Origin of the sequence: Klebsiella sp. K5-306, assembly GCF_051835185.1 — a bacterium.
Taxonomy (GTDB): Bacteria; Pseudomonadota; Gammaproteobacteria; order Enterobacterales; family Enterobacteriaceae; genus Klebsiella; species Klebsiella oxytoca.
Genome location: NZ_JAIFJY010000005.1, coordinates 172,016 through 228,667, shown reverse-complemented (window position 1 = coordinate 228,667; position 56,652 = coordinate 172,016). Strand labels below are relative to the sequence as shown.

Below are 56,652 nucleotides of genomic sequence, written 5' to 3'. Positions count from 1 at the left end.
CTGCTCGCCGCGAAACTCCTGAATATTGAGATTCAACGGCAGATGGACATCGGTCATTTCCGGCAGCACCGGCTTCGAGAACAGGTCTTTCATCGTCTCGCCGAGCGGCTTTTCTTCCGGCTGCGGATTGTCAATTTTCGGCTCAACGACCTGCTCCTGGGCCACTTTCGCCACCTTCGGCAGCGCGATAAGCAGCCCCTGCAGCGAGGTCGGCGTCAGGGTCAGGTTTTTCTCTTGCCAGTTAAGCCCCGTGGAAAAATCGCGCAGCGAAACGGCCGTATCGTCAATTTTCACGTTGACGTTATGCAGCGCCACCCGGCTCAGGGTGATGGGGTAAGGCGTGGAGAGATTCAGCGGTCCGCTATCTTCTTCTTCAACCGGCGCCGCTGGCGGCATTTTGCTGGTATCGATCGCCACATAGATATCGCGCAGAGAAATATCGTTGACGCACAGGCTACTGTCCCACAGGCAGCGTAGCTTAACGCCAAGGTGGAACTGCCCGGCGGTGACCGCCACGCCCGGCTGCTCAAAGCGCACGTTCTCCAGCGTCAGATCGCGCCAGCCGCCGGTGGCTTTGCCAATTTCCAGCCCAGGGACCCAGCGATCGGCGGCTTTGATAACCAGATGCAGGCCAGTCGTCGTCCCCACCAGGAATCCTACCGTCCCCAGCAGCAGCACCAGAAAAATCAGTACGCCGAGGCTTATCTTCTTCCATAAACTCATAATTCAGGCCCCAGGCCGATATAAAACTGTAAACCGTGTTCTTCGTTGTCACCGATCGGTCTGGCGATATCCAGCTTGATTGGACCGACCGGGGACTGCCAGCGTACGCCGAGGCCAGCGCCGGTTTTAAAGTTGCTTTCGCGGATATCGCTCACCGCTTCGCCGCTATCGACGAACACCGCGCCCCACCATTTGCCGCTCACGTTGTACTGATACTCCAGCGAGCCGGTGGCCAGCTTCGAAGCCCCCATCAGCTTGCCGTCATCATCTTTTGGCGAGATAGATTTGTATTTATAACCGCGAATGCTGCGGTCGCCACCGGCGAAGAAACGCAGATCCGGCGGGACTTTGCTGAAGTTATCGGCCTCAATCCAGCCAAGGTTGCCGCGTACCACGAAGCGGTGGCGGTCATAAAGGGTGCGGATCCAGACGTCCTGCGCCTGCATCACGATAAAGTTTATATCCGAGCCCCACATGGTGTTGGAGTAGTCCACCGAATAGCGCTGTGAATCGCCCCAGGTCGGCATCAGGCCGCCGCGAGAACGGGTCCGGTTCACCGACACGCCGGGATAGATCAGCATCGTGGTATTGGTGACGTTGGCCTGGGTAAAGTGGTCGAGACTCCAGCGCAGGTTCAGCGCGCGCTGCCAGCCGCTCGACATCTCCCAATAGCGCGACACGGCCAGGGTGGTAGAATCCGCCTGGGTATCATTGAGATCGGTACGCTTAAAGCCGCCCTGCATCAGGTAGTACTGTTCAAGCGGGCTTTTTAGCAGCGGTACCTTGTAGCTTAAATCAAGCTGCTGTACAGGAGCGGACAGGCTGAGGCTGGAGGTCAGGCTGTGGCCGTAGGAGTTCATCCACGGCTTTCTCCAGGTCCCTTTGACGCGCGGCCCGACGTCGGTTGAGTAGCCGACCCCGGTCTCAACAGTATTCTCTTTGCGCGGAGAAACCACGCCCTGCAAAGGCAACACTTTCGTCTGGCGGGACTTCTCAAACTGCGGCGCCACGACGACGGAACTGAACCAGCCGGTCGCCGCCAGGCGGCGGTTGAGTTCGGCGAGATCCTGCGAGGTGTAATAGTCGCCCTGCTTAAACGGCACCAGATTTTGCAGATATTCGTCGCGAATTTGCGAGCCCTCAAAGGTCACCGGGCCAAAGCGGTAGCGCTCGCCGCTGTTGTAGTCGATATCCCAGAAGGCCTGATGACGGTCAAGAGAAACCCCAAGCTGGCTTTTATTAAACTCGCTATCGAAGTAGCCCTTACGCAGCGCGACCCGGGTCAGAGAGCTTTTAAAGCTATCATAATCACCGTGATTGAGGATGGTACCGATGGCCGGTCGCGTGTTTAACAAATCCAGATAGTCGCGATCGGTTCGGGCTCCGCCGCGTAAAATGACTTCAGTGCCGCCAATGCGCACCGGTTCGCCGGGCGTGACTTTGGCGATCAGTACCTGGCGCCCCTTCGCCGGCGGCGGACGTAAATCAAAATCGATGGTGGGCTCATAGTAGCCGAGCGCTTTCAGACCTTCGCGGATAGCATCATCCACGCGCGCGCGAAAGCGCCGGTCCGGCGTAACTTCATCGCTCTGGATCGTAGAGAGTTGGGCGCGGACGTTTTTTTCCAGTTCCCCGGATAACCCCTCAACCTGCAAACGCACGTTCGCTGCGCTGGCGACCCCGCTGACCAGCAAAAGGCTGGTGATACATAACTGGCGGATTTGTAGCACGTTTTCTCCTGAATATCCTTGTTTCCCCCCGAAGGAAACGAAAGTGCCGCTCCACGGCTTAACAAAACCCTAACAACTAAGGGTTGAAAAATAGACGTTAACCCAAATAATTCTTATGTTTAAATCTAGACGTATTAAGCGTGGTTATTGTGTTAAAAGTCACGCTTGGTTACAACCTTAACCACATTTTCAGTTAGAGAGGCCCACCGTGAGTCTATTTGATAAAACGCATCTTGTCGCCCAAGCGGACGCGCTGCCGGGACGCAATACGCCGATGCCGGTGGCTACGCTCCACGCCGTCAATGGCCATTCGATGACCAACGTCCCCGCCGGAATGGAAGTCGCTCTGTTCGCCATGGGCTGTTTCTGGGGCGTCGAACGCCTGTTCTGGCAACTGCCCGGCGTTTATAGCACCGCCGCAGGTTACACCGGCGGCTACACGCCAAACCCCACCTATCGTGAAGTTTGCAGCGGCGAGACGGGCCATGCTGAAGCCGTGCGCGTGGTCTACGATCCGCAGGTTATCAGCTATGAGCAGCTGCTTCAGGTCTTCTGGGAAAATCACGACCCGGCGCAGGGCATGCAGCAGGGTAACGACCGCGGCACGCAGTATCGTTCCGCTATTTATCCGCTGACGCCGGAACAGAGCGAAGCCGCGAAAGCCAGCCTCGCGCGTTTCCAGGCGGCAATGAAGGAAGCCAACGACCCGCGAGCTATCACCACCGAGATCGCCACGGCAAAGCCGTTCTATTATGCGGAAGACGATCATCAGCAGTATCTGCATAAAAACCCCTACGGATACTGCGGTATCGGCGGGATTGGGGTTTGTTTACCGCCGCAGCCCTGATGCCGTTGACCCGTAATAGCAGGCTGCCGGATTGAATAATTTACGCTCTGGCGGCTTTACAGTACCTTACGCTATACTACGCCGTGTTATCGCCGGTCCAGAGCCTTCGGACCGGCTTTTTGTGAATTCCACTTAGCGTTATCCACTTCCCTTCCGAGGATCTGATCTCAACGGTCAGATAAGATATGTTAAACAGTATTTTAGTAATACTTTGTCTGATAGCCGTCAGTGCGTTCTTTTCGATATCGGAAATCTCGCTGGCCGCATCACGTAAAATCAAACTCAAGCTGCTGGCCGATGACGGCAACGTCAACGCTCAACGCGTGCTGAAGATGCAGGAAAACCCCGGTATGTTCTTTACCGTGGTGCAAATCGGCCTCAACGCGGTAGCGATTCTCGGCGGTATCGTCGGCGATGCTGCATTTTCGCCGGCGTTTCACGGCCTCTTTAGTCGCTATATGTCCCCCGAGCTCTCCGAGCAGCTGAGCTTTATTATCTCCTTTACCCTGGTCACCAGCCTGTTCATTCTGTTTGCTGACCTGACCCCGAAACGCATCGGTATGATTGCGCCTGAAGCCGTCGCTTTACGCATCATCAACCCGATGCGCTTCTGCCTGTTTCTCTTCCGCCCGCTGGTGTGGTTGTTCAACGGCATGGCCAACAACATCTTCCGCCTGTTCAAAATTCCGATGGTGCGTAAAGACGACATTACCTCCGATGATATTTACGCCGTAGTGGAAGCCGGCGCGCTGGCCGGGGTGCTGCGTAAGCAGGAGCATGAGCTGATTGAGAACGTGTTTGAGCTGGAGTCGCGCACCGTGCCTTCGTCCATGACTTCGCGTGAAAACGTCATCTGGTTCGATCTCCATGAAGATGAACAGAGCCTGAAGAATAAGGTTGCAGAGCATCCGCACTCTAAGTTCCTGGTGTGTAACGAAGATATCGACCACATCATCGGCTACGTTGACTCCAAAGACCTGCTGAACCGCGTGCTGGCGAACCAAAGCCTGGTGCTGACCGGCGGCGTGCAGATTCGCAATACGCTGATTGTCCCGGATACCCTGACGCTGTCTGAAGCGCTGGAAAGCTTTAAAACCGCCGGTGAAGACTTCGCCGTGATCATGAACGAGTATGCGCTGGTCGTCGGGATTATCACCCTTAACGACGTGATGACCACCCTGATGGGCGATCTGGTCGGCCAGGGGCTGGAAGAGCAGATCGTCGCACGCGATGAGAACTCCTGGCTGATTGACGGCGGCACGCCGATCGACGACGTGATGCGGGTGCTGGATATCGATGATTTCCCACAGTCCGGAAATTACGAGACCATTGGCGGCTTTATGATGTTTATGCTGCGTAAAATTCCCAAGCGGACCGACGCGGTGAAGTTCTCCGGCTATAAATTCGAGGTGGTGGATATCGACAACTACCGCATCGATCAGCTGCTGGTGACCCGCATCGACAATAAGCCGACGGTGCTGGTGCCCAAGCTGCCGGACGCGGCGAACAGTGATAAAGAGTCAGCGTAACGCTTTCTCGCGAACGCTGTTCCTCCCCCCTGTTGCCGGGCGGCGGCTAACGCCTTGCCCGGCCAATAAAGATCGCAATCTCGTCAGATTACGCATTGCCCATCGATATACACTTAAGTCTGCGTATGCCGACCAATCTGGGGCTGATGCCGGGTCCAGAAACATCAACGGCTCCCTGGGGGAGCCGCCTTTTTACCGTGTAGTCATACCACTTTTCAGGTTATGCCATCTCTGTTTGTAGACGGCTGACCTGGCGGTTGACTTCGGACATCACTGACAAATGCAGCTTGTCCTTAACCTTCGGGATAAGGATTTTGCCCTTATCAAACTCAAAAGCGCCAACGTCCTTGATATACAAACGTCCACGGAACAGGATCTTCACGTACTTCGCTACTTGTAGCGGGTTGTAGCGTTGGAAAATTTTCATTGTTGTCTCCTGCCAGGGTTACGCTCCTGTGGTGCCACAGTTAGCCCACGTACCGGAATCGCAAATTTTAATGCCCTGAAACTATAGTCCAGAATCTGAGTGATACCCAGTTTGTATAAGTTTATTTACCTTATGATGACAATAATTCAGAGTTTTCGTTTCAGGCATCCGATGAAGGTAGTATAAGTCGCCGATTTTAGACGGAATTGTGCGTCAACACGCAAACTGGCACCATCATTGCGGGTAATGCCGATAAATCGCACTTATGATTAAAGCAGACCAAGTGGTCGGATCACCTGCAAAGATAATAAAAGGAAACACCATGACCCTACGTAGATTACTGGCCGTTTCATGTCTCCTGTTCCCACTGTTGGCCTCGGCGCATAACTTTGTCGACGGTCAGCGCGTTGCGCCGGTCGGCGTAGCGGATCGGGGAGAACTGGTGCTGGATAACGATAAATTTAGCTATAAAAGCTGGAATAGCGCGCAGCTGGCGGGAAAAGTGCGCGTTGTGATGCACATTGCCGGTCGCTCGTCGGCAAAAGAAAAAAACGCGACCTTAATTGAAGCCATTAAAAGCGCGAAGCTGCCGCACAATCGCTACCAAACGACGACTATCGTCAATACCGATGACGCTATCCCAGGCTCGGGAATGTTTGTCCGCAGCAGTATCGAGAACAATAAGCAGCTCTACCCCTGGTCACAGTTCATCGTCGACAGCAACGGCGCGGTGCGCAAAGCGTGGCAGCTCGAAGAAGAGAGTTCAGCCATCGTGGTGCTGGACAAAGAGGGTCGCGTGCAGTGGGCTAAAGACGGCGCGCTCAGCCAGCAGGAGGTGCAGCAGGTAGTGGGCCTGCTGCACAAGTTGCTTAATAAATAGAGACCCGGAAGCCGGGGTTGAGGAACGATTCACGCGGCGTGTAATCAAGAGTACGCCCCTGCCAGTCGTGAACGTGCGCCCCGGCGGCGCTGGCGACCGCATGACCGGCCGCGGTGTCCCAGGTACTTGTCGGCCCGAAGCGTGGGTAAAGCTGGGCCTGCCCTTCAGCGACCAGGCAGAACTTCAGCGACGAACCAATTGAGGTGGTCTGGTGTTCACCAAGCTGCTCAAGATACTCCTGCAGCTCCGGGTCATTGCCGTGTGAACGGCTAATCACCACCAGCGGCGGGCGCGCATCGCGGACCTGAATCTGCTTGCGAACGCCGCACTCCTCTTTCCATGCTTTGCCCTTTTCCGCGCTGTACATCACCTTCATCACCGGCGCGTAGACCACGCCCAGGGTCGGTTTACCGTTTTCAATCAAGGCGATATTGACGGTAAACTCGCCGTTGCGCTTGATAAACTCTTTGGTGCCGTCCAGCGGGTCCACCAGCCAGTAGCGCTGCCAGTGCTGGCGCACCTCCCAGGCCGGCGGATCCTCTTCCGACAGAACCGGAATATCGGGCGTCAGGGCCAGCAGGCCGCTGATAATCACCTTGTGCGCCGCAATATCCGCGGCCGTGACCGGAGAATCGTCCTTCTTGCTGGTAACGTCCATCGGCTGTTTTCCATCGTAAACTTCCATGATGGCATCGCCCGCATTCCGTGCAAGCTGACATACTTGTTCTAACATTCTCCACCTCGTCTGGTTACAGTGGCGTTAACTCGTTGTTTTATTTATATCGCATCATTGTGAGTTCCGCTATCTGTGATAACGATGGCGGTTTCCTTCACCGCTTTTCTGGCATGATTCACATTTCTGTAAGCAACAGAATGTAAATACATTTTCTTCTGTGCCACTGCTCATATAAAAAGGACGCCACTGATGATTAAGTTTAGCGCAACGCTGCTGGCCACGCTGATCGCCGCCAGCGTAAATGCGGCAACGGTCGATTTGCGGATCATGGAAACCACCGATCTGCACAGTAATATGATGGACTTTGACTATTACAAAGATGCCGCCACGGAAAAATTTGGCCTGGTGCGTACCGCAACCTTGATTGAGAAAGCGCGTCAGGAAGTCAGCAATAGCGTACTGGTCGATAACGGCGATGTTATTCAGGGCAGCCCGCTGGGTGACTATATGGCCGCAAAGGGTCTGAAAGAGGGCGATGTTCACCCGGTCTACAAGGCGATGAATACCCTGGATTATGTCGTGGGCAACCTCGGCAACCACGAGTTTAACTACGGGCTCGACTTCCTGCATAAAGCGCTGGCAGGGGCGAAGTTCCCCTACGTGAACGCCAATATTATCGACGTCAAAACCGGCAAACCGATGTTTACGCCTTATCTGATTCAGGATACCCAGGTGAAGGATAGCGACGGCAAAACGCAGACGCTGCGCATTGGCTATATCGGCTTCGTACCACCGCAGATAATGACCTGGGATAAAGCCAATCTTAGCGGTAAGGTGACCGTTAACGACATTACCGCAACCGCACGCAAGTTTGTCCCGGAAATGCGCGAAAAAGGCGCGGACGTGGTGGTGGTCATTGCCCACTCCGGCCTCTCCGCCGACCCGTATCAGGCCATGGCGGAGAACTCCGTTTACTATTTAAGCCAGGTGCCTGGGGTCGATGCCATTATGTTCGGCCACGCTCACGCCATCTTCCCGAGCAAAGATTTTGCCGGTATCAAAGGCGCGGATATCGCGAAAGGTACGCTAAACGGAGTACCGGCAGTGATGCCGGGCATGTGGGGCGATCACCTTGGGGTGGTCGATCTGGTCCTGAACAACGACAGCGGCAAATGGCAGGTCAGCGCAGCGAAAGCCGAAGCGCGGCCGATCTACGACTCGGTGGCGAAGAAATCGCTGGCGGCAGAAGACAGCAACATGGTGGCGGTATTAAAAGCCGACCATGACGCCACCCGCGAGTTTGTCGGCAAACCGATTGGTAAATCCTCGGATAATATGTACAGCTACCTGGCGCTGGTGCAGGACGACCCAACCGTACAGGTGGTCAATATGGCCCAGAAGGCCTACGTTGAGCACTACATTCAGGGCGACCCGGATCTGGCGAAGCTGCCGGTACTCTCCGCCGCCGCGCCGTTTAAAGTCGGCGGACGTAAAAATGACCCGGCCAGCTTTGTTGAAGTGGAAAAAGGGCAGCTCACCTTCCGCAACGCCGCCGATCTCTACCTGTATCCCAACACCCTGGTGGTGATGAAAGTCAGCGGTAAAGAGGTTAAAGAGTGGCTGGAGTGCTCCGCCGGACAGTTCAATCAAATTGATCCCGCCAGCAGCAAGCCGCAGTCGCTGATTAACTGGGACGGCTTCCGCACCTACAACTTCGACGTGATTGACGGCGTGAACTACCAGATCGATATCACCCAGCCGGCGCGCTACGACGGCGAATGCAACAGCGTGAATCCGCAGGCCGAGCGAATTAAGCATCTGACCTTTAACGGCAAGCCAATCGATCCGAACGCCACTTTCCTCGTCGCAACCAATAACTACCGCGCCTACGGCGGTAAATTCCAGGGCACCGGCGAGGATCATATCGCGTTCGCCTCGCCGGATGAAAACCGCTCGGTGCTGGCGGCCTGGATTGGCGCGGAGTCGAAGAAAAACGGCGAGATCCATCCGGCGGCGGATAACAACTGGCGCCTGGCGCCGATCCACAGCACAGTACCGCTGGATATTCGCTTTGAAACCTCACCGGGCGACAAGGCCGCGGCATTTATCAAAGAGAAAGCGCAATACCCGATGCGCCAGGTGGCTACCGACGATATCGGCTTTGCTATTTATCAGCTGGATTTGAGTAAATAATTGCCGGTTCCCCGGTTGTGCTGCGCTTACCGGGGCTACATTGACATCAACCTCAGGCTACCTGTTCGTGGTTCGCCAGAACCGCGGGCAGGTTCAGCTCAATCCAGTCCGCCAGCGCCGCCACCTTCTCGCTCACCTGCTCACCGAGCGGAGTCAGACTATATTCAACGTGCGGCGGCACCACCGGATACGACACGCGGTTAAGAAAGCCGTCCTGTTCCAGCGCCTGGAGCGACTGGGCCAGCATCTTTTCGCTGACGCCGCCGATCTTACGCCGCAGATCGCTAAACCGATGGGTGCCATCGCGCAGGGACACCAAAATCAGTACGCCCCAGCGGCTGGTCACGTGTTTGAGCACTTCCCGCGAGGGGCACTGTTCGGCAAACAGGTTGCCGTTACGTAGCTGCTCGCTCAGCGTCAGATTCGCCATATTCATACTTACCTTTTTGTGCGTACTTACTAAAAGTTAGTTAAGGTGTTAGCTTACCATAACTGCCAATGAACACGAAGGAGAAGACCCATGATCGCAATTACCGGCGCAACCGGCCAGCTTGGCCAACACGTCCTGGAAAACCTGTTAAAAACCGTCCCCGCGGGCCAGGTTGTGGCTATCGTGCGCAACCCGGCAAAAGCCGAATCGCTGAGCCAAAGGGGCATAGGGGTTCGTCAGGCCGACTACAGCGATGAAGCGGCCCTGACCGCCGCCCTCCAGGGCGTGGACAAACTGTTGCTGATCTCTTCCAGCGAGGTCGGCCAGCGCGCCGTCCAGCACCGCAACGTGATTAATGCAGCGAAAGCTGCCGGCGTGAAATTTATCGCCTATACCAGCCTGCTGCACGCCGATACCTCCCCGTTGGGGCTGGCGGATGAACATATCGCCACCGAGCAGATGCTCGCCGACTCCGGCATTGCATATGCCCTGCTGCGCAACGGCTGGTACACCGAAAACTATCTCGCCAGCGCGCCGCCGGCGATTGAGCACGGCGTGTTTATCGGCGCTGCCGGTAACGGCAAAATCGCCTCTGCTACCCGCGCGGATTACGCCGCCGCTGCCGCTCGCGTTATCGCCGAAGAGGGCCACGCCGGAAAAGTGTATGAACTGGCGGGCGATGAGGCGTGGACTTTGAGCGAACTCGCCGCTGAGCTGAGCAAACAAAGCGGTAAAAACGTGGTGTATCAAAACCTCAGCGAAGCCGACTTCGCCGCCGCGCTGAAGGGCGTCGGCCTGCCCGCAGGCCTGGCTGATATGCTGGCGAATTCTGATACCGGCGCCTCCAAAGGCGGGCTGTTCGACGATAGCCGCACCCTGAGTAAGCTCATCGGTCGCCCAACCACGACGCTGGCAGAGAGCGTCAAAGGCATTCTGTAACTGTTACATAGTGGTTAATTTTTGTAGCATCCCGGCGGGCCATCCTCAATAATGTACGGATGTCCGTCGGGAGTTATCGCATGCAAGGCGTACCGGAACAGTTTAATGATGAAAGAGACAGCGCGCGCTTTCGCCATCTGGCGCAGCTGCCCGGCGTTGAGCTGTATCATGCCCACATCTCCCGCTACGCCTTTGAACCGCACACCCATGAAGCCTTTGGTATCGGCGCGATAGAGCTCGGCGCCGAGCGTTTTCGCTATCGCGGCAGCCAGCATGTAGCTTCGGTTAACTCTATCGTCACCATGAATCCCGATGAACTGCATACCGGCGAGGCGGAGACTGCCGACGGCTGGCGCTATCGGATGATTTATCTCGACCCGGATACGCTGGAAAAGGTGACCGGCGTGCGCCACTGGTGGTTCAGCGAAGTGGTGCGTCAGGACCCGCTTCGCTCCCGGCAAATCGGCAATCTCATCTACGGCCTGTGGCATACTGACGATCCGCTCGCGCAGCAGGGTCTGCTGCTGGATTTAATCGATACCTTCCGGCCATTCGCTCACCACGCCGCTGCGCTGCCCGAAGCTCGCCACCGCTTCGAGCGGGTACGAGACTATCTGCATGATAACTATATGCGTACGGTGACCCTCGATGAGCTGGCGCAGGTGGCGGCGCTGAGCCCGTACCATTTCCAGCGCCAGTTCAAAGCGCACTTCCACGTTACGCCGCACCAGATGTTAATGGCCATTCGCCTGTGGCGCGCCAAAGCGTTTCTCACCCACGGTATGCCCGCTGCCGACGTCGCTCTCGCCGCCGGACTGACCGACCAGTCGCACCTGACCCGCGCGTTTACCCGCCGTTACGGCATTACCCCGGTACGTTATCAAAAGCAGGTTCTCCCGCGCTAATGCGCAACCTCATACAATATTCCCGCTAAAGCCTCTCCTACACTGTCGCCAACAAAAAGAGTAATGGAAAGCATGATGATTAGTGGTGTGCTGTACGCCCTGCTGGCAGGGCTGATGTGGGGATTGATATTCGTGGGCCCTTTACTGGTGCCGGAATACCCGGCTGTTTTACAGTCGATGGGGCGCTATCTGGCGCTGGGGCTGATCGCCCTGCCGCTGGCCTGGCTGGGCCGCGCACGGCTGCGCCAGCTCGCCAGGAAAGACTGGTGGACGGCGCTGGGACTGACCCTGATGGGCAACTTAATCTATTACGTCTGCCTGGCCAGCGCGATTCAGCGTACCGGCGCGCCGGTGTCGACCATGATTATCGGCACTCTGCCGGTCGTGCTGCCGGTTTTCGCCAACCTGCTCTATAGCCAGCGCGATGGAAAGCTGCCGTGGCGGCGACTGTTCCCGGCGCTGGTCTGTATTGCCTTCGGCCTGGCATGCGTCAATATCGCTGAACTGCATCAGGGCTTACCCGATTTCAGCCCGTGGCGCTACGGCTCCGGTATCTTGCTGGCGTTGATCTCGGTGGTGTGCTGGGCCTGGTACGCGCTGCGCAACGCCCGTTGGCTGCGGGAAAACCCGGATAAACCGCCGATGATGTGGGCTACCGCGCAGGCGCTGGTGACCCTGCCGGTATCGCTGGTCGGATACCTTATCGCCTGCGGGTGGCTGCATGGACAGCACCCGGACTTCCCGCTCCCCTTCGGCCCGCGCCCGACGGTGTTCGTCACCCTGATGCTGGCGATCGCTATCTTCTGTTCATGGGTTGGGGCGTGGTGCTGGAACGTTGCCAGCCAGCGTCTGCCAACGGTGATCCTCGGGCCGCTGATCGTCTTCGAAACCCTTGCCGGACTGCTGTATACCTTTATTCTGCGCCAGAGTCTGCCCCCGCTTCTGACCCTAAGCGGTATTCTGCTGCTGGTGCTCGGCGTGGTGTCTGCCGTGCGTGCTCGTCCGGAAAAACCCGTGCTGCAGAAACTGGTCAGCGAGAAAAAATAGCCTGGTACCCTAAAGGGGTATTCCCTGGAACATAAGATGCATTTAAAATACAACTTATATTCTTGATGACGAGGTAACTGCTATGGCTTTCCGTGGCCAACCTTTAGGCGAGCTGGCGCTGACGATTCCGCGCGCCTCCGCGCTGTTCCGTAAGTACGATATGGACTACTGCTGCGGCGGCAAACAGACGCTGGAACGCGCGGCATCTCGCAAAGAGCTGGACGTCGCGGTGATTGAAGCCGAGCTGGCAAAACTGGCGGAAGAGCCGGTAGAGCGCGACTGGCGGGTTGCGCCCTATGCGGAAATTATCGATCACATTATCGTTCGCTATCACGACAGGCATCGCGAGCAGCTGCCGGAGCTGATTTTACAGGCCACTAAAGTCGAGCGCGTTCACGCCGACAAGCCCAACGTTCCGAAAGGCTTAACCAAGTATCTGACCATGCTGCACCAGGAGCTTTCCAGCCATATGATGAAAGAGGAGCAGATTCTGTTCCCGATGATCAAACAGGGCATGGGAACGCAGGCCGGCGGTCCTATCAGCGTGATGGAAAGCGAGCATGATGAAGCGGGCGAGCTGCTGGAGGTGATTAAGCACATCACGCAGAACGTGACGCCGCCGGCGGAAGCCTGCACCACCTGGAAAGCGATGTACAACGGCATCAACGAACTGATTGATGACCTGATGGAGCACATCAGTCTCGAAAATAACGTGCTGTTCCCGCGTGCCCTCGCCGGAAAGTAAATAAAAAAGGCGCCCGCAGGCGCCCTCGACATTGTCAGTCTTATTGGCCACCCCGGCTGGCCTTTTTTATGACGGGCGTCCTGCTCCCCTTCGGGCCGTTGCAAGCAACGTTAAACATCTCTCCCGAGGATTTTTTATTTCGCCAGACGCTTTTTGCCGGCAAACAGCCAGCCCGCGCCGAGCAGTACAAACCACAGCGGGGTCACCATCAGCGCTTCGCGGGTATCGGCTTCCAGCGTCAGCAGCACCAGCACAAAGACGAAGAATGCCATGCACACCCAGCACATCAGTTTGCCCAGCGGCATCTTATATTTGGACTGCTCATGCAGCTGCGGACGTTTCCTGCGATAGGCCAGATACGAGCACAGGATAATTGTCCAGACGAACATAAACAGGATCGCCGACACCGTGGTAATCATGGTAAACGCCGCAATGACGCTTGGATTGACCATCAGCATGACCACGCCGCCCAGCAGACACATACAGGAGAAGGTCAGGCCTTTCGCCGGTACCGCGCGTTTCGACAGCTTGGCGAACATTTTCGGCGCCTGCCCGTCCTGCGCCAGACCAAACAGCATACGGCTGGTAGAGAATACGCCGCTGTTAGCGGAAGAAGCCGCCGAGGTCAGCACCACGAAGTTGATCAGGCTCGCCGCCGCCGGCAGCCCGACCAGCACAAACAGCTCAACGAACGGGCTCTTTGACGGCACGACTGAGCTCCACGGAGTCACCGACATAATGACGATCAGCGCAAAGACGTAGAACATAATGATACGAATGGGAATCGAGTTAATCGCCCGCGGCAGGGATTTCTCAGGATCTTTCGTTTCCGCCGCCGTGGTTCCCACCAGTTCGATGCCCACGAAGGCGAAGACGGCGATCTGGAAGCCGGCAAAGAATCCGCTGATGCCTTTCGGGAACCAGCCGCCGTCATTCCACAGATGGGCGAAAGAGGCTTCCACGCCGGTCGGTGACTGGAAGTGCATCAGCACCATCACCAGGCCGACCACGATCAGCGCCACGATAGCGACGATTTTGATCATCGCAAACCAGAACTCCATCTCGCCGAACATCTTCACGGTGGCGAGGTTAAGACCCAGCAGCAGCAGGATGACCGCCAGCGAGGCGACCCAGTCGGAGAGTCCCGGGAACCAGAACTGCGCGTACGCGGTGATCGCCACCACGTCCGCCATCCCGGTCACCACCCAGCAGAACCAGTAGGTCCAGCCGGTGAAATAACCTGCCCAGGGGCCCAGCAGGTCGGCGGCAAAATCGCTGAATGACTTGTATTCGAGATTCGACAGCAGTAATTCACCCATGGCGCGCATGACGAAAAACAGCATGAAACCGATGATCATATAAACAAAAATAATTGACGGCCCGGCAAGGCTGATGGTTTTGCCTGACCCCATAAACAGCCCGGTGCCTATCGCACCACCGATAGCGATAAGCTGAATATGCCGGTTAGTGAGATTTCGCCGCAGCGATTGTTCAGTCGGCGCCTGTTCGTCGGCAACGACTTTTACCTGATCTACCATGTGATTTTTCCTGTTGTACCTGTCTGTGTTGTTCGGGCTCTATTGGCCCTTCATTCGTATTAACCCCGGAACGAGGGTTTATCGATATTAGGTAAGAATCGGAGGGATGAATACTATGATTTAGAGATAATGTTAATTTTATGTTTAAAGTGAGTGTTATATCACTCCGGTTACGCGAAACAGCTCACAAAAATACACCCATTCAGCAGATATGCAATATAAAGCTCCAGCAAATGCTCAACTTAAGGGTTTTACACTATTTAAAGCGGCTTCCTCCCCCATACGGAAGAGGAAGCACCTGCTGTTTAAATAATGTCCAGCAGTTCAACTTCAAAAATCAGGGTACTGAACGGAGGAATGGATGCGCCCGCGCCGCGCTCACCGTAGGCCAGGTTGTGCGGAATCGTCAGTTCCCATTTAGAGCCTACCGGCATCAGGGTCAGCGCTTCAATCCAGCCGCCGATCACGCCGGTCACCGGGAACTCAGCCGGTTCGCCGCGCGCAACGGAGCTATCGAAGACGGTGCCATCGATCAGTTTGCCGGTGTAGTGAACGCGAACGCGGTCAGTACGCGCCGGGATCGGGCCTTCACCCTGAGTCAGTACGCGGAACTGCAGGCCAGATTCGGTGCTGTTCACGCCTTCGCGCTCGCGGTTTTCTTCCAGGTATTTCTCGCCATCCGCGGCCATTTCCTGGAAACGTTCGCGACGCACGGCGTCAGCGCGTTCGTGAATTTCACGCAGCGCGCGGTGAACGGCTTCCACCGGCACCTGCGGCTGTTTACCTTCCAGCGCGTCAGCAATACCCGCGACCAGCGCTTCCGGCAGCAGCCCCTGCAGGCCAGATTCGCTCAGCTGTTGTCCAACCTGCAAGCCGATACCGTAACTTGCCTGTGCTTCAATCGTGTCAAAAGTAGGGGTTGCCATCTTTGTTCCTTTTTTGGGTGAGAATTTCATATTCCACGGCTTCACGCAGCATAAGCAGAAAAGCCGGAACATATACCCTAAATAATTCGAGCTGCAGCCAACGCATCTGCAACCTGAAGTATGACGGGTATAAAGAGGTGGGCAGCATATCAGCCACAGCACGACGGGTAAAACTTTGTCGGCAGGATGATGACAAATCTGACGGAAACAGAAACAATAGAGAGATAAGGTTAACCTCACGAAACATATCTTTGTCTCGTCCTTCAGAAAGTTAGCCATCTATACTCTAGAGACAGCAGGATAAAAATATGCGGAGCAGGAGGAAAGCCATGCCCGGGCGCTTTGAACTGAAATCTACCCTGGAGAAGATCTGGCATGCCCCGGATCATTTTCGCCTCATGGATCCGCTACCGCCGATGCACCGCCGCGGTATTATTGCCGGAGCGCTGCTGGTGGTTATCGGCGTTCTGCTCCCTTCAGAGGATAACGGCAGTTCAGTTCAGGCCAGCCGCGAGGCGAATCTCGACCTGCAATCTCAGTCGCAGCCGCAGTCTTCAGGTAATCAGGCCGTCCCACTGCCGCCCATCACCAACACGCCGCCGGTCAACGATGCCGATCAGGTGGCGCCGGTCGCGCCGGAGCCCATTCAGGATGAGCAGCTGGATCAGCCGCAGCAGCAGACCGCTTCCCAGCCTTATCAGGAGCCGCAGTCGACTCCCGGCATTGAGCAGCAGTGGCGGACCTACCGCATTGAATCCGGCAAAACCCTCGCGCAGCTGTTCCGCGACCACAACCTGCCGCCGACCGACGTTTACGCCATGGCCCAGGTTGAAGGTGCCGGTAAGCCGCTAAGCTCGCTGCAAACCGGGCAGACGGTACAGATCCGCCAGAATGCCAGCGGCGTGGTCACCGGGCTGACTATCGATACCGGCGGCGGGCAGCAGGTGCTGTTTACCCGCCAGTCGAACGGTAGCTTTATTCGCGTCCGTTAAGAGAGTCAGGCGTCACAAGAAGCCAGCTTAGAATCGTTTCTTTTATGACCCGACGCCTGACTTCCAGAGCCTGCGGCGAAACCATGCTGATGTGATAAACCAACCCTAACGTATGCTGGTTAATTAAGTAATACCCACCGAGGGCGGCAATACTAATATTGACCTGGAGAGGATCGATATCAGCTTTAAAGATATTTTGTCGCTTCCCTTCCTCAAGCAGCGAAGCCATCAGTTGCAGATGCGAGTGGTTAATTTCCGGGAGGCGCGTTGATTTTGCATAATGAACGCCTTTGCTTTGATTTTCATTATGAACAATTTTGAGAAACCACGGGTTTTCAATATAGTAGTCCCAAGTAAAATCAATGATTTTTTCAATTGCTTTGTCAGGGGAAAGTCCTGATACATCGAGGTTTTTCTCTTTCTGACGAATATCGTTCCAGATATATTCCAGAACTTCGATAAACAAATTTTCTTTATTGCCGAAGTGGTGATACACGGTCTGTTTACTGCAATCTGCCGCTTTGACGATATTATCGACTCTGGCACCTTCGTAGCCATATTCGGCAAATTCATTGACAGCGCTTAAAAGAAGCTTTTCTTTCAAGCTTTGCGCATTGCTGGTATCAAGATACATTCCGCTTCCCCATTCACCCTTCGCGATGCCTATCATAGCGATAATTTTAACCCTATTCAGTAAAAAAGAATTAAAACAATATAATTCAATAATTTATTAACAATCCGGTGATCGCCCTCACAAACCAACCAACTAGATGGTTGATCTTTTAGTGTTCCCGATGCATTTTGATGCCACCAGGATCACCCCTATTCACTGTGAGGTTACAAATGAGATCAAATAAATCCGTTGCCGTTATTACCGGAGCCGCTCGCGGCATTGGCAAAGGCTGTGCGCTTGAACTGGCCCGTGCGGGGTTCAATCTTTTAATTAACGATCGCCCGGATGCTGAAAGCGTTGAAAAGCTGGAAACCACCCGGCAGGAGTGCATTGCTGAAGGCGCAGAAGTTATCTGTTTCCCGGCGGATATTGCCGACCTGTCGCTGCACGAAGAGATGCTCGACGCCGCGCAAAATCAATGGGGCCGCCTCGATTGCCTGCTGAACAATGCCGGGATTTCTGTCAAAAAACGGGGCGATATCCTCGACATGCAGCCGGACAGCTTTGACGAAAACATTGCCGTCAACACCCGTGCCCCCTTCTTTCTCGCCCAGTCGTTCAGCAAGCGCCTGCTGGCGCAGCCGAAACCGGAAAATGAACTCCCGCACCGCTCGATTATTTTCGTCAGTTCAATTAACGCCATCATGCTGGCGATGAATCGCGGCGAGTACACAATGGCCAAAACTGCCGTGTCAGCCGCTGCTCGCCTGTTTGCCGCCCGCCTGTGCGCAGAGCAAATCGGCGTCTATGAAGTCCGCCCAGGCTTGATTAAAACCGAAATGACGGTGCCCGCTACCGCCTACTATGACGAACTGATTGCCAAAGGGCTGGTACCTTGGGGCCGCTGGGGTTTCCCGGCAGATATCGCTTCAACCGTACGCGCCATGGCGGAAGGTAAGCTGATCTATACCTGTGGGCAGGCCGTGGCCATTGACGGCGGCCTGAGCATGCCGCGTTTCTGAGGTTGAATAATGAGAGATCTGTTGCAATGTCCCGATCTGTTCAGCATCAACACCGCGACGCTCGGCTATAAAACGCCCTTACCCGCCATTATTGATGCCTGCGCGGAACGTGGTATCGGCGCTATAGCGCCGTGGAGAAGAGAGCTTGCCGGTGAAAATTTAGCGGACATCGCCCGTCAGTTGACGGCAAATAACATGGCGGTGTCCGGATTCTGCCGCAGTACTTATTACACCGCCCCAACCCTGTCGGAACGTAAACTCGCCATCGACGATAACCGTCGGGCGCTTGACGATGCCGCCACCCTGAGCGCCGCCTGCTATATGCAGGTGGTCGGCGGGCTTGCACGGGGAAGTAAAGATTTATACGAAGCGCGGGAGCAGGTGAAATACGGTATCCGTCAGCTGCTACCTCACTCCAGAGACGTGGGCGTGCCCATCGCACTGGAGCCGCTGCACCCGATGACCGCTGCCGATCGTTCCTGCCTGTGCACATTACGTCAGGCGCTGGACTGGTGCGACGAACTCGATCCCGATGGCGAATACGGCCTGGGCGTAGCGGTGGACGTTTACCATGTCTGGTGGGACCCGGACCTCGCGAATCAGATCCTGCGGGCGGGAAAGCGCATTCTGGCCTTTCACGTCTCAGACTGGCTGGTGCCGACCACCGACCTGGTCAACGACCGGGGTATGCCGGGAGACGGCGTCATTAATATTCCCTCGATTCGTCGGCTAGTGGAAAACGCCGGTTTTAACGGCGCGGTGGAATTAGAAATTTTCTCGCCGCACAACTGGTGGCAAAAGGACATCAACAGCACCCTGGATATTAGCGTCGATCGTATCGCGCATTATTGCTAAGGATGAAACATGAATGAACAACCCGTTCTGTTCAGCAGAGCGGCGGCCTCCTGTCGCCTGACGCTGAATCGCGAAGATAAATGCCACGCGATTAACGAAGAAATGATCGAATTACTCGATCGCTATTTAAACGAAATTGAAAATGACGCCACGCTGCGCCTGGTGGAATTAACCGCCACGGGAGATAAGTTTTTCTGCGCGGGTGGCGATATTAAATCCTGGTCTGCTTATTCACCGCTGGATATGGGGCGGAAATGGATTAAGCGCGGCAATGAGGTCTTCTCACGCCTGCGCAATTTACCCCAGCTTACCGTGGCGAATATTAACGGTCATACCATCGGCGGCGGCATTGAACTGGCGCTGAGCTGCGATATCCGCATCGCCCGTCCGACGGCAAAATTCTCCACCCCGGAAGTGATGCTCGGCATGGTTCCCGGCTGGCTGGGCATCGAGCGGGTTCTCAATCAGGTTGGCCCGGTTGTTGGCCGCCAGATGCTGATGCTGGGCCAGCGCCTGAGCGCCCAGGAGGCGCAGTCCGCTGGACTGATTAACGAGGTCGTGGAAAAAGATGACGCGGATGGCTGGCTGATGAATCAGCTTTGCGCTCTGCAAAAGTGCGGCCCGGTCGCCCTGGCGCATATTAAACAGCTCATTCTGGCGCTGGAAAATAAGCATGCCGACTACTCGCATCAGCTGCTGGCCGGCTTGATGTCAGCCACCCAGGACTGCCAGCAGGCGACGCAGGCTTTTGCTAACAAAAGCCCGGTAAGTTTCCAGAATAAGTAAGGAAAAGAGAATGAATAAAGTGACCTCAGCCGACGCCGTCGCCGCGCTCATTGAAGATGGCGCCACGATTGCTATCAGCGGCAACGGCGGCGGTATGGTTGAAGCTGATTATTTACTGGCGGCCATTGAAAAACGCTTTCTGGAGACCGGACATCCACGCGACCTGACGCTTATCCACTCGCTGGGAATTGGCGATCGCGATAGCAAAGGCAGCAACCGTTTCGCCCATGCAGGAATGCTCAAGCGAATTATCGCGGGGCATTTTACCTGGTCGCCAAAAATGCAGTCTCTGGTAAAAAACGAAGAGATCGAAGCTTACTGCTTTCCCGGCGGCGTGATTCAGGCGCTGCTGCGTGAAATTGGCTCCGGCCGGCCGGGGCTTATCACCCACGTCGGGCTGGGTTCGTTTGTCGATCCGCGCCACGGCGGCGGTAAATCGAATGCCCGAACCACCGAAGATATGGTGGAACTAATTGAGATCGATGGTGAAACCAAACTACGTTACCGGCCATTCAGGGTGAATTACGCCATTGTGCGCGGCACCTACGCCGATCCGCGCGGCAACGTCAGCCTCGAAGAGGAAGCGATCAATATGGACAGCTACTCAATGGCGCTGGCGGCACACAATAGCGGCGGCAAGGTCTTCGTTCAGGTGCGCGATGTACTGGAAGCAGGGGCAATCGCGCCACGCAACGTCACCCTCCCCGGAATTCTGGTCGATGGCATCGTGGAGCATCGCGAGCAGCCGCAGACCTACCTCGGCGGCTACGATCTAACGATCAGTGGCCAACACCGACGCCTCTGTTCCAGCGATGCAATAGAGCTGGTCAGCCACCCGGTGCGCCGCCTGATTGCCCGTCGCGCGGCGCGTGAACTGGTCGCAGGCGCATCGACTAACTTCGGATTTGGTATCCCTGGCGGCATTCCCGGTATCGCCCTGCGTGAAGGCGTACCCTATCAAAGTTTATGGCTCAGCGTGGAGCAAGGCGTGCATAACGGCATGATGCTGGACGATGCGCTGTTTGGCTGCGCGCGCAACGCTGATGCAATTATTCCTTCGTTGGATCAATTCGAATTCTATAGCGGCGGCGGTATCGACATCACCTTCCTCGGCATGGGGGAGATGGACCGGCACGGTAACGTTAACGTGTCGCATCTTAACGGCAACCTGATCGGTCCTGGCGGTTTTCTGGAAATCGCGCAGAATGCTCGCAAAGTGGTGTTCTGCGGCACTTTCGACGCCAAAGGCAGCAAGATCAACGTAACACCGGATGGCCTGCAAATAGAGCAATCTGGCCAGATTCCGAAACTAGTGACGGAAGTGGAAAAAATTACCTTTAGCGCCAGCTACGCCCGGCAGAGCGGACAAGAAGTGCTTTATGTCACTGAACGCGCGGTATTTCAGCTCACGGAAGCGGGCGTTGAGTTAATCGAGATAGCACCAGGCGTTAATGTTGAGCGCGATATTCTGCCTTATATGGCCTTCCGCCCGATAATTAACCAGCCGCGCCTGATGGACAGCGCGCTGTTTAGCGCGATGGAGGACGCATGAGCCAGATCGATGACGCCATTCTTGATGCCCTGACTCACGTCTCCTTTCCTAAAGGGTTCGCTAAAGGGGAACCGGCTTCCATTCTGACGATCGATAACGTCAACTATCCGCTTTGGAAAGCCGATGCGCTAGTCGTCGGCAGCGGGGCCGCGGGGTTACGCGCCGCCGTTGAACTCAAGCGCCGTCAGCAAAACGTATTATTAGCGACCGCCGGATTATATATGGGGACCTCCGCCTGCTCCGGCTCGGATAAACAGACGCTGTTTACTGCCGCCACAGCAGGCAATGGCGATAGCTTTCTTAAACTGGCTGACGCGCTGGCCAGCGGCGGTGCCATGGACTACGACACCGCCTATGTCGAAGCAGTAGGTTCGCTGCATACTTTGGGTGGGTTGCAATTTCTTGGGCTTGAACTGCCGGAGGACCGCTATGGGGCGATCCTCCGCTATCAAACCGACCATGATGAAGCCGGACGCGCGACCTCCTGCGGCCCGCGCACCTCGCGTCTGATGGTAAAGGTTTTGCTGGAAGAGGTTCAGCGGCTCAATATCCCACTGTTGAGCGGTGCGACAGTTATCAAACTATTACGCCAGCGCGATGAATCAGGAACGGAACATGTGGCGGGGGCAATTCTGGCGACGGGGTCTCGCGCCCATAACCCGTGGGGACTGGCGCTGGTAGTCGCTCCCAATGTCGTCCTGGCGACCGGCGGCCCCGGAGAGCTCTACCGCGACAGCGTCTACCCTAATAAATGCTTTGGCTCACTCGGGCTGGCGCTGGAAGAGGGAATCACGCTCACCAATCTGACCGAAAGCCAGTTCGGTATCGGCACGCCGCGCAGCGCCTTTCCGTGGAATTTATCCGGCACCTACGTGCAGGTGATTCCCTATATCTATTCCGTCGATAGCGATGGCGGCGAGCACAATTTTCTCGCCGACTACTACCGCACCACGCAGGAGCTGGCGTCCAACATCTTCCGCAAGGGGTATCAGTGGCCGTTCCATGCGACCAGAGTGATGGATTTCGGCTCCAGCCTGCTGGATATGGCGGTAGCGCATGAGCAGCAGCTGGGGCGCAAAGTCTATATGGACTTTCAACGCAACCCTGAAGCGGTACCGGGCGATCTTCCCTTTTCGCTGGAACGGCTCGACGACGACGTGCGGGCTTATCTGGAAAACAACGATGCGCTGGCAGCGCTACCCATTGAACGCCTGCAGCGAATGAATCCGCTATCGATCGCCCTGTATAAAATGCACGGCCACGATTTGACGCAAACACCGCTGCAGTTCGCCATGAACAATCAGCATATGAATGGTGGTATTGAGGTCGATATCTGGGGTCAAACCTCTCTGCCCGGCTGTTTTGCGGTAGGTGAAATCGCCGGAACCCACGGAGTTACCCGCCCAGGCGGCGCGGCGCTGAATGCCGGACAGGTCTTTGCCATGCGTCTGGCGCGCTATATCGCACATGCAGGCAGGCGCAACGCGGTCGATGACGTGCCTGAACTGGCTGCTCAGCCGCTGGCGGAGGTAAACGACGTCATTCTGCGAGCGCAGCGCAATGAGTCAGGCCGCTCCCTGCAAAGCGTCAAGGAAGAGATCCAGGCACGCATGTCTGACCACGGCGGCTTTATCTGCCATGTCGATGCCGTCAGGCAAGCCGCACAGGAGGCCCGCCTGTTGGCTACCGCGGTGGCGAAAAATGCCCTATCGATCCGCCATCTGGCAGAAATCCCCGAACTGTTTATGTGGCGTCAAATGGCACTGATATCAGCGGCGGTGCTGACAATGCTGGACGACTATATCTCCGCAGGCGGCGGCAGCCGGGGTGCCAGGATCATCCTTGACCCCGAAGGCGATTGTCTGCCGTTAACCCGTAACGGGCCCGCGCAGCTATGGCGTTTTCGACCGGAGCAGGCGTCAGACAAAGAGAAAAAGCTGACGATTCATTATCAGCAGGCCAAATTTATTGTTCGGCAAAAAGCCCTGAGAAGCTTAGCCGATAGTAAAGATCATTATTTTGAAAAGAACTGGCCTGATTTTCTCAACGGCAATATTTATCGCTAGCGGTGTAACTCATTAAACCTTTCCTTTGTACCCTATAAACCCGTTAAGGTGATCACAATGAAAATTAAAGGACTACGATGGTGGATTATCGGCCTGGTGGCGCTGGGCACAGCCATTAACTATCTGGCGCGCAGCTCATTAAGTGTTGCCGCCTCAACCTTATTTACTGAACTGCATATTACTGAACAGCAATATTCGTGGGTCATTATGTCCTTTCAAATGGCTTATACCGTTGCCCAGTCTTTCTGCGGCTATATTCTGGATTCCATCGGTTTACGGATTGGCTTTTTTATCTTCGCACTGGCATGGTCCTTCGCCAATATGGCCCATGCTCTGGCGTTTAACTGGCAGTCGCTGGCCTGCTTCCGCGGCCTGCTTGGCCTGAGCGAAGCCGCCGCGATCCCTGCAGGCATTAAAACCGCATCGGAATGGTTCCCGTCAAAAGAGCGGGGCGTGGCAGGTGGTCTGTTTAATATCGGAACGTCCGTCGGTGCCATGCTGGCACCGCCGATCGTCGTCTGGGCGATTATTTCCTGGCACTGGCAGTTCGCTTTTATTATTAGCGGGGGGCTGGGGATTATATTTGCTTTTATGTGGTTATTTTTATATCGCTCGCCGGAAAAACATCAATGGGTCTCAGATGAAGAAAAAGAGTATATTTTCTCAGGACAGGAGAAAGCTCTGCAGTCTGACGGCGATAAGCGCCCTTCATTACTCTCCCTGCTGAAGCAGCGTAATTTCTGGGGCATCGCGATGACGCGTTTTTTGTCCGATCCGGTCTGGGGAACGTTAAGCTTCTGGCTGCCATTGTATTTAATTCAGGTTCGCGATCTGCCGCTAAAAGAGATTGCTATGTTTGCCTGGCTCCCCTTTCTCGCGGCGGATATTGGCTGCGTGGCGGGTGGCGTGCTCTCGAATGTGTTGATCACCAAGTTCCACATTACCACTGTCAACTCCAGGCGCATTGGGTTCACTATCGGCGCGCTGCTTATGACCTCGTTGTCAGCCGTGGGATTTGTCGAAAACGTCTACTTCGCGATTGCACTGATCAGCCTTGGCGGCTTTGCGCACCAGATGCTGTCAACCATGGCAATGACGTTAGCCTCGGATCTGTTCAAAAAGAACCAAGTCGCCACCGTGAGCGGCATGGCGGGTTCTGCAGCATGGATGGGCCAGTTGCTGTTCACCCTGGTAATGGGGCTGCTGGTGCATCAGATTGGCTATACGCCATTCTTTATTGCGCTGAGCATTCTTGATCTTATCGCAGCAGCGATTATTTGGCTGACCATTGTTGATCCGCAGCGCGTCGTCGCGAAACAGATACAGCCGGCATAACCATTCTTAATCATAGGCCTGCAAACCCATGCAGGCCTGAGCAGCGTAGCGTCATCAGGCAGTTAACGATGTTGACCCACTTTATTTACCCACCAGATCCCGGCGCACACCAGCACCAGCGCAACCGCATATTTCGGTTCAAAAATATTCTCGCCAAGGAAGATGGCCGACAGCACGGTTCCGGCTACCGGGATGACAAAGTTGAACGGCGCAATCATGCTCACGCGGTTATGCTTCAGCAGCACGCTCCACAAAGCAAAAGCGATGGAAGAGAGCAGCGTCAAATAAGCCAGAACCAGCACCGCTGCGGAGCTGTGAACCTCGAGGGTTCCGCCGGTCAGGTAACCGCCGCCAACCAGCACCAGACCGCCAAACGCCAGCTGCCAGCCGGTCATCACCGTTGGGTCAACCGTTTGTGAAATGCGTTTACCATATAGCGTCGCCGCCGACAGAATAAAAGCCGCCAGCACCACAAAACCATCACCTTGCCAGACAAAGCTAAAATCGCTCAATGAATGATTAAAGTTCACCAACATGACGCCGGCAAAACCGAGAATGCAGCCGATGGCCTTGTTATAGCTCAGCTTGTCATTCTGATAGATGAAGTGCGCCAACAGGACGCTGAAGAAGGTTCCGGTAGCGTTCATAATCGAGCCCTTCACGCCGGTGGTAAACGCCAGGCCCACGTAGAAGAAAACGTACTGGATAGACGTTTGCGTAACGCCCAGTATCGCCAGCTGCCCGCACTGACGCGGATTTAAGCGGGCAATCGGCTTACGTTGCACCAGCGCGAAGAGCAGCAGCAGGGTTCCGGCAAACAGGAAGCGATAGCCAGCAAAAACGATTTTTGACGGCACATCATCAGTGGCAATCTGAAACAGTTCATAGCCGCTTTTAATCGCCGGATAGGAGCTTCCCCACAGCAGGCAGCAGAGGGTTGCGCAGGCATAAGCCACATTCTTGCGGGAAAATATTGAGGGTGCGTCCATTCACTTCACCAGAAATAAAATAGTGTTTTATTTTATTATCCAGAAAGTTGCTAAGAATAGCCACCATACCAGGAAAAGATTAGGCAAATACAGAAAAGCAAAACGCCGGCACAGGGCCGGCGTCTCGACGTGAGTTGAGTAATAAATTACTCAGCTACAACGTTAACAACCAGTTTAGCGAAGACTTCGCTGTGAACCTGGAAGTCCACTTCGTGCTCACCGGTGGTGCGCAGAACGCCGTTCGGCAGACGAACTTCGCTCTTAGCAACGGCAACGCCAGCTGCAGTTACAGCGTCAGCGATGTCGCGAGTACCGATGGAACCGAACAGTTTACCTTCGTCGCCAGATTTAGACGCGATGGTAACGGTGCCCAGTGCGTTGATTGCTTCAGCACGTGCGTTAGCAGCGCTCAGAACTTCTGCCAGTTTGGCTTCCAGTTCAGCACGGCGTGCTTCGAAGAATTCAACGTTTTTCTTGGTAGCAGGAACAGCTTTACCCTGTGGTACCAGGAAGTTACGAGCATAGCCCGCTTTAACGTTAACCTGATCACCCAGGCTACCCAGGTTTGCTACTTTATCAAGCAGAATAACTTGCATTACCTTATCCTCTCAAAGTCGTATTAATGGACCGTGACCGATTACTGATGACGATCAGTGTACGGCAGCAGGGACAGGTAGCGAGCGCGTTTGATAGCGCGTGCCAGCTGACGCTGATATTTTGCACGGGTACCGGTGATACGGCTCGGGACAATCTTACCGCTTTCGGTGATGTAGTTTTTCAGCGTAGCGATATCTTTATAGTCGATCTCTTGAACGCCTTCCGCGGTGAAACGGCAGAACTTGCGACGACGGAAATAACGTGCCATATGGCTAGTCTCCAGAATCTATCAATTCAATCTGCTCGGCATGCAGAACCATTTTGCTCAAGCCGTTCTTTGCCTTGTGGCAAGAGATGAACCCTCGAACGATTACTGCGCTACCGACCGTTATACTGTGAGTAATGGCCTGGTTCTGGTGTCCGCTGATTATCACGGGCATCTGGCACCACGCCTGCCGGTGAAAACCGGCTTCCTCCTGCACTGAACGATGCTCAAGCACGAACTGGCAGTGTGGAATTCCTGACGGGCTGACCTTACGAAGTGGAGTCCTGCAAACAATGCCGGACAGCTCCAGACGATTGGTCATCAGGATTACTCTTCAGAATCCCCAGCTTCAGAATCATCTGCGGTTTCGTTAGCGAAATCTTCGCGACGCTCACGGCGCTCGTCTTTCGCTTTAACCATCGGAGATGCTTCGGTAACAGCGTGCTTAGTACGCATTACCATGCTGCGGATAACGGCGTCGTTGAAGCGGAAGTTAGTTTCCAGCTCATCGATCGCTTCCTGCGGCGCTTCAACGTTCAGCAGAACGTAGTGAGCTTTGTGCAGTTTGTTGATCGGATAAGCCAGCTGACGGCGGCCCCAGTCTTCCAGACGGTGGATCGTACCTTCTGCTGCAGTGATTGCACCAGTGTAACGTTCGATCATGCCCGGAACCTGTTCGCTCTGGTCAGGATGGACCATAAAAACGATTTCGTAATGACGCATCGAATTGCTCCTTACGGATTATTCAGCCTCCTGTCTGGGTCAGCCGCGGCCCATGGAGGCAAGGAACGTGTTAAAGGGCGGCTGAAAAATTGACGCGTCATAATACGGGCGGGCGGGGTTTAAGACAAGTGAATTGTGCAAATAATTCGCACTAAGCGTAAAGTGGCCCTAAGCCCGTGATTTAAAATTAATCAACAGCGGAAGCGACAATTTTTTGAACAACTGCATCAGAAATGGTCGCGATACGCCAGAGAGGCAGCGATTACAATTAGATCAGAAGCAATCCATACCCCAGGGAAGCGGGTGAACGTCAGGACTGTCATAAGGAGCGTAGATGATGAAATACATCCTCATAACCATGATGGCAGCGCTTTTGTTATGCGCCAACGCGCTGGCTGCTATTAAAATCGATGCCCGCCAGGCCCGCAATATGGATGATGTGCAGAGCCTCGGCGTTATCTATATCAACCATAACATCGCCACCGAGCAGGAAGCTGACCAGGCGCTTAGCCAGCAGAGCGATGTTCAGGGAGCGAAATACTTCCAGCCAATCCTTATTCATGAACCGGGAAGCGATGGGCAAATTCACGCCAGCGCCGTCATTTACCGCTAACGCCTCCGGAGCGCTGACTTCATCCAATAACAGAGGAAGTCAGCGATGCTCCTGCCCGGCCCGCCGACGTTGCTCAATTCGACACAAAACACAGAACCTGATGTTTGTAAGGCGTCAGCCGCGTCGCGGAAGAGAGCGTTGCTTAATGCAATTGAGAATTATTTTTCCTCGTGACTTATCAGCCTGCGCGTAACCTGATTTAATCTCTCTTTAACTGCATGATTCTCTGGAGTGATTCATGGTTCCGCGTTTTGCCACGCTCAGCCGTATCCCAAAAGGGGTTTGGGTGCTGGGCGGCGTTAGCTTGCTGATGGATGTTTCCTCAGAAATGATCCACAGCCTGCTCCCTTTATTTATGGCCACCACGCTGGGAGCCAGCGTGATTATTATCGGCATTATCGAAGGCGTGGCGGAAGCCACCGCGCTGATGCTGAAGGTGTTTTCCGGCGTCATCAGCGATTATGTCGGCAAACGTAAAGGGCTGGCGCTGCTCGGCTATGGTCTGGGAGCGCTGAGTAAGCCTCTTTTTGCTATCGCCCCTACCTCCGGCATGGTGTTTAGCGCACGAATGATCGACCGCATCGGCAAAGGAATACGCGGCGCGCCGCGGGATGCGCTGGTTGCCGACGTCACTCCCCCGGAAATTCGCGGGGCCGCCTACGGGCTGCGCCAGGCGCTGGACACCATCGGCGCGTTTCTGGGCCCGCTGCTTGCCGTCGCGCTGATGTTTCTCTGGGATAACGATTTCCAGTCGATTTTCTGGGTCGCGGCGATTCCCGCCGTCCTCTCAATCGCTCTGTTGGGCTTTGGGTTAAAAGAACCCAACACATCGGTCGTCCAGAAACGTACCAATCCCCTGCGCCGCGAGAATCTCAAGAAGCTTTCCGCCGCTTACTGGTGGGTGGTGGCTATTGGCTCGATTTTCACCCTCGCCCGCTTCAGCGAAGCCTTTCTGGTGCTACGCGCCCAGCAAATGGCGCTCCCGCTGTTCGCCATACCGCTAGTAATGGTCGCCATGAACCTGGTCTACAGCCTGACTGCCTATCCTTTCGGGAAATTATCGGACAGGATGAGCCACAGCAAAATGCTGCAGTGGGGCCTGCTGGTGCTGATTGCCGCCGATATCGTGCTGGCGCTGAGTAGCCACTGGAGCACGCTTTTAGCCGGCGTCGCGCTGTGGGGTATTCATATGGGCATGACGCAGGGTCTACTGGCGGCAATGGTGGCGCATACCGCCCCGCCTGAACTGCGCGGCACTGCGTTCGGAATGTTCAACCTGATGAGCGGAATCGCGCTACTGCTGGCCAGCGCCGGTGCAGGCGTGCTGTGGGAAATGTTGGGCGCCGCCTCGACATTTTATGCTGGCGCGATAATTTGCGTCGTGACGCTGATAGGTATGCGCTGTATGCCGTCGGCTTATCAACAACGATAAAAAAGGCTCCGGAGCAGACCGGTTGATTCATCATAAAGATGAAATGCTCCGGAGCACGTATTTCACTTTTGCCCGTAGTAGGCGTTTGGCCCGTGCTTGCGCATGAAGTGTTTGTCCATCAGCCAGCTATCGATGGGCTTCAGCTGCGGGTTGATCCCGCGAGCAATCCACGCCATCCGCGCCACTTCTTCCATCACCACCGCGTTGTGCACCGCATCGTGCGCATCTTTGCCCCAGGCAAAAGGCCCGTGCTGATAGACCACGACGCCCGGCGTATGCAGCGGCTCAACGTCGCCCAGCGTTTCGATAATCACGTGGCCGGTATTCAGCTCATAAGCCTCCGCCACTTCCTGCGCGCTTAACGCCCGGGTGCAGGGGATATCGCCAAAGAAGTAGTCCGCATGGGTCGTTCCCAGCGCGGGAATGGCCAGACCCGCCTGTGCCCAGGCCGTTGCGTGCGTCGAATGAGTATGTATCACGCCCCCCAGACTCGGGTAGCGGCGATACAGCGCCAGATGCGTGGCGGTATCGGAAGAGGGACGATACCGCCCGTCGACCACTCTCCCCTCCAGATCCACGACCACCATATCGTCCGCTTTCATAACCTCGTAGGCGACGCCGCTGGGCTTAATCGCCACCAGCCCGCGTTCGCGGTCGATAGCGCTGACGTTACCCCAGGTAAAAGTGACCAGGCCGTAGCGCGGTAAATCCATATTGGCTTCAAATACCTGCCGTTTTAGCGTTTGCATTATGCTGCCTCCACCAGACCGGCGCTGGCCATCCTCGCCTTCACCCAATCGCGTGCTTTCGCGACCTCGGCGGCCGGATCGTCGGTCGTTTCGCTCCACATTTCAATTAGATACGGGCCGCAGTAGCCCGTCTGCTTGAGCGTTTCGAAACAACGTTCAAAATCGACGACGCCTTCGCCGAACGGCACGTTTTTAAATACGCCGGGTTTCGTATCTTTTATATGCACCGCCACGATATGCCCCATACCGGCCTGCAGCTCCATCTGCACGTCGTTATCCCAGGCGGAAAGGTTGCCGATGTCCGGATAGAGCTGGAACCACGGATTATTCAGGTAATGAGCATAGCCCAGCGCCTTGCTGATCGAGTTCATCAGCGGATAGTCCATGATTTCCATCGCCAGCGTTACCTGCGCGCGGCTGGCCATTTCAACGCTCTCTTTTAGCCCGTCACGGAAACGACGGCGCGTCTCGTTGTTGGCCTCCTGGTAGTAAACGTCGTAACCCGCCAGCTGAATAACGCGAATGCCTACATCCTGCGCCAGCTGAATGGCTTTGCGCATAATCTCCAGTCCCTGCGCCCGTACCGCGTCGTCTTCGCTACCGAGCGGGAAGCGCCGATGGGCGCTCAGGCACATTGAGGGCACGCGCACCCCGGTTTCGGCAATCGCGTTAACCAGCGCGAAGCGCTGCTCCCGGCTCCAGTCGAGTCGGGCCAGGCGGGCGTCAGTTTCATCGACCGACATTTCGACGAAATCAAAACCGAGCGCCTTAGCCAGCTGCAGGCGTTCCAGCCAGCACTCCCCGGCGGGGAGCGCTTTTTCATAGATGCCGAGCGGAATATGTTTCGACAGCATAGCCGCTCCTTAGCCCCACAGTTGGGCGATAGAACGTTTGAACTGCCGGGCGGCTTCCACCGGCGAAGCGGCGTCGCGAATGCTGCGCCCGGCGATAAAGACGTGGATCGGAATTCCCTGGAACAGCGGCAAATCCTCCAGCGCCAGGCCGCCGGTGACGGTGACTTTAAAGCCCATATCGGACAGGCGTTTGATAGCGTTAATATCCGCCTCGCCCCATGCCACCCCGGCCGCCTGGGCGTCGCGGCTACGGTGATAGACTACCTGCTGGATACCCGCTTCGCGCCACTCCTGCGCCTGCTCCCAGGTCCAGTAGCCGGTCAGTTCAATCTGAACGTCTCCGTTGTACTCTTTCGCCACGTCCAGCGCGCCTTTGGTGGTGTTGATGTCCGCACAGCAGATCACGGTTACCCAGTCGGCGTTGGCTTCAAAGCACATGCGGGAGAGGATTTTACCAGCATCGGCGATTTTAGCGTCCGCCAGCACGATTTTGTTGGGATAGAGCGCCTTCAGGTCGCGAACGGCACGAACGCCTTCAGCCACGCAAAGGATGGTGCCGACTTCAATAATATCCACTTCATCGGCTATCAGGCGCGTCGTTTCATACGCGGAAGACATGGATTGATTATCGAGCGCAACCTGCAACATAGGTAATGACATTTTCTCTTCCTTTTAAACGGCCGCCGCCGTGGCGTTATCAATTAAATCCAGCACTTGCTGCGCGGTGCGGCAGGCGCGTAAACGGTCAAAATTGGCTTCGTCTTCAAACAGATTGACGATCTGCATGATGCCCACTTCCTGATGGGTATTGGCATCCACGGCCGCCATGGTGATCAGGATGTCGACCGGGTCGTTATCCTCATGATTGAAAACCAGCGGCGTTTTCAGCGTGACCAGCGCAAAGCCAGTTTTCTTGACTCCCTCTTCCGGGCGACCGTGCGGCATCGCCAGGCCTGGAGCTATCACAAAATAAGGGCCGTGCTGAGCTACGCCATCCAGAATGGCCTGGTAGTAGCGCGGCTCTACCACATCGGCTTTCACCAGCAAATCAACGCTCAGCTTGACGGCTTCCTGCCAGGTGCTGGCATCAGCCTGTAAAAGGATGGAGTTATTCTCCACCAGCGAATCACGTAATTTCATTTGGCGTCCTTACTTCACATCCTGCGGAAAGTGCGCTTTGATCACTTCCAGCAGTTTTGGGCCAAAATCCGCTGGCGAGAGCATGTTGCGTACCCCAACCACGTATTTATTGCCGGAGACGCTAATCTCACCGGCGATATGGGTGGAGGCGATGATAATGTCCGCGCCGTTTAGTTCGCTTTTATATTCCCCCACCGCGCAGCTGTTCACCGTGTGATCGATATTTGACTGGGTCAAAAACTGGTCCACCTTCATCTTCATGATCATGGAACTTCCTTGCCCGTTGCCACATACAGCCAGAATACGTACGGTCATAGTCAAAACTCCTTATTGAGCAGAAGCATCTGCCAGTTGTTTTTCCGCGTCCTCTTCAGCACGCAGCGTGCGCCCTGCGAAGAACATATAAGCCAGTGCAATAATGATGATGACGGCCATAAACGCGATACCGATGGAGGCGAAGCCCTGCATCATCGGCGGCGCCAGAATTGACCAGTCCGCCATGCCCATCCAGGCGCTCATGCCGGTCAGCTTCACCGCCCAGACGCAGCCAAAGATTTCAATCATTCCCATCACCAGGCAAATCTTGAGCGCCGCGCGCCAGCCGCCAAAGTGGTTAGCAAAGACGCCGATGGTGGCGTTCGAGAAGAACATCGGGATAAAGCCCGGAATAATCAGAATGGAAGAGCCGACGCCCACCAGAATACCGACGGCGATCAGCTGGCCGATGGTGCCCCACATAAAGCCCCAGACGACGGCGTTTGGCGCAAAGCTATAGATCGCCGCACAGTCAATGGCTAGCACGGCGCCGGGAATCAGGCGCTGGGAGATACCGTTGAACGCCTCGGAAAGTTCGGCGACGAACATGCGCACGCCCTGGGTGATAATGAAAATAGCCACGGCGAACGAGAAGCCCGTTTGCAGGATATAGACCGTCCAGTGGGTATTGCCCGCCATCGCCTGTACGGTATCGATGCCGAAGGAGAGCAGGATCGCGCCGAAGAAAATAGTCATCACAATGGCCGTGGAGACGATGTTGTCGTGAAAGATGTTCAGCCAGCCCGGCAGCTTAAGATCTTCAACGCTCTCCTCCTTTTTACCCAGATACGGAGCGACCTTGTAAGCAATCCATGAAGCGAACTGCTGCTGGTGACCGATGGAGAAGCCGCAGCCGTCAGTCACTTCCTGGGTCGGCTTGTACATCATGTTCGAGGTAATGCCCCAATAGAGCGATACCAGCACCGCCGTACAGATGATGGTCGTCCACATCGGGTAGCCGAAGATGTAAAAAGAGACGGCAATCAACCCAGCCTGCTGGAACATGATGTGCCCGGTCAGCATGATGGTGCGAATACCGGTAATACGCCGCAGCAGGACGTAACAAATATTCAACGCCAGAGCTAACAGCACGGCATAGCCCACCCAGCTGTAGGCGTCTCCCATGCGTTCGATCGTGGCCATCATTGATGCGTAGGTATCGGAGATAGCCCCGTTAATGCCATAAACCTCAGACATTTTCGCCACTACCGGCTTAAAGGTGCTGGTCAGAATGCCGGAGCCAGCCTGCAACAGCATAAAACCGATAATGGTTTTAATCGTCCCTTTAACAATAACGCTGGCGCTTTTACGCAGCAGGATATAGCCCAGGCAGGTCACAATCCCCAGCAGTAGCGGGGCGTTAGTCATTACCTGGTTAAAGAACACGGTAAAGATGTGGTAGAGAATCTCCATAACACACTCCAGAAGGTGGACGCTCTGAACGCACGCTACGCTCAGGGTTTGTTGTTGGGATCACTCTAATAATCAAAAATAATCACAACAAGATTATATTTGATTAAATGTGACGCACGCCGCAAATAATCACACAATCCGCCATCGTATTAATTCTCATTTTCATAAAATAAAAAATAACACATTAAAATCAATAAAATATAATTCCACATATATCATAAAATCTGTCTTAACCTCCGTTTACCCCTTAGGATTGCCTCCAGAACAGGCAAAATTCAGGATTGCAATCCTGAACAAACGATGCCAGTATTCTTCAAAACAAATCACAATGTGATTACTTTTGATAATATGTGAGGGGAAAATAAATGAGTAAAGTGCAAACCATCACCCGCGAATCATGGATCCTGAACACTTTTCCGGAATGGGGCAGCTGGCTGAACGAAGAGATTGAGCAAGAGCAGGTGGCGCCGGGCACCTTTGCCATGTGGTGGTTGGGTTGTACGGGCATCTGGCTAAAATCCGAAGGCGGAGCCAATATCTGCGTCGACTTCTGGTGCGGCACCGGCAAGCAAAGCCACGGCAACCCGCTGATGAAAACGGGCCACCAGATGCAGCGCATGGCGGGTGTGAAGAAGCTCCAGCCAAACCTGCGGACCACTCCGTTTGTCCTCGATCCGTTCGCCATTCGCCAGATCGACGCCGTGCTGTCTACCCACGATCATAACGATCATATTGATGTGAACGTGGCCGCCGCGGTCATGCAGAACTGCGCCGAAGACGTACCGTTTATCGGCCCGCAAACCTGCGTCGATCTGTGGATGGGCTGGGGCGTTCCGAAAGAACGCTGCATAGTGATGAAACCGGGCGATGTGGTTAAAATCAAAGATATTGAAATCCACGCGCTCGACGCCTTTGACCGTACCGCCCTGATCACCTTACCCGCGGAACAAAAAGCCGCGGGCGTGCTGCCGGATGGGATGGATCAGCGCGCGGTGAACTACTTGTTTAAAACGCCGGGCGGCAACCTGTACCACAGCGGCGATTCTCACTACTCTAACTACTACGCGAAGCACGGGAACGAGCACCAAATCGACGTGGCTCTGGGCTCCTATGGCGAGAACCCGCGCGGCATTACCGACAAAATGACCAGCGCCGATATCCTGCGCATGGCCGAGTCGCTGAATACCAAAGTGGTGATCCCGTTCCATCACGATATCTGGTCAAATTTCCAGGCCGATCCGCAGGAGATCCGCGTTCTGTGGGAAATGAAAAAAGACCGCCTGAAGTATGGCTTTAAGCCATTTATCTGGCAGGTCGGCGGGAAGTTCACCTGGCCGCTGGATAAAGACAACTTCGAATACCACTATCCTCGCGGATTCGACGATTGCTTCACCATGGAACCGGACCTCCCCTTTAAGTCCTTCCTCTAAGGCATCTCCGGCGGGAGCCCCCGCCGGAAATTATCCCCGTCAGCATTAGTATTTTCACCTGATTTCAAATATCATCTTTGCTTATCACTTTTAATCGGATTTGCTCATGACGGAAGCGCAAAGACATCAAATTTTACTGGATTTGCTGGCACAAACGGGATTTGTCACCGTGGAGCAGGTGATTTCCCGACTGGGAATTTCTCCGGCGACGGCACGGCGCGATATCAATAAGCTCGACGACAGCGGCAAACTAAAAAAAGTCCGCAACGGCGCGGAAGCCATCAGCGAACAGCGCCCGCGCTGGTCACCAATGAATATTCACCAGGCGCAAAACCACGACGAGAAAGTGCGGATTGCACGTGCGGCTTCGCAACTGGTCAACCCCGGCGAAAGTATTGTTATCAACTGCGGCTCTACCGCCTTCCTGCTTGGGCAAGAGCTGTGCGGAAAACCGGTACAGATCATCACGAACTATTTGCCGCTGGCCAATTACCTGATCGATCAGGAACACGACAGCGTCATCATTATGGGCGGACAGTATAACCGCAGCCACTCCATCACCCTGAGCCCGCAGGGCAGCGAAAACAGCCTGTACGCCGGGCACTGGATGTTTACCAGCGGCAAAGGTCTCACCGCCGAAGGGCTATATAAAACCGATATGCTGACAGCGATGGCGGAGCAAAAAATGCTTAACGTCGTCGGTAAACTCGCGGTACTGGTCGACAGCAGTAAAGTTGGCGAACGCGCCGGAATGCTGTTTAGCCAGGCCGGGCAAATCGACCTGGTGATTACCGGAAAACAGGCGGATGAAGCGATCCTCAAGCAGCTTGAGGATCAGGGCGTTCAGGTGATTCGCGTTTAAAGATGGCGTTGAAAAAACGCCACCGTCGCTGCTAACGCCTCTGGCGTAATGCGGTGACGGACGCCCTTCTGCCAGAGGCAGGTTAACTTATCGGTCATTTCATGTTGCCGCAGCGCCTGCTGCAGACGGAAGGTCTCTTCCGGAGGCACCACATCATCTTCATCGCCGTGCCAGAGCAGCAGCGGCCGACTGCCAAGCGTCGCCAGCTGCTGGCTGACGTCCCAATCCGCCAGCTGCGCTGCATCAAATGAAGGCGAAGGGAAAAGCCTCTGCGAGAGCGTACTGAAATAGCCAGACCCCATCAGGCAGGCAACGCTTTTCAGCTCTGGATGATGGGTCATTATCCCCAGCGCCGTCATTCCGCCCATCGATGCTCCGGCAACCGCCAGCCTGTCGTCAGCAAGCCATCCCTGCGCACGAATCGCCTCCTGTAATGCCGGAAATTCAGCAAAATTTTGCATCAGGATCGGCCAGAAGCGCTGCATCCGCCCTTGTTCATCTCCCTGATAGCGCGCACCGTGTTCGGCCGCATCGGGCATAATGACCCGAAACCCGGCCTCTGCCAGAGCAACGGCAAAGTAGCTGTAGACTAGCTTAGAAGAGGTAAATCCATGATAAAAGACGATGCAAGGCAGCGGTGAATCCGCAGCGCCGTGCGGGCACGCATGGAGAACTTCCCCACCCGCAAGGTTACGCATTTCTAGTGCAATCATTTACCGTCTCCTTTCTCTATAGTGGTGTGGTGCTATGTTATTACTCGAGTCTCTTGTTCGCACATGATTCATAATCTTGAGAACCAGATTACGCTTTCACGATATTTTCATTCGAAAATCGCGTACCGGATAACAATTTGGGAACATTCCCCAGAAATGAGATTCAGGCTACCACTACACTATGACTATCAGGAAACGAGATATGGCTATGCGTAGGTTTATACCCTGGCTATTGGCTATCGCTTTAAGCGGCTGTAGTGCGCTACAAGGGACGCCAGAAGCGCCGCCGCCAGCAACCGACCATCCGCAAGAGATCCAACGTAATCAGACGATGGGCTTGCAGAAGATGGGCACGGTGAGCGTCTTAAGGTACGGCTCGCCGATGGATGTCGAGGCTGCGCTAAGAGTCAAAGCTGAAGCAGCTAAGGCGGATTACTACGTCATCATTATGATTGATGACACCATGGTTCCCGGCCAATGGTATTCGCAGGCGATTTTGTACCGTAAATAGCGGTCAATCTTTAAGCCAGCTTTACACTGCTTTGCGCCCATTCACGTTCTCCTGTGCATAATAACGTTCGGCCAGCTGTAACCTGGCAGAACGTTAGCAACGGACTGCCCTCAGGACTATGTGAAATGGAGCTGACGATGAAACGAAATTTTTCCCTACCCAGCCTGATGTTGACCACCGTCACGGCCAATACTTCCGCGCAGTCAGCGGAGTTTGCCAGCGCTGACTGCGTGACTGGCCTGAACGAAATTGGCCTGATTTGCGTTAACAATATTTCCGGCAGCCAGCAGGACGTTGAGCATGCTATCGCCTTGCAGGCCGATGAGCAGGGCGCGTCCTGGTATCGCATCGTCCAGATGTACGAAGAGCAGCAGCCGGATAACTGGCGGGTACAGGCCATTCTCTATGCCTGAGGCGCCTGACGTCCACGCCCCATTGCCCGTAGCAGCAAGTCGTCCAGCGTCTGCTCGTCCAGACGCATGCCGCCGCGCGTGTCGAGCATCATACGGCACCAGGCTTCCGCCAACGGCGGTGAAGCAACGCGTAATACCTGCGCGCCAACGCCCAGCCTATAGACCAGCCGGGTAATTTCCCGCCCCTGCGCTTCCACAGGTCGCCGCAACCATTGCTGCAACTGCCGCCATGCGCGATCGAAATGACGGTTTTGCCCTTTCACTTCCGCGCACTCCGCCGCCAGTAGTTCAAGCGCCGCCGGCTGCTTCATCAGTACACGCATCACGTCCAGGCACATAATATTAGCGGAACCTTCCCAGATACTGTTTACCGGCATTTCGCGGTACAAACGCGGTAGTTCACTCTCTTCGCAATAGCCCGATCCCCCCAGCACCTCCATCGCTTCAGCGACGAAGGCGATCCCGGATTTGCAGACCGCAAATTTTGCCGCGGGCGTGAAAAGCCTTGCCCACAGCGCTTCCTGCGCATCACCGCGTCTGTCCCAGGCACGCGCCAGGCGGAACAGAAAGGCGGTTTGCCCTTCCAGCCGCAGCGCCATTTGCCCCAGAACCTGACGCATCATCGGTTGATCGACCAGATTTTTGCCAAATGCCTGGCGCTGCAGAGCATGATACAGGGCGACTGAATAAGCCCGGCGCATCAGCGCATGGCTGCCCAGCGCGCAGTCAAAGCGGGTCAGGCCCCCCATCTTAAGAATCTGGCGGATGCCATCGCCCTCTTCCCCGATCGGCCAGCCGCAAGCATTGTAAAACTCAACCTCGCCACTGGCGTTCGCGCGGTTACCTAATTTATCTTTCAGCCTTTCCAGGCGTACGCCGTTACGCTGACCGTCCGGCAGCAGGCGCGGGACAAAAAAGCAGGAGAGTCCCGCCGGCGCCTGCGCCAGCACCAGATGAGCATCGCTCTGCGGTACCGAGAAAAACCATTTATGACCGATAAGATGATAAAAGCCTTCGGCGGTTTTTTCCGCACGCGTCGTGTTGCTCAGGACATCGGATCCCCCCTGCTTTTCCGTCATCCCCATTCCGATAAGCAGCCCTCGCTTCTGGTTACCCGGCGCCAGATGCGGATCGTAGCGATCGCTTAGGAGCGGCGATAGCCAGTCGCTAAAAGCCCCGTGTAAGGAGCGCTGCAGCATTGGAATAGCGGCAAAGGTCATCGTGACGGGGCACAGGGTTCCCGCCTCGACCTGCGCATGCAGCATAAAGCGGGCAGCGCGGGCAACGAAGGCGCCTTCGCGAGCGTCATCCTGCCAGGCAAGGTTATGCACCCGGTTAGCGCATAATCCTTGCATCAGCAGATGCCAGGCGGGATGGAAACGAACATCGTCAAGCCGCGATCCCGTCGCATCATAGCGCAATAGTTCCGGCGGATTACCGTTAGCCAGACGCCCCAGCTCCAGCGATTCTGCCGTCCCCAGCTGTTGGCCAATACTCGCCAGCAGATCGCCATCCCAGCCCGCGCCTTCGCGGACAACGGCTTCACGCAGGGCGGTATCGGACAGGAATAAGTTGCTGTTACACAGCGGCGCGGGTTGATTAAATACGGTATGAGTTTGCCAGTGCATGATGTTTCCCTCCTTCAATGGCTCTGCCGATAAGTATGGACAACGGCGCACTTTCCGTCAGAGAACTCTGTTATAAAGTTCTCTCACAATCTGAAAGGGAATTTCATGATTCATTTAATTATTGAAGATCGGGAAAACGCACTGACCTATATTCCGCTTATCCGTCGGCATCTACCCCATCTGGCGATTAACGCCATCAAGCAGAACCTGAACGCTTCGGGCTACGTTACCTCATTTGATGAAAGCAAAATTTGCGACGATATCCTTGAAGAGCAGAATCCCGTTGGAAATTTTCTCAATCTCATCAAGATATTAAAAAATCGGGGCGCGCAGCTTAAATTCATCGAGCAAACGGGAGATGAACCAGGAGAGGCGTTATCCTTAAGCCAGCTATTGAACTATGTGGAAAGAGGTCTGGAAATCGCCCGTCAGACGGAACGAGAAGATGAACAGGCAAGACGAAGATAAGCCATCCCGGAGAATGGCTTATACAGGAAGAAGAGATTAGCTGCGCTGACGCACCGCTTCAAACAGGCAAATCCCGGTGGCGACCGATACGTTCAGCGACGAGACGCTGCCGGCCATCGGAATGCTGATCAATTCGTCGCAGTGCTCGCGGGTCAGGCGTCGCATGCCTTCACCTTCCGCGCCCATCACCAGCGCCAGCGAACCGGTCATCTTGCTCTGGAACAGCGTATGGTCGGCTTCACCCGCGGTACCGACGATCCAGACGTTCTCTTCCTGCAGCAGACGCATGGTGCGTGCCAGGTTGGTGACGCGAATGAGCGGAACGTTCTCCGCCGCGCCGCAGGCGACTTTTTTCGCCGTGGCATTCAGCTGCGCGGAGCGATCTTTGGGCACAATCACCGCATGTACGCCTGCAGCATCAGCGCTACGCAAACAGGCGCCGAGGTTGTGCGGATCGGTCACGCCGTCGAGGATCAAAAAGAATGGCTGATCGAGAGAAGCGATCAGATCCGGCAGATCGTTCTCCTGATACTGACGTCCGGGCTTCACGCGGGCAATAATTCCCTGATGAACGGCGCCTTCGCTTTTCTCATCGAGAAACTGGCGGCTGGCGACCTGAATCACTACGCCCTGTGCTTCCAGAGCATGGATCAGCGGCATAAGGCGCTTATCCTCACGGCCTTTCAGAATAAAGACTTCCTGAAAACGCTCAGGTGCGCGCTCCAGCAGTGCCTGCACCGCGTGGATGCCGTAAATCATTTCACTCATTTATCTACTCGTTTTAGGTTCTGTTATCAGTTCCCTTCACCCCGACCACTGCGGAATAACGCAAGAAGCCAGGGTAAAGGAAATCTCATTACTCAGCTATTTTCTTTTTCGCCGCGCGCCTGGCTTTGGTCGCAGCAGCTATCTTTTGGGTTTTCGCCGACGGCTTCTTCGCTTTCTTCTCGCCTTTTGGCTGAGCGGCCTTCGGCTGGGATTGACCTTTCGGTTTACGGAATGCGCTATCCGGCTCGAAGTTTACCTGCTTACCAGCCTGGCGGCGACGTCCGGAAGCTTTACCTGCCGCCCCTTTCTTCGCCTTTTCACGCTCGGTCTTACCGACGTTGCGCGGGGCGCGCTCGCTGGAGATAAGCGAGAAATCAATTTTACGCTCATCCATATTCACCGCTTCAACGCGTACTTCAACGCGATCGCCCAGACGATAGGTTTGACCGCCGGATTCACCGATCAGACGCTGTCCTACCTGGTCGAAACGGTAGTAATCGTTATCAAGGGAAGAGACGTGCACCAGACCATCGATAAATAGTTCATTAAGACGTACGAAGAAACCAAAGCCGGTCACGCTGGCAATCACGCCCTTAAAGACGTTACCGACCTGATCCAACATGAAATCACACTTCAACCAGTCCGAGACATCGCGCGTCGCTTCATCAGCACGGCGCTCGGTCATCGAACAGTGCGCCCCCAGTTGCAGCATCTCATCCATGCTGTAGTGCCAGCCGCCGGTCTCAGTGCTATTACCTTTATGCCCTTGCTCTTTCGCCAGTAAATACTTGATCGCGCGATGCAGCGACAGGTCAGGATAGCGGCGAATCGGCGAAGTAAAGTGAGCGTAAGATTGCAGCGCCAGACCAAAGTGGCCGCGGTTTTCCGGATCGTATACTGCCTGTTTCATCGAGCGCAGCAGCATAGTTTGCAGCATCTCAGCGTCAGGACGGTCGGCGATAGACTCCAGTAATTGCGCATAGTCGCGCGGCTCCGGCTTGTTGCCGCCAGGCAGCTCAAGCCCCAGCTCTGCAAGAACCGAACGGAATGCGGTAATCGCTTCGGTGCTTGGTTTGTCATGGATACGGAACAGCGCCGGCTCCTCGGCCTTCTCAACGAAGCGCGCCGCGGAAATGTTCGCCAGGATCATGCACTCTTCAATCAGCTTGTGCGCGTCGTTACGCTGAGTCTGCTCAATACGTTCAATACGACGTTCAGCATTAAAGATGAATTTAGCTTCTTCACTCTCAAATGAGATACCGCCACGCTCTTCACGCGCGCCGTCCAGCACTTTGTAGAGGTTGTGTAGCTCTTCAATGTGCTTGACCAAAGGCGCGTACTGCTCACGCAGATCCCGATCGCCCTGCAGCATATGCCAGACTTTGGTATAGGTCAGACGGGCATGAGAGCTCATCACCGCTTCGTAGAATTTGAAGCCGGTGAGACGACCCTTAGCCGAAATCGTCATTTCACAAACCATACAGAGTCTGTCGACCTGAGGATTCAGTGAGCACAGGCCGTTAGAGAGTACTTCAGGCAGCATGGGAACGACCTGCGACGGGAAGTAGACCGAGGTGCCGCGGCTGCGCGCCTCGCCATCCAGCGGCGTACCAGGACGCACGTAGTAGCTCACATCGGCAATCGCCACCCACAGACGCCAGCCGCCGCCGCGTTTCTTTTCGCAGTACACGGCATCATCAAAGTCACGGGCATCTTCGCCATCAATAGTAACCAGCGGCAGATTACGCAAATCCACGCGACCGGCTTTCGCTTCTTCCGGTACCTGCTCTTTCAGGCCAGCAACCTGTTTTTCTACTGCTGGCGGCCAGACGTAGGGGATTTCATGGGTGCGCAGAGCCATATCGACCGCCATGCCGGTACCCATGTTGTCGCCGAGGACCTCAACAATTTTGCCGACCGCTTTGGTGCGCCGGGTTGGACGCTGGGTCAGCTCAACCACCACTACAAAGCCCATCCTCGCGCCCATGATCTCTTCGGGAGGAATCAGGATATCGAAGCTCAAGCGGCTATCATCAGGCACAACGAAGCCTACGCCCGCTTCGGTAAAGTAGCGGCCCACAATCTGGCTGGTTTTGGGCACCAGCACGCGGACGATACGCGCTTCCCGGCGGCCTTTACGGTCGGCGCCTAACGGCTGCGCCAGTACCTGATCGCCGTGAATGCAGGTTTTCATCTGCTCGGACGACAAATAAAGGTCATCTTTACGGCCTTCAACGCGCAGGAAGCCATAACCGTCGCGGTGGCCAATAACGGTCCCCTTTAGCAGATCGAGACGTTCCGGCAGCGCATAGCACTGACGACGCGTAAAGACCAGTTGACCATCGCGTTCCATTGCGCGCAGTCTGCGGCGCAATGCTTCTTGTTGTTCTTCGCCTTCAATATTCAGCTCAATTGCCAGCTCATCTCGGCTGGCCGGTTTTTCACGTTTTGCTAAATGATCGAGGATAAATTCCCGGCTCGGGATTGGATTAGCGTATTTTTCAGATTCGCGGTCCAGGAAAGGATCTTGTGACATGTCGGTTCCTCCGTTGTCATCTCCAGTGAAGTTTACGTCACTCCACCAGTAATAATTTATAAAGCGGTTGATTCTTTTCAACCAAATCGGCCAGCGTGTAGTTATCCAGTTCCTTGAGAAAACTTTGCGCGGCTTCAGCAAGCGCCTGTTTCAGACGACAGGCGGGCGTAATATGGCAAAATTCACTGCTGCAGTTGACTAAAGAGAGCGGCTCCAGATCGCGAACCACATCACCCACGCGAATCATATTTGCCGGTTTCCCCAGACGAATTCCGCCGTTCTTTCCCCGAACCGCCGTCACATAACCCACGCGGCTCAGCTGATTGATTATCTTAACCATATGATTACGGGAAACGCCGTAAACCTCCGTCACTTCGGAGATACTGGTCATTCTTCCATCCGGCAGCGACGCCATATAAATCAGCGCGCGTAGTCCGTAATCAGTGAAACTCGTTAACTGCACAATCAACCTCAGGGAAAAGAAAAACAGAGTGCGTCGGTAGACGTAATTACTATTGATGATAAACCAGCCAGCGCTCAGGCCGCTAATTTATTTAAATGGGGCGGGCGAACAGCAAAAACAAGAGGCGCCTGAACGGCGCCCCTGGAGATAATTATGCGTCGAAAGGATCGCGCAGAATCATCGTCTCGGTACGGTCAGGACCGGTAGAGATAATATCAACCGGTACGCCGGTCAGCTCTTCAATGCGGGCGATGTAGTTCAGCGCTGCCTGCGGCAGACCGCTGCGCTCTTTCACACCGAAGGTGGTTTCAGACCAGCCCGGCATTGTTTCATAAACCGGCTCAATACCTTCCCAGTTGTCGGCAGCCAGCGGAGTGGTGGTCACTTCACGGCCATCCGGCATACGGTAGGCAACGCAGATTTTAACTTCTTTCAGGCCGTCCAGGACGTCAAGCTTAGTCAGGCAGAAACCAGACAGGGAGTTAATCTGCACCGCACGACGTACCGCAACGGCATCCAGCCAACCGGTACGACGACGACGGCCGGTGGTGGCGCCAAACTCGTTACCCTGTTTACACAGGAACTCGCCGGTTTCATCAAACAGCTCAGTCGGGAACGGGCCTGCGCCTACGCGAGTAGAGTAGGCTTTGATAATACCCAGAACGTAATCAACATAACGCGGGCCCAAACCGGAGCCGGTCGCCACGCCACCTGCGGTGGTGTTGGAAGACGTTACGTATGGATAGGTACCGTGGTCGATATCAAGCAGCGTACCCTGCGCGCCTTCAAACATGACGAAATCGCCACGCTTACGCGCCTGGTCAAGCAGATCGGAAACATCAACCACCATGGAGGTCAGGATGTCGGCAATCGCCATCACGTCATCCAGAACTTTTTGGTAATCAACCGCTTCAGCTTTATAGAAATTCACCAGCTGGAAGTTGTGATATTCCATCACCTCTTTCAGTTTGTCAGCGAAGGTAGCTTTATCAAACAGATCGCCAACGCGCAGACCGCGGCGAGCCACTTTATCTTCGTAAGCCGGGCCGATACCGCGACCGGTCGTACCGATAGCTTTCGCGCCGCGCGCTTTCTCACGCGCAACATCCAGCGCAACATGATATTCGAGGATAAGCGGACAAGCTTCAGAAAGCAGCAGACGCTCGCGAACAGGGATACCACGGTCTTCCAGACCTTTCATCTCTTTCATCAGCGCAGCCGGAGACAGCACCACACCGTTACCGATGATGCTGGTGACATTCTCACGAAGAATTCCTGATGGAATGAGATGGAGGACGGTTTTTTCACCGTTGATTACGAGAGTATGGCCGGCGTTGTGACCGCCCTGATAGCGCACAACATATTTAGCCCGTTCAGTCAGGAGATCGACGATCTTCCCTTTACCTTCGTCACCCCATTGGGTGCCCAGTACGACGACGTTGTTACCCATTTTTCAAAATCACCGTTTGCTTAAAAATGGATTCTACCATCGCTTTTTCAGAGTTACAGCACTTTTTGCACTCAAAAGACGGTAAATTAGTCTACTTTGCGCTCAGCCAATCGTTTTCCTCAACATGTAGTAGATGACGATGCCGGCAACCACAAGTCCCCCGCCAAAGCGGCGTAATAAATTATCCGGTAGCTGGCTCATCGTGGCGACCATACGGCGCCATGCGCGGGGATAAAGCAGCGGTCCAAGCCCTTCAAGTACTAAAACCAGCGCCAGTGCCAACCAGATTGTTGAGTTCATTATTCACCTTTATTTAAATGCAGCCAGTACAGCACCAGGCGCTCACTCGCGTTGAGTTGCACCTCACTTCACATTCTCCGCTATTTCATCAATGTTATGAACCGGCTTTATGAAACGAAATACATAACAACTTGTTTTTTCTTAATTTCAATGATCGATTAGCGTACTAACCCCAGAAACGAAGATAATGAATTAAGCGCTGGTTTTAAAAATGAAGCATTCTCGCAAAACGTAGCATCCGTGGGTTCATTGAATAAAAAACACCGCGGTAATTAATCGCTTTCATCATGTAAAAAAGGCGCCCTGATGGACGCCTTTTTGCATACTCATTGCTTATCAGCGAGTCGCTGCCGCTGGAGATTTCATATAGCGGAAGAAATCACTGTCCGGACTGAGAACCATCACGTCCTGATTGCTCTTGAAGCTGTTCTCGTACGCACGCAGGCTACGGATAAAGGCGTAGAATCCTGGATCCTGACTGAATGCATCAGCAAACAGTTTTGCGGATTCCGCATCGCCTTCACCGCGCAGGATACGCCCCTGGCGCTCGGCTTCCGCCAGCGTTTTGGTGACTTCATAGTCCGCAGTCGCGCGCAGTTTTTCAGCTTCTTCCTGACCCTGTGAGCGATGGCGACGAGCTACCGCTTCACGCTCAGCGCGCATACGGTTGTAGATCGCTTCAGACACTTCAGCAGGCAGGTTGATCTGCTTAATACGAACGTCGACGACTTCAATACCCAGCGCCGCCATACTGTTCGGGTTGATCACCTGAACCTTACCGTTCGTTTCTGCTTCAACTCGCTCCGCCGCTTTGGCAATTGCATCATCGGCAGCCGGCGTACTGACTTCATCTTCTGTGCCCGCAGAGCCTGAGTTCAGGGCATCGCGTACTTCCAGGGTCAAACGACCGCGGGAGTCGGTCACGATGTCTTTCACATCCAGACGACCAATTTCAGAACGCAGACGGTCGGAGAATTTACGCTTCAACAGTACTTCGGCCTGGGAGACGTCACCACCGCCGGTAGCCAGGTAGTAACGGCTAAAGTCGCTGATGCGCCACTTGATATAGGAGTCAACGATCAGGTCCTTTTTCTCTTTGGTAACAAAGCGGTCGGCCTGATTGTCCATCGTCTGAATACGCGCATCGAGCATCTTCACGGATTCAATAAATGGAATCTTGAAGTGAAGGCCAGGCGCATACACCAGCGGTTTGTTTTCATCGTCGCGCAGAACTTTACCAAAACGCAGCGTGATACCGCGCTCGCCCTCTTTGACAACAAAGATAGACATATAGAGCACCACCAGCACGATGACAATTATCGCGATAACAGATTTACGCATCGTTATTCCCCCTGACGCTGGTAGTCGTTACGCTGCGCGTTGGCGCGGCGTTGGTCCATAATGGTGCCTCCCGTAGAGGTAGAAGCGTTACTGGCGCTGCTTGAGCTGGATGCAGGCGGCAGACGCAGCAGATCGCTTGCGCCACCGCTATCACTCTTTGCCGCTGGCGCGCCAGCGCCTTTCAGCATCTGATCCAGAGGCAGAACCATCAGGTTGCTCCCCTTATCGTTAACCAGCACTTTACGAGTATGGCTCAGCACTTTTTCCATGGTTTCGATATACAGACGCTCGCGGGTGATTTCCGGAGCCGCTTTATACTCAGGCAGAATTTTTGCAAAGCGAGCCACTTCACCCTGCGCTTCAAGAACGGTCTGGGTCTTGTACGCGCGAGCCTCTTCAAGGATACGCTGCGCCTGACCATTAGCCCGTGGCTGAACTTCGTTGGTGTAAGCTTCCGCTTCACGAATGTACTGCTGTTCGTTTTCACGTGCGGCAATCGCATCATCAAATGCGGCTTTCACTTCCTCCGGCGGACGCGCCGTCTGGAAGTTGACGTCCAGCAGGGTGATACCCATGTTATACGGACGAATCGTCTCTTCCAGCTCACGCTGGGTATCGCTACGAATGACGGTACGCCCTTCGGTCAGGATACGGTCCATCGTGTATTTACCAATAACGCCACGCAGCGCGCTGTCGGTTGCCTGACGCAGGCTGTCGTCAGCGCTGGTCACGCTAAACAGATAGCGTTCCGGGTCGGTCACGCGGTACTGTACGTTCATCTCAACGCGCACGACGTTTTCGTCTGACGTCAGCATGACGCCGGAGGCCGCCAGTTCGCGCACCGACTCAACGTTAACCGCCTGAACGTTATCAATGAAGGTGGGTTTCCAGTTAAGGCCAGGCTCAACCAGATGGCTAAATTTACCAAAGCGAGTGACGACGCCACGTTCAGCTTCTTTAATGGTATAGAAACCGCTGGCTGCCCAGATAATAACCGCAGCGGCGGCAACGATGCCGACGATACGTCCGCCCATAGGCCCGCGTGGTCCCTGTGAGCCGCTACCGCCGCCCAGTCCACCTTTCCCGCCGCCCAGGCCGCCAAGTTTTTTACTTAGCTTACGGAAGATATCATCCAGATCGGGAGGTCCCTGCTCGCGACCACCTTTGTTGCCATTTCCCCCAGAGTTGCCGCCTTGGTTATTGCTGCTTCCCCACGGGTCGCGGTCCTGTCCGTTATTACCGGGCTGATTCCACGCCATGTATATGCTCCATATTTGTTTTTGATATCCCCACAGGGGTTAATATCTTCAGGCAAGCTGCAAGGTCAAATCACGTATTCAACCAGCGCTGGCTCTTGTTTACAGAGGCGACGCCAGTCAACGATCGGCATGCGCACCTGCAGACCAACGCTACCGTCATCCTCCATCCACTCTTTCTCTATCGCCTGAAGCTGATAGAATCGGCTTCTCAACCGGCCTTCCTGCGGCGGCAGGCGCAGCGTATGCTGAGCCACTTCACCAGAGAGCCGTTCCGTCAAAGCCTGAAAAAGCAGCGGTACGCCAACCCCGGTCTGGGCGGAAAGCCAGACCCGAATCGGTTTGTTTTCTTCATCCCGATCGATACGCGGCTCAAAATCATCCAGCATGTCGATTTTATTCATGACCAGCAGCGCCGGGATCTCATCGGCCTCGATTTCCGCGAGTACCGTATTTACTGCGTCAATATTTTCCTGCACGCGAACATCCGCCGCATCAATGACATGCAGCAGCAGCGTCGCCTGGCGCGTCTCCTGGAGAGTCGCTTTAAACGCGGCCACCAGATCGTGCGGCAGATGACGAATGAAACCTACGGTATCCGCCAGCACGGTTTCGCCAACATCAGGGACATCGATGCGGCGCAGCGTCGGATCCAGAGTGGCGAACAGCTGGTTCGCTGCATAGACCTCAGCTTCAGTTATCTGATTGAACAGCGTGGATTTACCGGCGTTGGTATAACCGACCAACGACACGGTGGGAATATCGGCTTTGGCCCGTGACCGCCGTCCTTGCTCGCGCTGTTTTTCAACTTTTTCCAGTCGCGACAGGATCTGCATAATACGGTTACGCAGCAATCGGCGGTCAGTTTCGAGCTGGGTTTCACCCGGGCCGCGCAAACCAATCCCGCCTTTCTGTCTTTCAAGGTGGGTCCAGCCGCGAACGAGGCGAGTCGCCATGTGGCGCAGCTGCGCCAGCTCAACCTGCAGTTTCCCTTCGTGGGTACGCGCTCGTTGGGCAAAAATATCTAAAATCAGGCCGGTGCGATCGATAACCCGACATTCGCATAAGCGTTCGAGATTTCGTTCCTGCGCCGGACTCAGGGCATGATCGAAGAGCACGACCGATGCACCGGTCGCTTTTACGGCTTCCGCAATTTCGACAGCTTTACCTTCACCAACAAAATACTTCGGGTGCGGTGCTTTACGGCTACCGGTAATCACCTGCATTGCTTCGACACCGGCGGAAGAGGCCAGAGTTTCAAACTCCTGGAGATCTTCCATATCTTTGTCTTGCGAAAAATAGATGTGTACCAGTACCGCCTGCTCACCGGCATCATAACGGTCAAACAAGCGTAAACCCCTTATAAAATACCAGCGGGGAACGCAGAAAACCTGGCTCCCCGACGTGGAAAAACAGCATCTGCCTTATTCGGCGTCTTCGCTGTCTTGCTGCGGTGCAGAAGAACCCTGCGCACCACCACCGTGGTGATAGTTGTTAGTACCGCCGCCAGCATTGTTGCTGTGGTGTGACACCGGGCGAGACGGGACAACGGTAGAAATTGCGTGCTTATAGACCATCTGGCTGACCGTGTTTTTCAACAGGATCACGAACTGATCGAAAGACTCAATTTGCCCTTGCAGCTTAATACCATTCACCAAATAAATAGAAACCGGAACACGTTCCCGACGCAAAGCGTTCAGGAACGGATCTTGTAAAGATTGCCCCTTAGCCATTCTCTCTTTTCCTTATATGTATGCTTGTTTTGTACTCAGAACCTTACGATTCTTAAAAATTACGCACGATACCGTTCAATTGTACACGTTCAGTCCAGGCTAGCACCAACAACCTGTAATACTTTGTTGAACGCTTGTTCAGGTTGTTCACTGTCTAACCAGTGAATACCTTCCCAACCGCGCAGCCAGGTAACCTGACGTTTAGCTAACTGTCTCGTGGCGCAAACACCTCGATAAACCATTTCATCATACGGGATCTCGCCATTAAGGTAAGACCACATCTGGCGATATCCGACACAACGAATGGAAGGCATATCCGTATGCAAATCTCCCCGGGCAAAAAGCGCCCGCACTTCTGCTTCAAAACCTGAAGCCAACATCTGATGAAAACGCTGTTCTATGCGCTGATGGAGCAGTTCACGGCTCGCCGGGGCGATGGCGAACTGGTGCACCTTATACGGCAGAGCATCACCTGACGTTTGCGTCAGCTCCGTTAAAGTTTTACCCGAAATGAAAAAAACTTCCAGTGCTCGGGAAAGTCTTTGCGGATCATTTGGATGAATACGCGCTGCAGCAACGGGATCTATTTCCTGTAGCTGCTGGTGTAACGCGTTCCATCCCTGCTCTGCGGCCTGTTGCTCAATCCGCGCTCTGACCTGCGGATCTGCCGAAGGCAAAGGCGACAATCCTTCCAGCAACGCTTTGAAATACAACATTGTTCCGCCAACCAGTAGCGGAATACGCCCGGCCGCAACGATATCAGCCATCTCTGCCAGCGCATCGCGACGGAAATCCGCCGCGGAATAAGCCTCGGCCGGGTCCAGAATATCCAGCAGGCGATGCGGCGCAGCGCTCAGCTCCGCGGCATCGGGCTTGGCCGTACCGATATCCATCCCTCGATAGATTAGGGCTGAATCAACGCTAATCAACTCTACTGGCAAAACTTTACGCAGGGCGATAGCCAATGCGGTTTTACCAGAGGCCGTCGGGCCCATTAAAAATATTGCCTTAGGCAGGCTTGCCTCGGTTACATCACTCATCTTTCAGGGCATTCATCGCCGAATGTAAATCAACAGGTTGTAACAGGCCACCCGGCGGCGCTTTAACCAGCTGCGGACATAAACGCTCGATATCCGCCAGGACGGCAATCGCCTGCGCCATATTCCACTGCGCATGTTCGCTCGCCAGATTACGCGCTATCCACTGAGCAATATTGTCGGCGTCGCATGTTTTTTGCTGCGCCAGGTAGCCTATCAGTTCAGGAATCAAGATTTGTAAATTTTGTTGTCTTAAGGGTAAAGGCACTGCGCGGATCGTCACGTAGTGCGCATCGGACTGCAGTTCAATACCGACTTCTGCTAGCGCCGACTGCGCCTGCTCAAGCGCGTCCTTTTCCGCCCCGGACACTTTTATCCGCAGCGGGATAAGCAGCGGCTGGGCACAGACCGCCTCCGCGCCCGGCGTTAGCTGCGCCTGGCGTAGCCAGCGCTCGGCAACCGGCAGGGCCAGCAGCGCAAGCTTACCGTCGCGCTCCAGCAGCGCACAGTCGTTATCGACGATCGTCAGCACGCGGCCAAAACTTTGGCTATGGCCTGCCAGGCCTTCCGCTACCGGCGCAGGAGATTTTGGTTTTCGCTCCGCGGCCGGAGTATCCAGCAGTTGGCGATAGAGCGCCCCCTGCTGTTTTTGATAACCTGGCTGCGCATGCGGCCAGCCGGCTCCGCCAGATGACCCCGTGGCAGCGGATTCTCGCGAGCCGCCGGTGCTGGTATTAAAGCGCGGCGCGACGGGCTCGTCACGATAACGGGGAGCGGCGGTTTCACGCGCGACGGCGGGCTGGGCAAAATGATTGCCGCCTGCCGCAATGCGGTTTTCAGGTACCTGACGCGACGCGGGTTCTGCGCCCTCTTCTGCCAGAGGAGCGTTCAGCTGCTGCTGCAGAACGCTTAGCACGCCTTGATAGATAAAATCGTGCACCAGGCGCGACTGATGAAAACGCACCTCATGCTTGGCCGGGTGCACGTTCACATCCACCTGATGCGGATCTATCTTCAGGTACAGCACAAAAGCGGGCTGCTGATCGGCGCCCAATTTGTCTTCGCAGGCCTGACGGATCGCGTGATTAATCAGGCGATCGCGCATCATCCGTCCGTTGACATAGCAATACTGAATCTCCGCCAGCGTCGGATTGGTATGCAGAGGATCGGCCACCCAGCCGCTGAGGGTCAGGTCGCCGTGCTGCCACTCGATAGCCAGAGCATGTTCGAGAAACGGCAAACCGCAGATTGCGCCCAGACGCCGTTCGCGCTGGCCATCCTGCGATACCGCCCGGTACTGGCGCACGGCCTTTCCGTTGTGGCTGAGGTTAATGGTCACGTCAAAGCGCGCCAGCGCGATGCGCCGTACGATCTCGTCGATATGGCCAAACTCGGTTTTCTCAGTGCGCATAAACTTGCGCCGGGCGGGGGTGTTATAAAACAGATCCAGTACTTCCAGCGTCGTACCCACCGGGTGGGCCGCCGGCTTCACGGTTACTGCCTGATCGCGTCCTTCGGCATAGGCCTGCCAGGCCTCCTGCTGATCCTCGGTACGCGAGGTCAACGTCAGGCGAGCGACTGAGCTGATACTGGCCAGGGCTTCGCCGCGAAAACCGAGGCTAATTATCGCTTCAAGATCATCAAGCGAAGCAATTTTACTGGTCGCGTGGCGAGCCAGCGCCAGCGCCAGCTCGTCTTTTTTAATGCCGCAGCCGTTATCGCGGATGCGGATTAACTTCGCGCCGCCGCGCTCAATATCAATATCGATGCGCGTCGCCCCGGCATCGAGGCTATTTTCCACCAGCTCTTTAACCACCGACGCCGGTCGTTCCACCACTTCACCTGCGGCAATCTGGTTGGCGAGCTGCGGCGGTAGAACCTGAATCGGCATGGCCGTCTCCTTAATTTAACAGCGTCCCATCTGACGAACCTGCGCTGGCAGTCTGCGCGGCTGCCCCGCGCGGCGCGGATTGTAGAGGATGTTGCATAAAGTAGTTACGCAGACCGTTATAAATGGCCTCTGCGACCTGCTGTTGATAAGCATCGCTGCCCAGCAGCCGCTCTTCGCCGTTATTACTGATAAACCCCGTTTCCACCAGGATTGACGGGATATCCGGCGAGCGCAGTACACCGAGGCTGGCATGTTCAGGACGACGCTTATGTAAATCGCCGATCCGCTGCAGCTGGCTCAGCACGTTAGTCGCCACATCATACCCGACGCGCTGGGAATGGCCGAACTGTAAATCCAGCACCGCCTGGCTCAGGTAAGGGTCCGACTGGCTGTTGGCCAACACATCGCCTGCACCGCCCAGCAGTTCGGATTGTTTCTCATGTTGCTCGAGCCAGCCGGCCATTTCGCTGTTCGCGCGACGGTTGGAAAGCACCCAAACCGATGCTCCGGTAGCATCGCGATTCGGTGCAGCGTCGGCGTGAATCGAGACAAGGAAATTGGCGTTTTGCTTACGCGCGACGTCAGAACGCCCCATTACTGAAATGAAATAATCGCCGTCGCGCGTCAGCACGGGTTTGAACTGAGGATCGGCATTCAGCAGCGCGCGGAGCTTACGCGCAATAGCAATGGTCACATTCTTCTCTTTAGTGCCGTTCGGACCAATCGCTCCGGGATCCTGGCCACCGTGACCGGCATCAATGGCGATAATCACTTTATCGTCGCTAGAAACGGTACGTGCCGCAGGACGCGTTACGCTGGTCGTACTGGTCACCGCAGTCAGGCGGTCGTTATCGGCTTTAAACGGGTTGCGCGCCGGCTCGCTCGGACGCACGGGCTGCGCCACGGGCCGTTCTGCCTGTTTCACCACGACACGCGGTGGCGGAGGCGGTTCATCGGCATTAATCGTAAACACCACGGTATAGTTAGAACCGTTCTGCTGTTTCACCGCGCGCGTTTTGCCGTCGGCGGTTAAATCCACCAACAGACGCAGCGACTGGGTATCCTGCGGCGCTCCGGAACGAATGCTTTTTACCAGATTATTGCCGCTAAACTGCAGCGGCAAGCCCTGGAGTACGCCGCTCTGTTTGATATCCAGCGCGACGGTGCGTTTGCCCTGCGGGCTAAACGAATATTCAGGGTCGCCGATAAAACTTATGGTAATACGGGCCTGCCGATCGCCATTTGAGACCTGGATATCGGATAAACTTGCCGCAGTGGCCTGAATGCTGAACAGCATCAGTGCGGCGGTCAGCCAACTGGTTAAGCGATACATCATCCCGTCGTCCTTCAGGCTAATTAGCCAAACGCGCCAATAAAGACTCACCCAATGAGGAGACCGCAGTTACGCGCGCCTCACGCCCTTGAGCCTGATATTCAAGGTGAATTTCAACATCCGGTTCCGGCAGTACGCCTGTACCCTGCTGCGGCCATTCCACCAGGCAGATGGCGTCGTCGGTAAAATAATCGCGGATCCCCATAAACTCGAGCTCTTCAGGGTCCGCCAGGCGATAGAGATCGAAGTGATAGACCATCAACTTATCGAGACTATAAGGCTCGACAAGGGTATAGGTCGGGCTTTTAACGTTGCCGCGGTGACCGAGAGCCTGAAGGAAACCGCGGCTAAAGGTCGTTTTACCCGCCCCTAAATCGCCGTACAAATAGATGACCGTCGCGCCAGTGCATGCCTGCGCTACGCGGTTGCCAAGGCTGAGAGTTGCCTGCTCGTCGGGTAAAGGAATCACTCGATTAATCATGGTCTACGTCAATCACATCCGGGTTAACAACACGCCTGAGCGTGGAAAAAAGATCGGTCGCCAGCATGCCGCGGGTGCCGTATCTGGCCGCCAGACGATCGGCGGCTTCGCCATGAGCAACGCATCCGGCGCAAGCGGCATCATACGGCGTCAGCTGCTGGCCTAACAACGCAGCAATAATGCCGGTCAGGACATCGCCCATTCCGCCGCTGGCCATTCCGGCGTTGCCGGCATCGATAATACCCGTCTCGCCAGCGTCACTCGCCACGATCGTACCTGCGCCTTTCAGCACAACGACGCCGCCATAACGTTTTACCAGACGTTGTGCAGAATGTAAGCGATCGCTTTCAATTTCTGCCGCACTCACGTTCAGCAGACGAGCGGCTTCGCCGGGATGCGGCGTCAGCACGCGATTGTGACGTTTATCGGGATTGATTGCCAGCAGGTTCAGCGCATCCGCATCCCAGACCATCGGTTTGCGAAAATTCTCCACCTGGCGCAGCGCATTTTTACCCCACTCGCCCTGCCCCAGACCCGGCCCAATCGCGACGACATCCGCCCATTGCAGACTCTCTTCGAGCGAGCGGGAGGTCAGCTCATGGACCATCAGTTCAGGCCTGGCGGTCAGAATGGGCGCAATGTTGTCCCGGTGAGTCAGGACTCGCACCAGCCCGGCGCCCGCGCGCAGAGCCGCCTCGCCGCTCATGCGGATGGCTCCCGCCGTACCCGGTTCGCCGCCGATAATGACCAGCTTCCCGTGGTCGCCTTTGTGCGACGTTGGGCGTCTGGGCGGTAGCCAGTCGGCAAGCTTCGAGGCATCGAAGCGACTGAGCGCCGTCGTCTGGCCTGCCAGCCAACCCTCAAGCCCCAGGGCGTGGTGATGCAAGCGGCCAACGACATCGCGAGCCTTGCCGGTCAGCAATCCGGGCTTAAGCGCGATAAAGGTGATGGTATGAGCGGCCTGGATAACCGCCCCCGGCGTGGTCCCCGTCTGCGCATTCAGACCTGAGGGGATATCCAGCGCCACAACCGGCGCCGGATGGGCATTAACGCGCGCGATAAGCTCCGCAACGTTTTCCCGTGGAGCGCTCTGCAATCCGGTCCCGAGCAGGCCGTCAATAATTAGCGTGATATCTTCTGGCCAGGCGATGTCGGCGGCATGAATCGTACCGCCGGCGTTGAGCCACTCTTCACGCGCGGTACTGGCCTCTTCCGGCAGCGGCTTCTCGCTATCCAGCGCCACCAGCGTGACCTGAATACCTCGCGACTGCGCCAGGCGAGCCACCACGTAGCCGTCGCCGCCGTTATTGCCGTGACCGCAGAGAATCAGCCAGCACCGGTTTTCAGGATAGTGCTCGTAAGCCCGTTCAAAAGCCGCTTCGCCCGCACGACGCATCAGCTCGTATAACGTCAGCCCGAGGGCATCCGCCGCCTCTTTTTCCGCCCGCCGTAGCGCATCCGCCGACCAGATGATATGTGGTATACTGTCGGCGTTTTTCGTCATCGTATGGTCCATCATGTCACAGCCCCTCGATCTCAATCAGTTAGCGCAGCAAATCAAACAATGGGGCACAGAGCTGGGGTTCCAGCAGGTCGGTATTACCGATACCGATCTCAGCGCCAGCGAACCTAAACTGCAGGCGTGGCTGGATAAACAATACCATGGCGAAATGGAGTGGATGGCGCGTCATGGCATGATGCGCGCGCGACCTCATGAACTCCAGCCCGGTACGCTCCGCGTGATTAGCGTCAGGATGAACTATCTTCCCGCTAATGCCGCTTTCGCCCGCACCCTGAAAGATCCCGCATTGGGTTACGTTAGCCGTTATGCCCTTGGACGGGACTATCACAAGCTGTTACGTAATCGCCTGAAAAAATTAGGTGAGATGATTCAGGGGCAGTGTGCTTCGCTCAATTTTAGACCTTTTGTCGATTCCGCGCCGATACTTGAACGCCCTTTAGCCGAAAAAGCGGGGCTGGGATGGACAGGTAAGCACTCACTCATCCTTAGCCGCGATGCCGGCTCGTTCTTTTTCCTCGGCGAATTGCTTATCGATCTCCCTCTTCCCGTCGACCAGCCCGTTGAAGAAGAGTGCGGACGCTGCGTTGCCTGCATGACCATCTGCCCAACCGGCGCCATCGTCGAGCCCTATACCGTTGATGCCCGGCGCTGTATCTCCTATCTGACTATC

58 protein-coding genes (2 of these 58 only partly in view) are annotated in these 56,652 nt (G+C 55.3%); 23 read left to right on the top strand and 35 right to left on the bottom strand.

The window, feature by feature from the left end; all coding sequences use genetic code 11:
* Together tamB and tamA are read right to left on the bottom strand one after the other, a co-directional pair.
* Positions 1-723, bottom strand: the beginning of a protein-coding gene (tamB, locus tag K2184_RS10470; protein ID WP_368082964.1) for an autotransporter assembly complex protein TamB. Its footprint begins 3,054 nt before the window's first position; 723 of the gene's 3,777 nt are visible here — the first part of the coding sequence; it begins with the start codon at positions 721-723; the stop codon falls past the left edge of the window.
* Entirely contained in the window at positions 720-2,453 is a 1,734-nt protein-coding gene (gene tamA, locus K2184_RS10465; protein WP_163525016.1) for an autotransporter assembly complex protein TamA, read from the bottom strand. The genes tamB and tamA overlap by 4 nt, the downstream gene beginning before the upstream one ends.
* A 208-nt stretch (positions 2,454-2,661) precedes the next feature.
* Between tamA and msrA the strand changes: the two genes are divergently transcribed.
* Together msrA and K2184_RS10455 are read left to right on the top strand one after the other, a co-directional pair.
* Entirely contained in the window at positions 2,662-3,300 is a 639-nt protein-coding gene (msrA, locus tag K2184_RS10460; RefSeq protein ID WP_004109039.1) for a peptide-methionine (S)-S-oxide reductase MsrA, read from the top strand.
* A gap of 185 nt (positions 3,301-3,485) precedes the next feature.
* Positions 3,486-4,829 carry a hemolysin family protein gene (locus tag K2184_RS10455; protein WP_004109043.1) on the top strand — a complete coding sequence of 448 codons (1,344 nt, stop codon included), beginning with the start codon at positions 3,486-3,488 and terminating at the stop codon, positions 4,827-4,829.
* Between the two features lie 220 nt (positions 4,830-5,049).
* Here the strand turns inward: K2184_RS10455 and K2184_RS10450 are convergent, their stop codons facing one another.
* The gene (locus tag K2184_RS10450; RefSeq protein WP_004098023.1) at positions 5,050-5,256 is read right to left on the bottom strand and encodes a DUF1107 domain-containing protein; all 207 of its coding nucleotides are present in this window, start codon (positions 5,254-5,256) and stop codon (positions 5,050-5,052) included.
* A gap of 322 nt (positions 5,257-5,578) precedes the next feature.
* Here K2184_RS10450 and K2184_RS10445 point away from each other — a divergent pair, with 322 nt between their 5' ends.
* On the top strand, positions 5,579-6,136 hold the full coding sequence (locus K2184_RS10445; protein ID WP_004109045.1) for a YtfJ family protein: 558 nt from the start codon (positions 5,579-5,581) through the stop codon (positions 6,134-6,136).
* Here K2184_RS10445 and cysQ read toward each other — a convergent pair.
* Entirely contained in the window at positions 6,126-6,869 is a 744-nt protein-coding gene (gene cysQ, locus K2184_RS10440; protein WP_004109048.1) for a 3'(2'),5'-bisphosphate nucleotidase CysQ, read from the bottom strand. The genes K2184_RS10445 and cysQ overlap by 11 nt on opposite strands.
* A gap of 192 nt (positions 6,870-7,061) precedes the next feature.
* Between cysQ and K2184_RS10435 the strand changes: the two genes are divergently transcribed.
* Positions 7,062-9,005 (top strand): bifunctional 2',3'-cyclic-nucleotide 2'-phosphodiesterase/3'-nucleotidase, encoded by a 1,944-nt coding sequence (locus K2184_RS10435; protein ID WP_163525018.1) that lies wholly within the window; start codon positions 7,062-7,064, stop codon positions 9,003-9,005.
* 52 nt (positions 9,006-9,057) lie between these two features.
* On the opposite strand, the gene K2184_RS10430 is transcribed toward K2184_RS10435, so the two are convergent.
* On the bottom strand, positions 9,058-9,435 hold the full coding sequence (locus K2184_RS10430; protein WP_004098015.1) for a winged helix-turn-helix transcriptional regulator: 378 nt from the start codon (positions 9,433-9,435) through the stop codon (positions 9,058-9,060).
* 90 nt (positions 9,436-9,525) lie between these two features.
* On the opposite strand from K2184_RS10430, the gene K2184_RS10425 reads away from it, so the two are divergent.
* From K2184_RS10425 to ytfE, 4 genes are all read left to right on the top strand, one after another.
* The gene (locus K2184_RS10425; RefSeq protein WP_032728788.1) at positions 9,526-10,374 is read left to right on the top strand and encodes an SDR family oxidoreductase; all 849 of its coding nucleotides are present in this window, start codon (positions 9,526-9,528) and stop codon (positions 10,372-10,374) included.
* 80 nt (positions 10,375-10,454) lie between these two features.
* The gene (locus K2184_RS10420; protein WP_004109060.1) at positions 10,455-11,279 is read left to right on the top strand and encodes an AraC family transcriptional regulator; all 825 of its coding nucleotides are present in this window, start codon (positions 10,455-10,457) and stop codon (positions 11,277-11,279) included.
* A gap of 75 nt (positions 11,280-11,354) precedes the next feature.
* Positions 11,355-12,326, top strand: coding sequence for a DMT family transporter (locus tag K2184_RS10415; protein WP_024273623.1), 972 nt, complete (start codon positions 11,355-11,357; stop codon positions 12,324-12,326).
* A gap of 82 nt (positions 12,327-12,408) precedes the next feature.
* A complete protein-coding gene (gene ytfE, locus K2184_RS10410; RefSeq protein WP_163525020.1) occupies positions 12,409-13,071 on the top strand; it encodes an iron-sulfur cluster repair protein YtfE in 663 nt (220 codons plus the stop codon).
* Positions 13,072-13,205: 134 nt separating this feature from the next.
* On the opposite strand, the gene cycA is transcribed toward ytfE, so the two are convergent.
* On the bottom strand, positions 13,206-14,609 hold the full coding sequence (gene cycA, locus K2184_RS10405) for a D-serine/D-alanine/glycine transporter (protein ID WP_004109063.1): 1,404 nt from the start codon (positions 14,607-14,609) through the stop codon (positions 13,206-13,208).
* Positions 14,610-14,914: 305 nt separating this feature from the next.
* Complete coding sequence (fklB, locus tag K2184_RS10400) at positions 14,915-15,535, bottom strand: FKBP-type peptidyl-prolyl cis-trans isomerase (protein ID WP_004109064.1); 621 nt, start codon at positions 15,533-15,535, stop codon at positions 14,915-14,917.
* Between the two features lie 329 nt (positions 15,536-15,864).
* On the opposite strand from fklB, the gene K2184_RS10395 reads away from it, so the two are divergent.
* On the top strand, positions 15,865-16,527 hold the full coding sequence (locus K2184_RS10395; protein WP_053064545.1) for a LysM-like peptidoglycan-binding domain-containing protein: 663 nt from the start codon (positions 15,865-15,867) through the stop codon (positions 16,525-16,527).
* Here the strand turns inward: K2184_RS10395 and K2184_RS10390 are convergent.
* A complete protein-coding gene (locus tag K2184_RS10390) occupies positions 16,511-17,161 on the bottom strand; it encodes a TetR/AcrR family transcriptional regulator (RefSeq protein WP_032742537.1) in 651 nt (216 codons plus the stop codon). The genes K2184_RS10395 and K2184_RS10390 overlap by 17 nt on opposite strands.
* Positions 17,162-17,370: 209 nt before the next feature.
* On the opposite strand from K2184_RS10390, the gene K2184_RS10385 reads away from it, so the two are divergent.
* The 6 genes from K2184_RS10385 to K2184_RS10360 are packed head-to-tail and all read left to right on the top strand — an operon-like array spanning position 17,371 to position 24,756.
* Entirely contained in the window at positions 17,371-18,162 is a 792-nt protein-coding gene (locus K2184_RS10385) for a 3-ketoacyl-ACP reductase (RefSeq protein WP_023329143.1), read from the top strand.
* A gap of 9 nt (positions 18,163-18,171) precedes the next feature.
* On the top strand, positions 18,172-19,017 hold the full coding sequence (locus K2184_RS10380) for a sugar phosphate isomerase/epimerase family protein (protein WP_049129341.1): 846 nt from the start codon (positions 18,172-18,174) through the stop codon (positions 19,015-19,017).
* A 9-nt stretch (positions 19,018-19,026) separates the two neighbouring features.
* Positions 19,027-19,803, top strand: a complete 777-nt coding sequence (locus tag K2184_RS10375; protein WP_049129342.1) for an enoyl-CoA hydratase/isomerase family protein — start codon at positions 19,027-19,029, stop codon at positions 19,801-19,803.
* 10 nt (positions 19,804-19,813) lie between these two features.
* The gene (locus K2184_RS10370; protein ID WP_163525022.1) at positions 19,814-21,355 is read left to right on the top strand and encodes an acyl CoA:acetate/3-ketoacid CoA transferase; all 1,542 of its coding nucleotides are present in this window, start codon (positions 19,814-19,816) and stop codon (positions 21,353-21,355) included.
* Entirely contained in the window at positions 21,352-23,421 is a 2,070-nt protein-coding gene (locus tag K2184_RS10365; RefSeq protein WP_163525023.1) for an FAD-dependent oxidoreductase, read from the top strand. The genes K2184_RS10370 and K2184_RS10365 overlap by 4 nt, the downstream gene beginning before the upstream one ends.
* A gap of 57 nt (positions 23,422-23,478) precedes the next feature.
* The gene (locus tag K2184_RS10360) at positions 23,479-24,756 is read left to right on the top strand and encodes an MFS transporter (RefSeq protein ID WP_023329138.1); all 1,278 of its coding nucleotides are present in this window, start codon (positions 23,479-23,481) and stop codon (positions 24,754-24,756) included.
* Positions 24,757-24,818: 62 nt separating this feature from the next.
* Here K2184_RS10360 and K2184_RS10355 read toward each other — a convergent pair whose 3' ends face one another.
* The 5 genes from K2184_RS10355 to rpsF form a co-directional block, all read right to left on the bottom strand.
* Positions 24,819-25,745 carry a DMT family transporter gene (locus K2184_RS10355; protein ID WP_023329137.1) on the bottom strand — a complete coding sequence of 309 codons (927 nt, stop codon included), beginning with the start codon at positions 25,743-25,745 and terminating at the stop codon, positions 24,819-24,821.
* Between the two features lie 146 nt (positions 25,746-25,891).
* Entirely contained in the window at positions 25,892-26,341 is a 450-nt protein-coding gene (rplI, locus tag K2184_RS10350) for a 50S ribosomal protein L9 (RefSeq protein WP_004109068.1), read from the bottom strand.
* Positions 26,342-26,382: 41 nt separating this feature from the next.
* Positions 26,383-26,610 (bottom strand): 30S ribosomal protein S18, encoded by a 228-nt coding sequence (gene rpsR, locus K2184_RS10345; RefSeq protein WP_000135199.1) that lies wholly within the window; start codon positions 26,608-26,610, stop codon positions 26,383-26,385.
* 4 nt (positions 26,611-26,614) lie between these two features.
* The gene (gene priB / locus K2184_RS10340; protein WP_004098002.1) at positions 26,615-26,929 is read right to left on the bottom strand and encodes a primosomal replication protein N; all 315 of its coding nucleotides are present in this window, start codon (positions 26,927-26,929) and stop codon (positions 26,615-26,617) included.
* Between the two features lie 5 nt (positions 26,930-26,934).
* Positions 26,935-27,330: a 30S ribosomal protein S6 gene (gene rpsF, locus K2184_RS10335; protein ID WP_004098001.1), complete on the bottom strand. Its 396-nt coding sequence runs from the start codon at positions 27,328-27,330 to the stop codon at positions 26,935-26,937.
* A 337-nt stretch (positions 27,331-27,667) separates the two neighbouring features.
* Between rpsF and K2184_RS10330 the strand changes: the two genes are divergently transcribed.
* Together K2184_RS10330 and K2184_RS10325 are read left to right on the top strand one after the other, a co-directional pair.
* Entirely contained in the window at positions 27,668-27,943 is a 276-nt protein-coding gene (locus K2184_RS10330; RefSeq protein ID WP_004109070.1) for a DUF1471 domain-containing protein, read from the top strand.
* 238 nt (positions 27,944-28,181) lie between these two features.
* Positions 28,182-29,375 carry an MFS transporter gene (locus K2184_RS10325; RefSeq protein ID WP_123830095.1) on the top strand — a complete coding sequence of 398 codons (1,194 nt, stop codon included), beginning with the start codon at positions 28,182-28,184 and terminating at the stop codon, positions 29,373-29,375.
* A gap of 62 nt (positions 29,376-29,437) precedes the next feature.
* Here the strand turns inward: K2184_RS10325 and K2184_RS10320 are convergent, their stop codons facing one another.
* Genes K2184_RS10320 through ulaA form a run of 6 tightly spaced genes read right to left on the bottom strand, consistent with a single transcriptional unit; the run spans position 29,438 to position 33,846 of the window.
* Positions 29,438-30,124, bottom strand: coding sequence for an L-ribulose-5-phosphate 4-epimerase (locus K2184_RS10320; protein ID WP_049129346.1), 687 nt, complete (start codon positions 30,122-30,124; stop codon positions 29,438-29,440).
* On the bottom strand, positions 30,124-30,978 hold the full coding sequence (ulaE, locus tag K2184_RS10315; protein WP_016809363.1) for an L-ribulose-5-phosphate 3-epimerase UlaE: 855 nt from the start codon (positions 30,976-30,978) through the stop codon (positions 30,124-30,126). The genes K2184_RS10320 and ulaE overlap by 1 nt, the downstream gene beginning before the upstream one ends.
* Before the next feature lie 9 nt (positions 30,979-30,987).
* Complete coding sequence (ulaD, locus tag K2184_RS10310) at positions 30,988-31,638, bottom strand: 3-keto-L-gulonate-6-phosphate decarboxylase UlaD (protein ID WP_004117409.1); 651 nt, start codon at positions 31,636-31,638, stop codon at positions 30,988-30,990.
* A gap of 12 nt (positions 31,639-31,650) precedes the next feature.
* The gene (gene ulaC, locus K2184_RS10305) at positions 31,651-32,118 is read right to left on the bottom strand and encodes a PTS ascorbate transporter subunit IIA (protein ID WP_004109090.1); all 468 of its coding nucleotides are present in this window, start codon (positions 32,116-32,118) and stop codon (positions 31,651-31,653) included.
* Positions 32,119-32,127: 9 nt separating this feature from the next.
* Entirely contained in the window at positions 32,128-32,433 is a 306-nt protein-coding gene (gene ulaB / locus K2184_RS10300; RefSeq protein ID WP_004109091.1) for a PTS ascorbate transporter subunit IIB, read from the bottom strand.
* Between the two features lie 12 nt (positions 32,434-32,445).
* Entirely contained in the window at positions 32,446-33,846 is a 1,401-nt protein-coding gene (ulaA, locus tag K2184_RS10295; protein WP_004109094.1) for a PTS ascorbate transporter subunit IIC, read from the bottom strand.
* A gap of 365 nt (positions 33,847-34,211) precedes the next feature.
* Here ulaA and ulaG point away from each other — a divergent pair, with 365 nt between their 5' ends.
* Positions 34,212-35,276 (top strand): L-ascorbate 6-phosphate lactonase, encoded by a 1,065-nt coding sequence (ulaG, locus tag K2184_RS10290; RefSeq protein ID WP_017145082.1) that lies wholly within the window; start codon positions 34,212-34,214, stop codon positions 35,274-35,276.
* A gap of 106 nt (positions 35,277-35,382) precedes the next feature.
* Entirely contained in the window at positions 35,383-36,138 is a 756-nt protein-coding gene (ulaR, locus tag K2184_RS10285) for an HTH-type transcriptional regulator UlaR (protein ID WP_004109113.1), read from the top strand.
* Here the strand turns inward: ulaR and yjfP are convergent.
* Positions 36,135-36,851 carry an esterase gene (gene yjfP, locus K2184_RS10280; RefSeq protein WP_064370798.1) on the bottom strand — a complete coding sequence of 239 codons (717 nt, stop codon included), beginning with the start codon at positions 36,849-36,851 and terminating at the stop codon, positions 36,135-36,137. The genes ulaR and yjfP overlap by 4 nt on opposite strands.
* A 202-nt stretch (positions 36,852-37,053) precedes the next feature.
* On the opposite strand from yjfP, the gene bsmA reads away from it, so the two are divergent.
* The gene (gene bsmA / locus K2184_RS10275; protein WP_023320205.1) at positions 37,054-37,362 is read left to right on the top strand and encodes a biofilm peroxide resistance protein BsmA; all 309 of its coding nucleotides are present in this window, start codon (positions 37,054-37,056) and stop codon (positions 37,360-37,362) included.
* Positions 37,363-37,499: 137 nt separating this feature from the next.
* Positions 37,500-37,775 (top strand): DUF1471 family protease activator YjfN, encoded by a 276-nt coding sequence (yjfN, locus tag K2184_RS10270; RefSeq protein WP_026055994.1) that lies wholly within the window; start codon positions 37,500-37,502, stop codon positions 37,773-37,775.
* Here yjfN and K2184_RS10265 read toward each other — a convergent pair.
* Positions 37,766-39,403 carry an isovaleryl-CoA dehydrogenase gene (locus K2184_RS10265; protein ID WP_163525024.1) on the bottom strand — a complete coding sequence of 546 codons (1,638 nt, stop codon included), beginning with the start codon at positions 39,401-39,403 and terminating at the stop codon, positions 37,766-37,768. The genes yjfN and K2184_RS10265 overlap by 10 nt on opposite strands.
* 105 nt (positions 39,404-39,508) lie before the next feature.
* Between K2184_RS10265 and K2184_RS10260 the strand changes: the two genes are divergently transcribed.
* The gene (locus tag K2184_RS10260; protein ID WP_004109127.1) at positions 39,509-39,871 is read left to right on the top strand and encodes a hypothetical protein; all 363 of its coding nucleotides are present in this window, start codon (positions 39,509-39,511) and stop codon (positions 39,869-39,871) included.
* A gap of 36 nt (positions 39,872-39,907) precedes the next feature.
* Here K2184_RS10260 and rlmB read toward each other — a convergent pair whose 3' ends face one another.
* From rlmB to nnr, 14 genes are all read right to left on the bottom strand, one after another.
* Positions 39,908-40,639, bottom strand: coding sequence for a 23S rRNA (guanosine(2251)-2'-O)-methyltransferase RlmB (rlmB, locus tag K2184_RS10255; protein WP_004109129.1), 732 nt, complete (start codon positions 40,637-40,639; stop codon positions 39,908-39,910).
* A gap of 88 nt (positions 40,640-40,727) precedes the next feature.
* Entirely contained in the window at positions 40,728-43,175 is a 2,448-nt protein-coding gene (gene rnr, locus K2184_RS10250) for a ribonuclease R (protein WP_016809365.1), read from the bottom strand.
* Between the two features lie 37 nt (positions 43,176-43,212).
* Positions 43,213-43,638 carry a nitric oxide-sensing transcriptional repressor NsrR gene (gene nsrR, locus K2184_RS10245; RefSeq protein ID WP_004097980.1) on the bottom strand — a complete coding sequence of 142 codons (426 nt, stop codon included), beginning with the start codon at positions 43,636-43,638 and terminating at the stop codon, positions 43,213-43,215.
* A gap of 151 nt (positions 43,639-43,789) precedes the next feature.
* Positions 43,790-45,088 (bottom strand): adenylosuccinate synthase, encoded by a 1,299-nt coding sequence (locus K2184_RS10240; protein ID WP_004109135.1) that lies wholly within the window; start codon positions 45,086-45,088, stop codon positions 43,790-43,792.
* Between the two features lie 102 nt (positions 45,089-45,190).
* On the bottom strand, positions 45,191-45,388 hold the full coding sequence (locus K2184_RS10235) for a DUF2065 domain-containing protein (protein ID WP_004097978.1): 198 nt from the start codon (positions 45,386-45,388) through the stop codon (positions 45,191-45,193).
* Positions 45,389-45,724: 336 nt separating this feature from the next.
* Entirely contained in the window at positions 45,725-46,729 is a 1,005-nt protein-coding gene (gene hflC, locus K2184_RS10230; protein ID WP_004109137.1) for a protease modulator HflC, read from the bottom strand.
* Between the two features lie 2 nt (positions 46,730-46,731).
* Entirely contained in the window at positions 46,732-47,988 is a 1,257-nt protein-coding gene (gene hflK, locus K2184_RS10225; protein WP_196552798.1) for an FtsH protease activity modulator HflK, read from the bottom strand.
* A 65-nt stretch (positions 47,989-48,053) separates the two neighbouring features.
* Positions 48,054-49,334, bottom strand: a complete 1,281-nt coding sequence (hflX, locus tag K2184_RS10220; protein WP_004109143.1) for a ribosome rescue GTPase HflX — start codon at positions 49,332-49,334, stop codon at positions 48,054-48,056.
* A gap of 75 nt (positions 49,335-49,409) precedes the next feature.
* Positions 49,410-49,718 (bottom strand): RNA chaperone Hfq, encoded by a 309-nt coding sequence (gene hfq / locus K2184_RS10215; protein ID WP_004097968.1) that lies wholly within the window; start codon positions 49,716-49,718, stop codon positions 49,410-49,412.
* Positions 49,719-49,807: 89 nt separating this feature from the next.
* Complete coding sequence (gene miaA / locus K2184_RS10210; protein WP_016809366.1) at positions 49,808-50,758, bottom strand: tRNA (adenosine(37)-N6)-dimethylallyltransferase MiaA; 951 nt, start codon at positions 50,756-50,758, stop codon at positions 49,808-49,810.
* Positions 50,751-52,646, bottom strand: a complete 1,896-nt coding sequence (gene mutL / locus K2184_RS10205) for a DNA mismatch repair endonuclease MutL (protein ID WP_017145086.1) — start codon at positions 52,644-52,646, stop codon at positions 50,751-50,753. The genes miaA and mutL overlap by 8 nt, the downstream gene beginning before the upstream one ends.
* 10 nt (positions 52,647-52,656) lie before the next feature.
* The gene (amiB, locus tag K2184_RS10200) at positions 52,657-53,982 is read right to left on the bottom strand and encodes an N-acetylmuramoyl-L-alanine amidase AmiB (RefSeq protein WP_032705180.1); all 1,326 of its coding nucleotides are present in this window, start codon (positions 53,980-53,982) and stop codon (positions 52,657-52,659) included.
* A gap of 16 nt (positions 53,983-53,998) precedes the next feature.
* On the bottom strand, positions 53,999-54,460 hold the full coding sequence (tsaE, locus tag K2184_RS10195) for a tRNA (adenosine(37)-N6)-threonylcarbamoyltransferase complex ATPase subunit type 1 TsaE (protein WP_004109155.1): 462 nt from the start codon (positions 54,458-54,460) through the stop codon (positions 53,999-54,001).
* On the bottom strand, positions 54,453-55,964 hold the full coding sequence (gene nnr, locus K2184_RS10190; protein ID WP_160886455.1) for a bifunctional ADP-dependent NAD(P)H-hydrate dehydratase/NAD(P)H-hydrate epimerase: 1,512 nt from the start codon (positions 55,962-55,964) through the stop codon (positions 54,453-54,455). Before nnr ends, tsaE begins: the two co-directional genes overlap by 8 nt.
* A 13-nt stretch (positions 55,965-55,977) precedes the next feature.
* Here nnr and queG point away from each other — a divergent pair, with 13 nt between their 5' ends.
* A protein-coding gene (gene queG / locus K2184_RS10185) for a tRNA epoxyqueuosine(34) reductase QueG (RefSeq protein ID WP_004109161.1) crosses the window boundary here: on the top strand, positions 55,978-56,652 show its 5' portion. Its footprint extends 465 nt past the window's final position; 675 of the gene's 1,140 nt are visible here — the first part of the coding sequence; the start codon lies at positions 55,978-55,980; its stop codon lies beyond the right edge, outside the window.

Bases quoted from the DNA above. Each gene is read 5' to 3' on its own strand.
- K2184_RS10455 (WP_004109043.1), top strand. From the start codon at position 3,486: ATGTTAAACAGTATTTTAGTAATACTTTGTCTGATAGCCGTCAGTGCG.
- K2184_RS10450 (WP_004098023.1), bottom strand. From the start codon at position 5,256: ATGAAAATTTTCCAACGCTACAACCCGCTACAAGTAGCGAAGTACGTG.
- K2184_RS10445 (WP_004109045.1), top strand. From the start codon at position 5,579: ATGACCCTACGTAGATTACTGGCCGTTTCATGTCTCCTGTTCCCACTG.
- cysQ (WP_004109048.1), bottom strand. From the start codon at position 6,869: ATGTTAGAACAAGTATGTCAGCTTGCACGGAATGCGGGCGATGCCATC.
- K2184_RS10435 (WP_163525018.1), top strand. From the start codon at position 7,062: ATGATTAAGTTTAGCGCAACGCTGCTGGCCACGCTGATCGCCGCCAGC.
- K2184_RS10430 (WP_004098015.1), bottom strand. From the start codon at position 9,435: ATGGCGAATCTGACGCTGAGCGAGCAGCTACGTAACGGCAACCTGTTT.
- K2184_RS10425 (WP_032728788.1), top strand. From the start codon at position 9,526: ATGATCGCAATTACCGGCGCAACCGGCCAGCTTGGCCAACACGTCCTG.
- K2184_RS10420 (WP_004109060.1), top strand. From the start codon at position 10,455: ATGCAAGGCGTACCGGAACAGTTTAATGATGAAAGAGACAGCGCGCGC.
- K2184_RS10415 (WP_024273623.1), top strand. From the start codon at position 11,355: ATGATTAGTGGTGTGCTGTACGCCCTGCTGGCAGGGCTGATGTGGGGA.
- ytfE (WP_163525020.1), top strand. From the start codon at position 12,409: ATGGCTTTCCGTGGCCAACCTTTAGGCGAGCTGGCGCTGACGATTCCG.
- cycA (WP_004109063.1), bottom strand. From the start codon at position 14,609: ATGGTAGATCAGGTAAAAGTCGTTGCCGACGAACAGGCGCCGACTGAA.
- fklB (WP_004109064.1), bottom strand. From the start codon at position 15,535: ATGGCAACCCCTACTTTTGACACGATTGAAGCACAGGCAAGTTACGGT.
- K2184_RS10395 (WP_053064545.1), top strand. From the start codon at position 15,865: ATGCCCGGGCGCTTTGAACTGAAATCTACCCTGGAGAAGATCTGGCAT.
- K2184_RS10390 (WP_032742537.1), bottom strand. From the start codon at position 17,161: ATGTATCTTGATACCAGCAATGCGCAAAGCTTGAAAGAAAAGCTTCTT.
- K2184_RS10385 (WP_023329143.1), top strand. From the start codon at position 17,371: ATGAGATCAAATAAATCCGTTGCCGTTATTACCGGAGCCGCTCGCGGC.
- K2184_RS10380 (WP_049129341.1), top strand. From the start codon at position 18,172: ATGAGAGATCTGTTGCAATGTCCCGATCTGTTCAGCATCAACACCGCG.
- K2184_RS10375 (WP_049129342.1), top strand. From the start codon at position 19,027: ATGAATGAACAACCCGTTCTGTTCAGCAGAGCGGCGGCCTCCTGTCGC.
- K2184_RS10370 (WP_163525022.1), top strand. From the start codon at position 19,814: ATGAATAAAGTGACCTCAGCCGACGCCGTCGCCGCGCTCATTGAAGAT.
- K2184_RS10365 (WP_163525023.1), top strand. From the start codon at position 21,352: ATGAGCCAGATCGATGACGCCATTCTTGATGCCCTGACTCACGTCTCC.
- K2184_RS10360 (WP_023329138.1), top strand. From the start codon at position 23,479: ATGAAAATTAAAGGACTACGATGGTGGATTATCGGCCTGGTGGCGCTG.
- K2184_RS10355 (WP_023329137.1), bottom strand. From the start codon at position 25,745: ATGGACGCACCCTCAATATTTTCCCGCAAGAATGTGGCTTATGCCTGC.
- rplI (WP_004109068.1), bottom strand. From the start codon at position 26,341: ATGCAAGTTATTCTGCTTGATAAAGTAGCAAACCTGGGTAGCCTGGGT.
- rpsR (WP_000135199.1), bottom strand. From the start codon at position 26,610: ATGGCACGTTATTTCCGTCGTCGCAAGTTCTGCCGTTTCACCGCGGAA.
- priB (WP_004098002.1), bottom strand. From the start codon at position 26,929: ATGACCAATCGTCTGGAGCTGTCCGGCATTGTTTGCAGGACTCCACTT.
- rpsF (WP_004098001.1), bottom strand. From the start codon at position 27,330: ATGCGTCATTACGAAATCGTTTTTATGGTCCATCCTGACCAGAGCGAA.
- K2184_RS10330 (WP_004109070.1), top strand. From the start codon at position 27,668: ATGAAATACATCCTCATAACCATGATGGCAGCGCTTTTGTTATGCGCC.
- K2184_RS10325 (WP_123830095.1), top strand. From the start codon at position 28,182: ATGGTTCCGCGTTTTGCCACGCTCAGCCGTATCCCAAAAGGGGTTTGG.
- K2184_RS10320 (WP_049129346.1), bottom strand. From the start codon at position 30,124: ATGCAAACGCTAAAACGGCAGGTATTTGAAGCCAATATGGATTTACCG.
- ulaE (WP_016809363.1), bottom strand. From the start codon at position 30,978: ATGCTGTCGAAACATATTCCGCTCGGCATCTATGAAAAAGCGCTCCCC.
- ulaD (WP_004117409.1), bottom strand. From the start codon at position 31,638: ATGTCATTACCTATGTTGCAGGTTGCGCTCGATAATCAATCCATGTCT.
- ulaC (WP_004109090.1), bottom strand. From the start codon at position 32,118: ATGAAATTACGTGATTCGCTGGTGGAGAATAACTCCATCCTTTTACAG.
- ulaB (WP_004109091.1), bottom strand. From the start codon at position 32,433: ATGACCGTACGTATTCTGGCTGTATGTGGCAACGGGCAAGGAAGTTCC.
- ulaA (WP_004109094.1), bottom strand. From the start codon at position 33,846: ATGGAGATTCTCTACCACATCTTTACCGTGTTCTTTAACCAGGTAATG.
- ulaG (WP_017145082.1), top strand. From the start codon at position 34,212: ATGAGTAAAGTGCAAACCATCACCCGCGAATCATGGATCCTGAACACT.
- ulaR (WP_004109113.1), top strand. From the start codon at position 35,383: ATGACGGAAGCGCAAAGACATCAAATTTTACTGGATTTGCTGGCACAA.
- yjfP (WP_064370798.1), bottom strand. From the start codon at position 36,851: ATGATTGCACTAGAAATGCGTAACCTTGCGGGTGGGGAAGTTCTCCAT.
- bsmA (WP_023320205.1), top strand. From the start codon at position 37,054: ATGGCTATGCGTAGGTTTATACCCTGGCTATTGGCTATCGCTTTAAGC.
- yjfN (WP_026055994.1), top strand. From the start codon at position 37,500: ATGAAACGAAATTTTTCCCTACCCAGCCTGATGTTGACCACCGTCACG.
- K2184_RS10265 (WP_163525024.1), bottom strand. From the start codon at position 39,403: ATGCACTGGCAAACTCATACCGTATTTAATCAACCCGCGCCGCTGTGT.
- K2184_RS10260 (WP_004109127.1), top strand. From the start codon at position 39,509: ATGATTCATTTAATTATTGAAGATCGGGAAAACGCACTGACCTATATT.
- rlmB (WP_004109129.1), bottom strand. From the start codon at position 40,639: ATGAGTGAAATGATTTACGGCATCCACGCGGTGCAGGCACTGCTGGAG.
- rnr (WP_016809365.1), bottom strand. From the start codon at position 43,175: ATGTCACAAGATCCTTTCCTGGACCGCGAATCTGAAAAATACGCTAAT.
- K2184_RS10240 (WP_004109135.1), bottom strand. From the start codon at position 45,088: ATGGGTAACAACGTCGTCGTACTGGGCACCCAATGGGGTGACGAAGGT.
- K2184_RS10235 (WP_004097978.1), bottom strand. From the start codon at position 45,388: ATGAACTCAACAATCTGGTTGGCACTGGCGCTGGTTTTAGTACTTGAA.
- hflC (WP_004109137.1), bottom strand. From the start codon at position 46,729: ATGCGTAAATCTGTTATCGCGATAATTGTCATCGTGCTGGTGGTGCTC.
- hflK (WP_196552798.1), bottom strand. From the start codon at position 47,988: ATGGCGTGGAATCAGCCCGGTAATAACGGACAGGACCGCGACCCGTGG.
- hfq (WP_004097968.1), bottom strand. From the start codon at position 49,718: ATGGCTAAGGGGCAATCTTTACAAGATCCGTTCCTGAACGCTTTGCGT.
- miaA (WP_016809366.1), bottom strand. From the start codon at position 50,758: ATGAGTGATGTAACCGAGGCAAGCCTGCCTAAGGCAATATTTTTAATG.
- mutL (WP_017145086.1), bottom strand. From the start codon at position 52,646: ATGCCGATTCAGGTTCTACCGCCGCAGCTCGCCAACCAGATTGCCGCA.
- amiB (WP_032705180.1), bottom strand. From the start codon at position 53,982: ATGATGTATCGCTTAACCAGTTGGCTGACCGCCGCACTGATGCTGTTC.
- tsaE (WP_004109155.1), bottom strand. From the start codon at position 54,460: ATGATTAATCGAGTGATTCCTTTACCCGACGAGCAGGCAACTCTCAGC.
- nnr (WP_160886455.1), bottom strand. From the start codon at position 55,964: ATGACGAAAAACGCCGACAGTATACCACATATCATCTGGTCGGCGGAT.